Below are 54,885 nucleotides of genomic sequence, written 5' to 3' on the forward strand. Positions count from 1 at the left end.
GTATCCCGCCTGCTGTCCCGCATCGACGAAAGCCTGAAACAGAGGGTTCTCACGCGGTCCGCGCGAAACATGCAGCGGGCCATCGGTGCCACGCCATGTCGGATCACCACCATGCCCACCGTCATGCCAGGTCTCCATGCGTTTGTAATAGGGCAGCACATCCGCATAGGACCAGCCATCGGCGCCCATCTCGGCCCAAGTGTCAAAATCACGCGCGTGGCCACGTACGTAAACCATGCCGTTGATCGATGACGATCCACCAATAACCTTGCCGCGCGGACAAGCCAGTTCGCGGTTATTCAGGTGCGGCTCGGGCTCGGATTTGTAACCCCAATCGTACATCGGCATGTTCATCGGATAGCTCAATGCCGCTGGCATCTGGATGAACGGACCAGCATCAGTCCCGCCGTGTTCGATCACCAATACCGAGGCCCCGGCCTCGCTCAGGCGATACGCCATTGCGCAGCCTGCCGATCCTGCGCCAACGATGACGAAATCTGCTTCCATTTTCAGGTCTCCATATCCCGCCGAACCAAATTTCTGATCGTCCGGCAGGCGTATTTTCGAAAAGGTGAAGAGGTTACTCGCCGCGCGGGAAGCGGGCGTTTTCCTCTACGACATTCAGATCCATGTGATTGCGCATGTAGCGCTCAGATGCCTTCTGCAGTGGCTGGTAGTCCCACGGGTAATACCCACCCTGCCGCAACGCCTCATAGACAACCCAGCGGCGCGCCTGACTGGCACGGACGTCGGCATCGAACTGGTCCAGATCCCAGCGTGCCTCAGATTTCGCGCGCAAAGTTTCCAGCGTGCCTGCGTGTTCTGGGTGTTCCGCGAGGTTTTCCAATTCATGCGGATCATTTTCCAGATCGTACAGTTGATCGGGGTCCAGCGCGCAGCGATTGTATTTCCACTTACCATAGCGCAGCGAAACCAGCGGCGCATACGAGGCTTCGGCCGCATATTCCATCTTCACCGGGGCAGTTCGTTCGGTGCCATTGGCCAGAGGCACAAGGTCTTCGCCATCGGTCCACGGCGCGATCTCGGCCATATCTACGCCCGCCAGTGCGCCTAGGGTTGGCGTGACGTCGATTGTCGAAACCGGCGTGTCGATACGGCCTGCCGGTATATCCGGCGCGGCAATCATCAACGGCACGCGTGCCGATCCCTCGTAAAAGTTCATTTTGAACCACAGGCCCCGCTCACCCAGCATGTCGCCGTGATCCGAGACAAACATGATGATCGCCTCTTGCCGGGTTGTTTCCAGCACCTCGAGGATTTCACCGATCTTGTCGTCCAGATATGAGATATTGGAAAAGTACGCGCGGCGCGACTTGCGGATGTCTTCTTCTGTGATGTCGAAACTGCGCCAATCATTGGCGTCAAATATGCGCTTAGAGTGCGGGTCCTGATTGTCATAGCCAATGTCCGCAATCTCGGGCTGCAGGTGTTCGCAATCTTCGTAGAGGTCCCAGTATTTGCGACGCGCCACATAGGGATCATGGGGGTGCGTAAAGCTGACGGTGACGCACCATGGGCGGTCATCCTTGCCACGCGCAAGATCATAGAGCTTGGCCTTGGCATTATAGGCGACCTCGTCGTCATACTCCATCTGGTTGGAAATCTCGGCCACGCCTGCGCCGGTCACCGAACCCATATTGTGGTACCACCAGTCGATCCGCTCGCCGGGTTTGCGGTAGTCGGGGGTCCAGCCAAAATCGGCGGGATAGATATCGGTTGTCAGGCGGTCCTCAAACCCGTGCATCTGATCTGGGCCGACAAAGTGCATCTTGCCGGACAGGCAGGTGTAGTAGCCCGCGCGGCGCAGATGGTGTGCATAGGTCGGGATGTCGCTGCGGAATTCTGCGGCGTTGTCATAAACACCCGTGCGCGAAGGCAGCTGACCGGACATGAAGCTGGCCCGCCCCGGCGCGCAAAGCGGCGAAGCCGTATAAGCATTGGCAAACCGGGTCGAGCGTTCCGCCAGTTTCTTCAGGTTCGGAGCGTGAAGCCAGTCAGCGGGACCGTCTGGAAAGAGGGTCCCGTTCAGCTGATCCACCATCAGGATCAGAATGTTCGGTTTTGTCATTTTTCAGCCTCGAGCAGAGTATTGAGGACACGCATCGCGTGATTGACCGCCAGCTGCGGTTCTTCCGGCGCGCTGAGTGCGGCGCGGATATATAGCCCGTCGATAAGGGCGATCATGTTTTCGGCCGCTTCGGCCGGATCGTTCAACAACGGGCGCAGGGCGTGGGTCAGGTTCGACCGGATACGCGCCTGATAGATTTGCCACAGGCGCAAGGCGTCATCATTGGTTTGGGCCAACACGTAAAATGTCATCCACGCAGCGATGACATCCGGTGTGAAACATGATGGTGCAAAACAGGCCCGGATAATGGCCTGCGCTCGTTTCTGCGGAACAGCATTCTTCAGCTCCTGTCTAGCCTCGTCGGCAAAGTCCGACAGGATGCGGCGCATGGCAGCCAGAAATATCTGATCTTTGCCACCGAAATAATGATGCGCCAGCGCGCTGGACATACCTGCCCGTTTGGCAATCTGGCTGACAGTCACATCAAGGGATTTCTTCGACCCGAGTTCGGCAATTGTTGCCTTGACGATCGCGTCACGGCGGATTGGCTCCATTCCGAGTTTCGGCATCACTATCCCTCACTAAGTATAGTGAGAAAACGCTAAGGGCTTTTTATTGACTCGTCAATCAATAACGTTTCACGCGACCGCCAATGATCAGAGTTTGGGTGCGATGCTGGGGGTCGTCAAGCTGCCGCGGTTCAAAACCGCTTCGCGCCAGGCAATGAAACTGACCGCTAGCAGAATCACCGTTCCACCCGCGACAACCCAAATGTCGATGCTTTCGTTGAAGACCAGCGCGCCCAACAAGGTGGCCCAGATCAACTGCAGGAACGTAACCGGCTGTGTGACCGCTACCGGGGCCGCCTTAAGTGCGATCGTCATGAAATAGTGGCCCGCCGTGGCAAAACTGGCCACCAGAAACAGCACGCCGAGGTCGCGCAAGCTGGGCGTGGTCCAAACCGCAATTGCAAAAGGGATCAAAGCTATGGTCACCCAGATCGACATATGCGCCACAACAACTGACGGCGGCAGATCACGCACAAGCACTTTGGCGATCAGATAGGATCCGCCCAAGGTCAGGGCCGTGCCCAGCATGGTGATATGACCCAGTGAAATCTCACGAAAACCCGGCCTTAAGATGATCAGAACGCCAACCAGTGCCACGACAATCGCGGCGATCCGACGGATGGCCAGCTTCTCGCCCAGAAACAGCGCGGCCCCCAGCGTTACATAGACCGGCGTCATGTAGTTCATCGCCGTGACCTCAGCCAGCGGGATCTGTGTCATCGAGAAGAACCACAGCATCACTGCAAATGCGTGGACGACACCGCGTGTCCCCAGCAACACGATGTGGCTGCGTGTAAGGTGGGTTTTCAACACCAGGCGCAACGCCGGCAACAGAAAGATCAAGCCGAAGGCAAACCGCAGGAACGCAGCCTGCGTAGGGTCCATCGTTGGGCCCAGCGACTTTACCAATGCGGTCATGACCACAAACGACAAGCCTGCCGAAAACATCCAGAGCATGCCAGCCACGGGGCGGTGTTGGGCGGTTAAAGTTGACATGTTAACGGTTGAACACCGAATACTTGGCAGAGGCAACCCGTCACATCAATACAAGCTTTGCAGCAATTGCCAGCATGACCACGCCGATTATTAAATCCAGCACCTGCCACGCCCGTGGTCTTGCAAAAATCGGGGACAGCATCCCTGCCCCGTAGCCCAGCGAAAAGAAGAACACAAAGCTGGCCGTCATTGCCCCAAGCGCAAAGGCCAGCCGATCATCATACTGCGCCGAGATTGAACCAATCAGCACAACTGTATCCAGATAGACATGCGGGTTCAGCCATGTGAACGCAAGAACGGTCAGCAAAACAGATTTCAGGCTGACGCGCTTCCCCTCGCCGATCTCCATCACCGCTCCGCCGCGCCATGCCGAACCCAGGCTGCGCAAACCGTACCATATCAGAAAGATCGCCCCGCCATACCGCATGACGGTCTCGAACCAGGGCAACGCGTGCGCCAATGTTCCGAAACCCGCAACGCCCGCGGCTATGAGAATGGCATCAGACACCGCGCAAGTCAGGCACAGTGGGAACACATGCTCGCGCCGCAACCCCTGGCGCAGGACAAAGGCGTTTTGCGCGCCAATGGCGAGGATCAGGCTGAAGCCAAGCACAAAGCCTGAAATCAAGGATGTGGACATGAAACCTCCGATAGTCTGAGGCGTTGACTACCTGCTTACCAAGCACCTATCAAATTAAAGAAACTGACCTGAATTAAGTCTGGCTAATGCTACTGGATCCAAACCATCTGTCCGCGCTGTCTGCCATCCTGCGTCATGGCAGCTTTGACGCGGCCGCCTCAGAACTTGCGGTTACGCCTTCCGCGGTTTCACAGCGGATCAAGGCGCTGGAAGACCTTGTCGGCGCAACACTGATCAATCGGGGAACGCCCTGCACGGGCACTCCGATGGGTTTGCGTATCGCTCAACACGCCGAGGATATCGGGTTACTTGAGACGCATCTGGCCCGCGAACTGACACTTGATCAAACCAACGGCCCCGCGCGCGTGCGCGTCGCCGTGCCAGCCGACGTTCTCGCGACGTGGTTCATCAATGTCATGTCTCAGGTCGACGGCCTGCTGTTCGATCTGGTCGTTGACGATCAGGATCATTCAGCGGAATGGTTGAGGCGCGGAGAGGTCAGCGCCGCCATAACGGTCGGAGGTGATACAGTCCCAGGCAGCGACGCCGTGGCCCTTGGCGCCTTGCGGTACATCCCCACGGCCAGCCCGGATTTCATGCGCAAATGGTTCACGAACGGTGTAAATATCGACACATTGTCCCGCGCCACCTGTTTGACATTCAACCGCAAGGATGGGCTGCAAAAAGCTTGGATTACCCGGCAGACAGGTCAACGGCTATCACCCCCCTCGCATTTCCTGCCCTCCTCTCAGGGGTTTGTAGAAGCGGCCATTGCGGGGATTGGTTGGGGAATGAATCCGGAAAGTCTTGCGCGCCCAGCGCTGGAAGATGGCCGGTTATGCCCTTTGGTACCGGGCGCGCGGCTTGACGTAGGGCTGACCTGGCAGGTGGGTCGTGTGCTCTCCACGGCGTTGGCCCCGCTAACTGACGCAGTCAAGCGCACCGCCAATGGTGCCCTGCTTCCAGTTGACAGGGCAGACTAGGACTGAACCGCTTTTTTCTCGCTGGGTACAACCACACGGTAACAGGCGACCGCCGCGAAAACGCTTGTGGCGACGATGAAGGCGATTGCCCAGGCGACCTCGTGCAAATGCGCAACGCCTGCCAACGCGGCCGAGAGCAATACGCCAGAGATCCGGCAAATGCTCTTGATCGCTGCGGCACCTTTGACCCTCTGATCTTTTGGGGCAACGTCCAGGAAGTACAACTTGCGGGCACTGCAGATCCCTGTCACCGCAACAGTGACAACGAACAAGGCAATGGCGTGTAAGTGAACGTCATGGTCCATGCCCAGAAAGTGCACGGACAAAAGCGCACCGCCCGTCAGTGCCACCATTAGGTTCCCGGTGACCATCACGGCGCGATGCGATTTCATGTTCACCAATTGCCACAGTGGGGCAGATACAAGATACCCCGACGCCGACGACACGATCATCGCCGTCAGCCCCTTGGCCGAGGCGTGGTGCGCTTCGGCAGCGATCAACGCAAAGAACGGTACCGACAGGGATACCACGACAAGCGGCATGCGCATGACCATATAACGGCGGAACCAGCGCTGATCAAACATTGCGGCGATATCGGTGAAGTTATCGAGGAACTTTCGCTTCTTGTCCCCTTGCGTGTCCTTTTTGTCGGTGGGACCAGCGGTTTCGGACATCATAAGAATTGACAAGCCAGACAACACAAAGAATGCCACAGACACGGCAATCACCGCGGAATGGCGCGAAAAAGGTGAGTTTTCTTTGGTGATCTCGTGAACCAGCAACGCTAAGCCGATTGCGCCCAATCCACCCACCCCAAGTTGCAGGTAGTGCATGATCATCCGCGATTTGGAGCGCACCTGATCGCCCAGCAGATCAGTATACATCAGCGACTGAATTTCTTCGATCAAACCGATCATAAAAAACGCAGCGACAAACGCCACTCCGATGACCGGTACCACACCTGTTGAGGCCACCAACAAAGCCAAAATCAGGCAGGCACCGATTGCGACCTCAGTCATCGCGATTGCACGTTTCTTGCGGTCACGCGCTGCGATGGGATACGCGAGGAAAACATCCGAGATCATGCTGCCAACCATCCGCACCGACACCAGCGCGCCGGCTATGAACATCGGAAGCTCAAGCGACACGGCCAGAAATGGCAAGACCACGGATGGGCTGCCTAGGGTCCACGCCACCTGAGACAGAATGCTTTGCCCAGCCAGGACCGGAACGTTTCTTTTCGATGTGTCCAGTGACTTGTCAGTCATTTGCGCGCTTGGGTTCCTCGGCTCGCAAAAGGGCGTGCCACTTGGGTTTGACCAATCCATGGTACTCAGTTCCACGCAACCGGCCAAGAACCCCCTGTGTCAAAAATGAAAAACCCGGCCAAAGACCGGGTTTTCTTTCTTCTTTTTTGACTTGGATCAGAGCTGAGCCATGACCTCGTCCGTGGCTTCGAAATTCGTCGTCACACGCTGAACGTCATCGTCGTCTTCCAGCGCATCGACCAGTTTCATCAGTTTTTGCATGTCTTCCAGACCCAGCTCGGTTGTGGTCGTGGGCTTCCAGACCAACTTGGTGGAATCGGTTTCCCCCAGCGCAGCTTCAAGGGCGCTCGACACTTCGTTCAGGTCGGTATCGGCACACCAGATGATATGCCCTTCTTCCGAGCTTTCGACATCTTCGGCACCGGCTTCGATTGCGGCTTCGAACACGGTGTCCGCGTCGCCAACGGAACCCGGGTAAACCACTTCGCCCTTGCGTTCGAACATGAAGCCAACTGAACCGGTTTCGCCCAGGTTGCCGCCGTTCTTGGAAAAGGTCGAGCGCACAGTCGATGCTGTGCGATTGCGGTTGTCGGTCATCGTCTCGACGATCACCGCCACACCGTTCGGGCCATAGCCCTCATACCGGATCTCTTCGTATTCATCGCCTTCGCCCGCCGTCGATTTCTTGATCGCGCGGTCGATGACATCTTTTGGAACCGACTGTGACTTGGCTTCTTTCACGGCCAAACGCAGCCGTGGGTTTTTTTCAGGATCCGGGTCGCCCATCTTGGCAGCGACGGTGATCTCTTTCGACAGTTTGGAAAACAGTTTGGACCGCGCGGCGTCCTGACGCCCCTTGCGGTGCTGGATGTTGGCCCATTTGGAATGGCCTGCCATATTGCGTCCTCGTCATCGTGATTGCGTATTCGGCGCTCATATAGACGTTTGCGGGGCCAAGGATCAAGAGAGCGGCTTGCGACAGTCGCCGCGAAGGGTATGGTGGCCGCATGACGACAGACCAGATTATTCTTTTTTCCCTTTTCGCCACTGTGTTTGGAATGCTGCTTTGGGGGAAGTTTCGATACGACCTTGTGGCCTTCACCGCGCTATTGATCGGAGTTACGCTGGGTGTTGTGCCGGTCGATGACGCCTTTGCCGGGTTCGGACACCCCGCTACGATCATCGTCGCTTTGGTATTGGTTGTCTCGGCCGGGTTGGTGCGTTCGGGCGCTGTTTTCCTGATCACCCGCACACTGGTCGATGCGTCGCGCGGGCTTGGCGCGCACATCGCGCTGATGGGCGGGATTGGCGCTGTTCTGTCGGCCTTTATGAACAACGTGGCCGCGCTGGCGCTGCTGATGCCGGTCGATATCCAGACCGCGCGCAAGGCAGGGCGGCCGGTCGGACTGACGCTGATGCCGCTGAGCTTTGCCACCATTCTGGGCGGCATGGCCACGTTGATTGGAACGCCCCCTAACATCATCATCGCATCGATCCGGGCTGAGACATTGGGTGAACCGTTCCGAATGTTCGATTTCGCCCCCGTCGGTGGATTGGCAGCGATTGCCGGGCTGGCATTTGTCGCGCTGGTCGGATGGCGGTTGATTCCCAATCGCGGAACACAGGAAGAGGCCTCGGAAACCCTTGCCGAATACATCGCGGAACTGACGGTCCCGTCAGAATCGCCGCAAATTGGGAAGCGTGTCAGCGAGCTTTATGAGGCCGCCGAGAAATCCGACGTGGCCATCATCGGCCTTATTCGAGACGGCAAACGGCGCTATGGCCGGTCGGCCCATGCTACAATCAAACCGGGCGACGCATTGGTGTTAGAGGCCCGCCCCGAGGCGCTAGACGAATTTCGCACCGCGCTGAACCTCGATTTCTCGGATACCCGCCGTCAGGAATTGCTGACCGCCGAAGGGGACGGTCTTGAAGTGATTGAGGTAGTTGTGCCACTAAACGCACGCGTCACCGGTCGCACCGCGCAGGGCCTGGGATTGGCCTGGCGTCAAAGCACAGTTCTGATGGGAATTTCACGTCAAGGCCGCCGCATAACCGAACAGGTCCGCAAAACTCAGATTGAGGCGGGCGACATTCTGTTGCTGCTTTGCCCACGTGACCGCAGTGCCGATGTGACCGAATGGCTGGGTTGTTTGCCACTTGCTGAACGCGGTCTGAACGTCACCGCCAACGAAAAGGCGTGGCTTGCCATTGGCTTGTTTGGCGCAGCTGTTCTGGCGGCCAGTGTCGGGTTGATCTACCTGCCTATCGCCCTGGGGCTGGTCGTCGTCGCTTATGTGCTGACCAAGATCATGCCGATTGCAGATATCTACAATCATATCGAATGGCCTGTTGTCGTGCTGCTGGGCTCGATGATCCCGCTCGGCAGCGCATTGGAGACTTCCGGCGGTACAGAACTGATTGCGAATGCTTTGATTCAATTGACCGACGGGCTGCCGGCCTGGGCCATTCTGACCGTTTTGATGGTGGTTACCATGACCCTGTCAGACGTGCTGAACAACACGGCCACGGCCATTGTTGCGGCTCCGGTCGGTATCCAGATGGCCCGCACGCTTGAGGTTTCACCCGACCCATTTCTGATGACTGTCGCCGTCGCAGCCTCGGCCGCGTTCTTGACGCCGATTGGGCATAAGAACAATACGCTTGTCCTAGGACCCGGAGGGTATCAGTTTGGCGACTATTGGCGCATGGGCCTGCCACTGGAAATTCTGATCATTGCGGTTTCCATCCCCGCTATCCTTGTGTTTTGGCCATTGTGACGGGTAAAGGCCTTTCATGAAACGATTTCTGATCCTGCAATTGCGCCCGGAAACCGATGCTTCGGATGCGGAGTACGCGTCGATTCTGGACAAAACCGGTCTGTCACCGGACCAGACCCATCGTATCCGATTGGATTGCGAGGCTTTGCCCGACGATTTGAATGTCACTGACTATGCTGGGGTGATTGTTGGTGGTGGACCGGGATGCGTCAGTGACGACCCCGCAACCAAATCCGAAGCCGACGCGCGCATTGAAGGCGCCATTATGGGATTGATGCCGCAGATCATCGCACAGGATCATCCCTTCATGGGCTGTTGTTATGGGCTGGGCATTCTGGCCGCTCATCTTGGCGGTGACGTCAGCAAAGACAAGTACGGCGAACCTGTCGGGCCTTCGACCTGCCACCTGACTGCAGACGGAGCACAAGACCCGCTGACGGCAGGGCTGACCGGAACATTTGACGCCTTCGTGGGTCATAAAGAGGCCGTGCAGGCGCTGCCGGAAGGGTGCGTCCACCTGCTGGCCTCGGACCCCTGCCCATTCCAGATGATCCGCTGGGGGCAGAATGTTTATGCCACGCAGTTCCACCCCGAGGCGGACGCGCGCGATTTTGAGCAGCGCATCAATATCTACAAGAACCACGGCTATTTTCCGCCCGAAGACGCCCAGCGCCTGATCGACATTTGTCACGCAGCGGATGTTACACAACCGGCCGAAATCCTCCGCAGGTTCGCCGAACGCTATGGGTGACCCAACGGCGTTATTGCCTGATCCACGACCGCTCGCTTAGGGTGGCCCGAACGGCTTTGGGAGGAGTTGTTCTTGGATCTTCTAATAAATGTCGGCCTGCCGCTGTCGCTGGCCATTATCATGCTGTCTCTGGGCGTTGGGCTCGAAGTCGCTGATTTCCGCCGCGTGCTCAGCCGGCGCTATCCTTTCGCCATCGGTGCGTTGTGCCAGGTTGTACTGCTGCCGGTCGCGGCTTTTGTCACGGTCACACTTTTTGCGTTGCCACCCGAGATCGCGGTCGGCTTCATGATCCTCAGTTTTTGCCCTGGCGGTGTGACCAGCAACATCCTGTCGAAACTGGCAAAGGGTGATGTCGCCCTTTCGGTCAGTTTGACGGCCGTCATCAGCCTGCTTTCGATGGTAACCGTGCCATTTCTTGCTGCGTGGTCAGTGAACTATTTCATGGGTGATGCCGCACCCGAGGTTTCCATCACGGGATTGGCCATTGCGATGTTCCTGATCACTACGTTGCCCGTGGCGCTTGGCGTCATACTGCGCGGCTTTGCAACTGACTTTGCAAAGCTGCTTGAGCCTGTGCTGTCCAAGATTGCAACTGTCCTCTTCATGCTGATCGTTCTGGCGGCGCTGGCTGGTAACTGGCAGCTTTTTGTCGATAACCTGGGAGTTATGGGCGCGGGTTTGATCTCATTGAACATCGCATTGTTGCTGATCGGTTTGGGGCTGGCGCGCGCAGCAAACCTGACGTGGGACGAAAGCAAGACGGTCTCCATCGAAACCGGAATACAAAACTCGACACTTGGGATTACACTGGCTGCATTGATCACGGCGACGGAAAGCGGGTTCAGCCCGTTGGCTCTGCCGTCGGCTGTGTACGGAATAACGATGTATGTTGTGGCCTTGCCCTTCATCCTTTGGTTCCGCAGCCGCTGAAAGGATAACACATGACGAATAACTCTGCCGATGCAATCGTCGTGGGCGCTGGGCTGGCCGGGTTGGCCGCCGCGGCCGAACTGGGCGACCGGGGCAAAAAGGTGATCGTGGTCGATCAGGAACCCGCGCATTTCCTGGGCGGTCAGGCATTCTGGAGCCTTGGCGGGCTCTTTATGGTCGACACGCCGGAACAGCGGCGCATGGGCATCAAGGACAGCTACGACCTTGCCTTGCGAGACTGGATGGGCAGCGCGCAGTTCGACCGCGACGAAGACGCATGGCCCCGCAAATGGGCCGAGGCCTATGTCGAATTCGCCGCCGGCGAGATGCGCCCTTGGCTGCATGACATGGGCCTGCGCTGGTTTCCGATTGTCGGCTGGGCCGAACGCGGTGGATCATATGCGGATGGTCACGGCAATTCTGTGCCCCGCTTTCATATCACCTGGGGCACCGGCCCCGGTGTTCTGGAACATTTCAAACGCCGCGTGCGTGACCATGTCAGCAACGGGTTGATCGAGCTTAAATTCCGCCATCAAGTCAGCCACATCATCATGCAGAACGGCTCTGCCAAAGGCGTCTCGGGCGAGGTTCTGGCAGACGACACCGCACCCCACGGCGCCAAGACCAACCGCGATGAAGTGGGCGAGTTCGAATTTTACGCCCCAGCCGTCATCGTCACGTCCGGCGGCATCGGAGGCAACTTTGAAATGGTGCGCAAAAGCTGGCCGCGCGACCGTCTGGGCGAGCCACCACAGGACATGGTCGCAGGCGTGCCATTCCACGTTGATGGCCGCATGATCGGCATCAGCGAAAAGGCCGGCGGCCATGTGATCAACGGCGACCGGATGTGGCATTACACCGAAGGCGTGCGTAACTGGAATCCGATCTGGCCATCACACGGTATTCGCATTCTGCCCGGCCCAAGCTCAATGTGGTTCGACGCCGAAGGCAACCGGTTGAAACCGCCGTGCCTGCCGGGTTTTGATACATTGGGGACGCTAAAGGAAATCCTGAAAACCGGCCATGAATACAGCTGGTTCGTCCTGACCCAGAAGGTAATCAAAAAAGAGTTCGCCCTGTCCGGGTCTGAACAGAACCCCGACATGACGGACGGTGGTTGGAAAGAGGTTCTGTTCCAACGCATTCTGACCGGGTCCAAGGCCACCGCTCCGGTCGAGGCGTTCAAGGAACACGGCGAAGACTTCATCGTCGCCAATACCTTGACCGAGCTTGTTAACGGCATGAACCATCTGGGCGGAGGGCTGATCGATGAGGCGCATCTACGCGCCCAGATCGAGGCGCGGGATTCCCAGATCGACAACCCGTTCACCAAGGATGCGCAGATGGCCGCCATTCTGGCCGCGCGCAACTACCGTGGAGACAGACTGATCCGAACCGCCAAGCCGCACAAGTTCCTTGATCCGGCCAATGGCCCGCTGATCGCGGTGAAACTGCACGTGCTGACGCGCAAAACGCTGGGTGGGCTTCAGACCAATCTGGACAGTCAGATGGTCGGCGCAGACGGTCAGGTCGTTCCTGGCCTGTTCGCAGCCGGAGAGGTCGCGGGTTTCGGTGGCGGTGGCTATCACGGCTACAACGCGCTCGAAGGTTCATTCCTAGGCGGCTGCATTTTCTCCGGCCGCAATGCAGGACGGTCAAGGGCCGTCGCGTGACGGCCCCTTCAAACCCTACTGTTCCCGGGCAAACTGAACGACGGATTGCCCAGCACTGTCCAGCAACACCAGCGTATCGCCTTTGAACGCATATGCTGTCACCCCTTGTAGGGCTTTGAAAAATTGCCGCTCAACTTCATCCAGTGGGGGCGGACAGGCCATCAGGGTGGCAGCCATGTTGTCGGGGAATTCAATATTGTTGCCCGCAATCTCGGCTTGGCCGGAAAACCGGTTACATCCACCGCTGCCTGAGAACGCGCCATCATTGGCGAATGAAAGCGCGGGGCGCCTTTCGGTCTCAAGTGCTGCTCCATTTAGGCCGGTTGCAGTCCAGTTGGTGTTCTCCAGTACGGCAGCACCGGGCGGTTGTACTTTGACCAGCATCAGATCGGTCGTGTTCCCGGCCCCATTCGTCAGAACAGGGTAGGCGGTATCGGTTGTGAACAACAGCTTGTCGCCCTGAAAGATCGAACCACGCACCACATAGCGCATCCCCTCTTGAATAAGGGCGTCGTCATAGCTCAGCTCGAATTGTGCTGGCACTCCGGTCAGCGCATAGCGCTTTGCCGACAGGGTCACCGACGGTGCGTCCGCGCGCGAGACGTCTTGCAATTGCACGTAAAGCGTCGCATCCGGAGGTACGGCGATACGCTCGCGATATGCTGCAGTGCCTTCGATCGTTCCGCCGATGGCCGCGCCGCTCAGCAGGACTGATGTGGCCGCAACCGTAAGCGCAGTATATCCGGTCTTGAGCATTGGCGTGCTCCTTTTCGCAAAATCACTTATTCAAAACATTGTATGAGGTTTTGATTTTACAAGGACTTCGCCGGAAAACCAGCGGTTCCGTGCCAAACTCAAAGCGGCCAGATCAGAGGGATCAACAGCGAAGCCAGCAAACCCACGGTCAGATTCAGCGGCACGCCAACCTTCAGAAAATCTGTGAACCTGTACCCACCGGGGCCGTAAACCATCATGTTGGTCTGATATCCGATCGGCGTCGCAAATGAAGCCGAGGCTGCCACCATGACCGCCACCACCAGAGGACGCGGATCAACGCCCACGGCCTGCGCCAAACCGATGGCAATCGGCGTCACCACAACTGCCACGGCGTTATTCGACACTAGCTCTGTCAGCACAGAAGTCAGCAAATAGACCGCCCAGATGATCAGGAATGGTGGCAGGGCACCAAGACCAGGCGCCACGGCTTCGACAATTAAGGAAACTGCACCGGATTTATCCAAGGCCGCGCCTATGGCCAGCATTGAGAAGATGAGGGCCAGCAATCTTCCTTCGACAAAGGAAAACGCCTCATCCGCGTCGATGCAGCGCGTAATCAAAACTACCGCAACAGCCAGGATCGACAGCAGCAGGATGGGCGCAACGCCCAGCGCGGCCAGCACAACGATCCCGCTCAGCGCCCCGATGGCAATCGGTGCGTGGCTGCGGCGGAATGCGCGGGCCGAAGGTTGGGTCACATCGACCATATCCATATCAGCAGCCAGTTTCCGGATATCTGCAGGTGATCCCTCCAGTAGCAGCGTGTCACCGACCCGCACGACCAGATCATCCAATTGCCGCCCAATATTCTGGTTTCTTCGATGCACCGCCAGCACATAGACGCCATAACGGCGGCGTAAACGCATCGCGCCCAACGTCCGCCCGACCATGCGGCAACCCGGAGTGATCAGCACTTCGACCGTTTTGGTTTCGACCGCCGAGACCTGGTCGACACGCTTGAGTTCCTTGTTGGTTTGCAGGCTCAGCAACTCTGTCATCTCAGTCCGAAGAACGACACGGTCGCCAACTTTCAAAGCGACGCCCTTGAGGTTGCGCCGCAACGACTCGTCGCCGCGCACGACGTCGATCAGGCGCACGCCCGGGCGTTTGAATAGCTGCACGCCTGTCACCTCACGCCCGATCAGGTTGCTGTCGGGGGGAATGACAGCCTCGGTAAAGAACTTCATCTTCGACCGGTCGCTGAGCATGGATGCCATGCTGTCGCGATCCGGCAAAAGGCGCGGCGCGACAAAGCGAAGGTAGAACATGCCGTAAATCACCAGTGCAATACCCAGTGGGGTCACCTCGAAAATCGAAAACGGGGTCATCCCCTGCGCCCGCGCGACACCATCAACCAACAGGTTGGTCGAGGTCCCGATCAGGGTCAGCGTACCACCCAGAATGGCCGCATAACTAAGCGGGATCAGCAGTTTCGAGGCCGACACGTTCAGCGTCCGCGCGATCTGAACGAATACCGGGATCATCACGACCACCACGGGCGTGTTTGAAACCACCGCCGAGGCAAAGACAACAAAGGCCATCAACGTCGCGATTGCGACTTTGGGACTTACCTGTGCCTGTTTTTGCGCTGTCGATGTGAATGCGTCCAGTGCTCCGGTACGCACCAATGCTCCCATGATGATGAACATCGCGGCAATCGTCCAAGGGGCCGGATTTGACAGAACGGCAAGTGCGCTTTGATAGGGCAGAATGCCCGTCACCAGCATCACGGCCACGCCACCGATTGCGACCACTTCAGTCGGATAGGATTCGCGCAGGAACATGATGAACATGCCTGCAACGACCAACAGCGCCAGTATCGCGCTTCCCATTTCTGTCAGCTGAAGGAATTGCATTCTTGGTATTCTGTCCGAACCCTGGCCTGGCTTACGCGCCCGTCAGGCAGTTTCACGCATTGCGCGCGACAGAGCAAGCCTGACGTGCCCTTACTGTGGGCCAGCTTGCTGTAGCCGCCCACCAACGCGCACCATTTGAACAGATTTCGCCTGACCGTCACGGTCGTCGGTTTCAACGAACACTCCGCTCAGCGTGGCCTCACCATTAGCCGGAGTGAACCGGGCCTTGGGCATACCGGTGATGAACCGGCGCATCGGTTCCAGCTTATCCATGCCGATGACCGAGTCATAATCGCCGCACATGCCCGCATCCGTCAGATAGGCCGTGCCACCCGGCAGGATTTGCGCGTCCGCGGTTGGCACATGTGTATGCGTGCCCACAACAAGGCTGGCGCGTTTGTCGCAATAGTGACCCATGGCCATCTTTTCGGAAGTCGCTTCACAATGCATATCGACGATGATCGCCTGCGCTTGCCCGCCACGCGGGTGCGACTTCAGGATTGGTTCAACAGCAGAGAACGGATCATCAAAGGGGCGTTTCATGAAGACTTGCCCCAACACCTGAACAACCAGAACCTTGCGCCCGCCCGGCGCGGTGTACAACCGGTGGCCCCTGCCCGGCGCGCCCTTGGCAAAGTTCACCGGGCGCACGATACGGGGTTCACTTTCGATGAATTGCAACATGTCTTTCTGGTCGAACGCGTGATCGCCCAGTGTCAGGCAATCGGCCCCGGAATCCAGCAGCAGCTTGGCGTGATCCCCGGTCAGACCCATCCCGTTTGATGCGTTCTCGCCATTGACCACGACAAAATCCAACCGCCATTCGTCGCGCAGACGCGGCAAATGTTGCTGAATGGCCGCGCGTCCGGCGCGGCCCATCACGTCACCCAGAAAAAGTATCCTCATTCGAACTGTCCTAAGTGTGGTATCTCTCAAGCACAAGTGGTTAAGCTGGCAGAATAAACCGCCAAAGAACATAATGCAGGAGATTTCCCATGCGCCTTGCCCTTCTGACCGCCGCCAGTTTGACCGCGCTTTCAGCTTGCGACCAGCCTGCTTCAAACGACTCGTCCACCCAGCTGGCGAACCCGGCAGCAACCTTTTGCGTTGAAAGCGGCAATCGTTACGAAATCCGAGATGGCGAAGGCGGCCAGATCGGCATCTGCATCCTGCCCGACGGCACCGAAGTGGACGCGTGGGAGTACTTTCGCGAAAACAGCCCGACCTGAGGCGGTCAGGCCGAGAACGTCAGTACTCGGCTTTCAGTGATGACCATATCCAACGTCTGATCCGTGGGTTCCAACGGCAGCCCCTCGGCCTCTTGTGCGTCAAAGGCAAAGCCGATGGCCAGTGTGGGGCGCTTGGCGCGCAATCCCTCTAGCGTGCGGTCATAAAAGCCACCGCCATATCCCAGTCTTCCGCCTTGCGCGTCAAAAGCAACCAGCGGCACAACCAGAATCTCGGGGTCAAAATAATCGTCAATCTCGGGAACCTTGGCGCCGAACGGGCCGTCTTTCAACACGCCCTCGGGCGTCCAGCGCGAAAACCGCAACGCCTGTCCGGCGGCCTGAATGACTGGCACACCGACCGGACCATAAGCCGCGGCCTCGGCCATAGCAGGCAAAGGATCAATTTCGGTGCGGATCGGCATGTACCCCGACATCGGGACGCCGCGATGCCCCGCAAGCACTTCGGACAAACGTCCGGCTGCACCCGGCAAACGCGCATCGAATGCAACCTTCCGGCGCGCAAATGCCGCCTTACGGGCGATGGCCTTGATTTCAGTCAGATCGGTCACAGAAGCACCACGCTGGCAAGCCCAAGAAAGATGAAGAACCCCATGACATCCGTTGTGGTGGTCACGAAGGTCCCTGACGCCAGCGCCGGGTCAATGCCCAGACGATCCAGCACAACCGGTACTACCGTACCTGCGAAGCCTGCGATCGCCATATTCACGACCAAGGCCGAGCCGATCACGACACCCAGCAAGGGTGAATCGAACCACATCATGCCTACAGTCCCCAAAACGGTCGCGAAGCACAGACCATTGAGCACTCCCACAAGCAATTCTCGCCGGATAACGCGCGCCACGTTCGATCCGGTCAGGTCGCGCGTTGCAAGCGCCCGCACCGCAACCGTCAGTGACTGCGTCCCGGCATTCCCTCCCATCGAGGCAACGATCGGCATCAGGATTGCCAGTGCCACCAACTGATTGATCGCCGCTTCGAACTGCGAGATGACCAGTGACGCGCATATTGCGGTACACAGGTTGACGGCCAGCCACGGCAAGCGCCGCCTACTGGTTGCGGCGACACTGTCGGACAGCGAGCTTTCGTCGCTGACACCCGCAAGGCGTAACATGTCCTCTTCGTATTCTTCGTCCAGAACAACCATGGCGTCATCAATGGTAATCACGCCGACCAAACGCCCATCGGCATCAACCACCGGGGCGGAAATCAGGTGGTACTGGTTAAAGGCGTAGGCCACATCTTCTTCGTCCTGATCGACGGGGATGGTGTGAAATTCCTCTTCGGCGATGTCGTGCAACGGCACCTCGCGTCGGGTTGCCATCAGCTTGCCCAGCGTGACCTGTGCAACTGGTTTGAGCCGCGGATCAACCAGAACAACGTGGTAGAACTGTTCCGGCAAGTCATCATTGGCGCGCATGAAATCGATGGTCTGCCCCACGGTCCAATGCTCGGGCGACATGACCACCTCGCGCTGCATGAGGCGACCGGCCGAGTTTTCTGGATAAGACAGCGCCTGTTCCGCGGCGATCCGTTCGGAATCTTCCAATGCGCCCAGGATGGCTTCTTGCTGCGGCTCTTCAAGGTCTTCCAGCAGGTCGACAACGTCATCGCTTTCCATGTCCCGCACGGCGTCGGCCAGAACGTCGGGGCGCAGGACACTGATAACCTCTTCGCGGACGGACTCATCCAGTTCAGATAAGATATCGCCATCGAATTCCTTATCGTAAAGACGGATCAAACGGCCACGGTCATAGGGATTAATCTGTTCAAGGAGGTCGGCAATGTCCGCAGGGTGCAGCGGCTCCATCAGCTCGATCAGCCTGTCGCGATCTTCCACATCAACCGCATACAGGATCGCGGCAACCATCCGGCGATCCAGCGCATAGGCGTCATCGTCGCTTGCGGAGTCGATTACGGGTTCATCATAGCCTGTCGTCATGTCTGCCCCCGTTTGGTTCGCGCATTGACCCCTAATTAGAAGAAGCAGCTACCGGAAAACAATGACAATGCGCCGATTTACCGACAAGTTTCGCCCCACTATGCTGTTTCGCAGTCCCATACAGGCGGAGATGAACGGAAATGGCGCAAAAAACGCTGCTGAAAGGGCGTGTCCTGAGCTTCAACGGATCACCATTCGAAGGTGAACCGACAGAGGCTGTGACAATCAGCGAAGCGGTCTTGATCGAAGACGACCGCATATCTGCCGTCGGCGATGCCGACAGCTTGATATCCGCGAACCCCGATGCCGAAGTTGTAAACCACGGTCAGCACGTGATCATGGCTGGCTTTGTGGATGCGCATGTCCATTACCCACAGACCGCCATGATCGCCAGTTGGGGAAAGCGCCTGATCGACTGGCTGAACACATATACTTTCCCCGAGGAAATGAAGTTCGGGAATCCCGACTATGCAGCCGAGATCGCCAACCGTTATTTGGATCTGACGGCCTCGCATGGCACCACAACAATGTGCAGTTTCTGCACCATCCACCCCGAAAGCGTCGACGCATTCTTCACAGCCGCGCAGCAACGCCGGCAGCGTGTGGTGGCAGGCAAAACCTGCATGGATCGCAACGCGCCCGAAGGGCTGCGGGATACCCCGCAGACGGCCTATGATCAATCGCAGGCGCTGCTTGAGAAATGGCACGGTGTCGACCGGATATCCTACGCCATCACACCACGGTTCTCGCCCACATCCACGCCCGAGCAGCTTGAGGCGATGGGCGCACTGTGGGCCGAACACCCGCATTGCCTGATGCAAACACACCTGAGCGAGCAGACAGACGAAATCTCATGGGTTCGTGAGCTTTTCCCTGATGCGCGAGACTATCTGGATACCTATGAAAAGTTCGGGCTGCTGGGCTCGCATGGCGTTTACGGCCACGTTATCCACCTGGAATCGCGCGAACGTGACCGGCTGCGCGAGGTTGACGCCTCGCTGATCCATTGCCCGACCTCGAACACCTTTATCGGATCCGGCTTGTTCGACATGGACGGGCTGATGGGCGAAGGGCACCGGGTTGGTCTGGCAACAGATACTGGTGGCGGGTCGAGCTTTTCAATGCTGCACACGATGGCCTCGGCCTATGAAATCGGGCAGCTGCGCGGGTCGCCGCTGCACGCGGCACAACTGCTGTGGCTGGGCACGGTTGGCTCGGCCCGTACGCTGCGGATGGATGATTGCATTGGCAATGTCGCACCGGGGATGGAGGCTGATCTGGTCGTTCTTGACCTCGCCTCAACCCCCGCAATTGCCCAGCGTGAAGCCTGCGCCGATGATCTGTGGGAGGCGATCTTTCCTACGATCATGATGGGCGACGACCGGGCGATTGCTGAGGTTTGGATCGCCGGTCGCCGCGTGTCTTCCTAGGCCTGCAAAGCGCGGGCCAATTGGGTCTGCCGTTCGATCACGCGCGGCAGGTCCAACGTCGTGACATGCCCGTCGCGCACGATCTGGCGGCCTTCAACAAACAGGTGTTTCACCTTCATCGGTCCGGCCAAAAGCAATGCGGCCGGGTCCCAGCTGCCTGCACTTTCGATACCGCGCGTGTCCCATATGGCAATGTCGGCGCGCTTACCGGGCTCAAGCCGACCGCAATCGGGGCGGTTCAGCACATCTGCACCGCCACGCGTGGCAATCTCCAACGCTTCGCGTGACGACATTGCATCAGCGCCATTGGCAACGCGCTGCAGCAGCATGGCCTGTCGGGCCTCGAGGATCAGACTGCCGTTATCGTTGCTGGCCGAACCGTCGGCGCCCAGACCCACCGGAACTCCGTGATCACGCATGGTTCGAACCGGTGCGATACCGGACCCCAAGCGGCAGTTTGAGCACGGGCAATGCGCCACGCCCGTTTGGGTTCTGGCGAAAAGATCAATCTCGGCCCCGTCCAGTTTCACGCAATGCGCGTGCCAGACGTCTGATCCGGTCCAACCCAGATCTTCGGCATATTGACCAGGGCGGCACCCGAACTGCGCCTGCGAATACGCTATATCTTCATCATTTTCCGCCAGATGAGTGTGCAGCATCACACCTTTGTCGCGCGCAAGGATTGCTGTGTCGCGCATCAGGTCCCTGCTGACGGAAAACGGGGAGCAAGGTGCCAACCCTACCCGGCACATCGCCCCATCGGATGGATCATGAAACGCGTCAACCACGCGGATCATGTCGTCGAGGATATCGGATTCCACCTCGACCAATTCATCTGGCGGCAACCCGCCGTCGCTTTCCCCGATGCTCATTGCGCCGCGGGTCGGATGGAATCGCAGACCAATTTCGGCGGCGGCAGCGATCGTATCGTCCAGGCGCGCGCCGTTGGGGTAAAGGTAAAGGTGGTCAGAGCTGAGCGTACAGCCCGACAGAGCCAATTCAGCCAGACCAATCTGAGCCGACACAAACATCTCTTCAGGGCCGAAACGGGACCAGATCGGATAGAGTGTCTGCAACCATCCGAACAGCAATGCATCCTGCCCGCCCGGCACAGCCCGCGTCAGGGTTTGGTACAGATGGTGATGGGTATTCACCAGCCCGGGCGTCACAACACAACCCGCAGCATCGTGGATCTCACCGTCGGTTTGCAAGTTGTGGCCGATCTGCGCGATCTGCCCCTCCACGATCAGAATGTCTGCGCCCGACAACTCATGCCGCGCGTCATCCATCGTCAGAATGGTATCTGCATTTTTGATAAGGATTTCGGTCAATTCGCCCTCCTGCAACAGCCCGTCTCATGCAAGAAGTGCAAAGGCTGGCGGAAAACGGGCATAAGAACCAGCCGCGTAGAACCTACCCGACCGGCCAATTTGCAGCAACAAGTTTCAATAGTTGCGCAGGATTTCAAGTGCGACCGCGTGCAGTTCGGGATTCGCCGCCGCCAGAGCCCGCCCGCCATTATGGGCCGGACCGCCCCGCCAGTCAGTCACAACCCCACCAGCAGCCTCTATCACTGCAATGGGGGCCTGAATATCATAGGCGTTCAGGCTGGATTCGATCACCAGATCAACCTGACCCGCCGCCACCAGCGCATAGGCATAACAATCCATGCCATAACGGGTCAGCTTTGCTTGCCGGGCCACCGCTTCGAACCCTGCGCGGTCCTCAGGTGTGCCAACCTCTGGGAAGGTCGTAAAAACAACCGCCTGATCCAAGGCCGATGTCGAGCGTGTCTTCAACGATGCCGTTCCGGATGGGCCGGTGACCTGCGCGATATCCGCCGAACCCACAAACCGTTCGCCGATATAGGGCTGGTCGATCACCCCCATGATCGGGCCGTCAGCTGTGCTGAGCGCAATCAGAACCCCCCAGGTCGGAGTACCGCTGATGAACCCGCGGGTACCGTCGATGGGGTCCAGAACCCAGGTCCGGCCGCTTGAGCCTTCTTCGCGACCAAACTCTTCGCCAAAAATGCCATCTTCGGGCCGATGACGCGCCACAACCGCGCGCATCGCCGTTTCGGCGTTGCGGTCAGCAATGGTTACGGGGTCAAACCCATCTTCCAGTTTGTTCGTGGTGTCCAGATTGGTTTGCCGAAAATACGGAAGAATGGCCGCACGCGCCGCGTCGGCCATTTCTTCGGCAACTTCCAGATCGCTTAGAGAGGTCTCTTGCATGCGTAACCCGTGAGGTGCGCACGGTTTGGAGTCAACCCGCTAATTTATGCTACGTCGCTGAGAACCCGAGCAAGCTCGAACAGGCGGCGGCGCTGGTTTTCGGGAATCGCGTAATAGGACCGCACGAGGTCCAGCGCTTCCTTGTCCCCCATCAGATCGGCAGGAACCGACTTTTTGCCAGAGGTTTCCTTTTCGGCCTCTTCCAGACCTTCAAAGAAAAAGCTGACGGGAACGTCCAATGCTTCGGCAATGTCCCACAGGCGAGACGCGCTGATCCGGTTGGCCCCAGTTTCATACTTTTGAATTTGTTGAAACTTAATACCAACTTGTTCCGCCAGCTGCTGCTGGGTCATGCCAATCAGCCAGCGGCGATGCCGGACGCGCTTGCCCACATGGACATCGACGTGATGGGTCATTGGTATTCTCCTCTTTTACACACAACTACCTGGGGCGCGCGTTGCTTTTTATCGCAACACTAGCGAGTCGCACTTAACCACTCCCTAATTTGGAACATACCCCCAAAACAGCACCATAGCGCAATATTGCCGCATTTGGGTAATTTTTCAAGAAGGTTGAATCTGTTTCGGGTCACAAAGATTTAGGGTTGTGTGTTTTTAATGCTGGGATAGTCCCCACGTGCACCTGAAAGGAACCGAATTGGCCGGGGAATAGATTGACAAACCCTGGCTGAAAAGAATCTATGCCCCAAAATTACGGAGCGCGATCATGCAGGCATTCACGATACAATCCCAGGGAAGCGCCGCCCAATTGGCTGATATTGACCTTCCCGAACCCGGCACCGGGCAAGTACGCATCGCGATCAAGGCCTGCGGATTGAATTTTGCCGACTTGCTGATGCAGAAGGGTACGTATCAGGACACGCCCGAGGCTCCGTTCACGCTGGGTATGGAAGTTGCGGGTGTTGTCGACAAGCTGGGTAACGGTGTTACGCGCTTGAATGTCGGGGACCGTGTGGCCGTTTATTCCGGTCAGGGCGGACTGGCGGAATATGGCGTTTTTGATGCGAGTCGCGCGATTCCCCTGCCCGATGCAATCAGCTTTGAAAGTGCCGCGGCCATTCAGATCGCTTACGGCACCAGCCACATCGCCCTTGATCATCGGGCGCATCTCCGGCCGGGCGAGACCCTTTTGGTGACCGGTGCCGCAGGTGGGGTTGGACTTACCGCCGTCGAAATCGGCAAGCTGATGGGCGCGACGGTAATTGCCCATGCGCGTGGGCAGGAAAAACTGGATGTGGCCCGCGCGGCTGGTGCGGATCACCTGATCGACGCCTCGGAAGACCTACGCGCACGCGTCAAGGATCTGGGCGGCGCGGATGTCGTCTATGACGCTGTCGGAGGGGATGTCTTCAAAGCCGCGTTCCGGGCAACCAACCCCGAAGGCCGTCTGTTGCCCATCGGGTTTGCGGGCGGCGACGTTCCCCAAATTCCGGCCAACCATCTGTTGGTAAAAAACCTGACTGTGATTGGGTTTTACATCGGCGGCTATCTGAGATTCCGACCGCAGATTGTACAGGACAGCTTTGACACGCTGTTCGGCTGGCTCGCCGAAGGGCGGATCAAGCCGCATATCAGCCACGTTCTTCCACTGGCCGAGGCCGACAAAGGCATGCAACTGCTGCGCGACCGCGTGGCCACCGGCAAAGTAGTTATTACCCCCTGACGGGCGCTTACCCCACCACAGCCTTGAGCGGGGCACTGCCCAGCATACGAAAATTCTGACGCACCAGCGCGGCCAGCGATTCGACGACAGCGCCGCGCCCGGTCTCGCCCCCATACAGATTGATCATGTGGGCCGGCAGTTCCGGCAAAGCCCCTCCGGTATCGATCTGTTCAAGATGTGCGGGTTCGGTCCCGTCCAGCATCGCGTGAACAGCCAGATCCGCGCTGACTGTCGCCTCGATCGTGCGGTCGTTTTCTGTTTCGACCGACAGTTCCCACGGGATACCTTCCGCATCGAGGGCCGAGATCATCTGGGGCCGGAACGCGCACCGCCGTCCGACGGCCAATGGAATCGGATTCTTACGCCATGCTGACCCGCCCGGCGCCCCAATCCACCGCAAGGGCAACTCAGCGACGGTCTCAGATCCATCACTGGCTGAGGCTTCGGTTGTCAGGATCAGATCGCACTCGCCGCGTTTGAACATTTCTTTCAGCTGAAGTGAATATGACGAAATCAGCTGCACCCGAACCCGCGGGAAGTCAGCATTGAAACGCTGCAAGACCCGCGGGATGGCCGGGTAGACGATGTCATGTGGAACGCCCAGAACGACCTCGCCTTCATAGGCCTGATCCGTGAGCTTTGAGATTACTTCGTCATTCAGCGCGATCATGCGCCGGGCATAGGCCAGCAGCTGTTCACCGGATGCAGTCAACGCAATTGTGCGCCCACTACGGTCCAACAATTCAAGGCCCAGCAGCTCTTCCAACCGCTTCAACTGCATCGACACGGCGGATTGCGTCAGATGCAGAAATCCGGCGGCCCTTGTGACGCCACCCTGGTCAGCAACGGCAACGAAGGAACGGAGCGTGGTGATATCCAGATTTCGCATGTTCACAAATCCTTATGTATCTCTTCATAAATATTCATTTTCAAAATGTGACATGTTGCGCCATATAAATCAAGGAAGTTGATGGAAAGACGGTTATCCATCATGAAACAGAGAAAGGACAATAAATATGACCCAAATTGCAATCAAACAGCACTGCAAACCGCAGCGTCGCTCTTTGTTGTCCTCGCTTCGGGATGCCCTCTCTCTTCTGCGTCAGCGTCAAACGCTTGCCAGACTTGATGATCGCGCTCTGGAAGACATCGGCGTCACCCGCCAACAGGCCGAAGCCGAGGCGTCACGATCCATTTGGGATGCGCCGGAGTTCTGGCAAAAGTGATTCGACACTGCACCTTTTCTCGGTGAATGGCAGCGCGAACCGTCGGGCTGCCATTTTTGTTGCGTGTTTTAGCCAGTTTCGGGCGTTAAACCCTTGAAACACAGCCCGCACTTGCCGATATTTGCGGGGAACGGGGCCAATTCCATTGGTCCGACAAGAAATATGCAAAGGGAGACCCTTAATGGCACAATTTGACACGATCCGGACGGCGACCGGTGCGCGCGCTGCCCAGATTGACGAGGGCCTACGCGCCCATATGAATAAAGTCTACGGCACGATGTCTGTGGGCATGCTGATTACATTCATGGCTGCCTGGGCCATTTCCGGACTTGCAACCACAACCGACCCATCGGCCGCAGCGGGGCAAATCAGCTCGGGCACCTATCTGACGTCGCTGGGTGCCGCGATCTATACCTCGCCGCTACGCTGGGTGATCATGTTTGCACCGCTGGCGTTCATCTTTGGCTTTAGCGCCGGTATCAACCGCTTGTCCGCCGCAGCTGCACAGCTGGTGTTCTATGCATTCGCAGCGGTGATGGGCCTGTCGATCAGCTGGATTTTCATTGCCTTTACCGGCATGTCGATCATTCAGGTGTTCCTGATCACGTCGATCGCTTTCGCAGGACTGTCCTTGTACGGCTACGTCACCAAGAAAGACCTGTCTGGAATGGGTACATTTCTGATCATGGGTCTTATTGGCCTGATCGTGGCGATGGTTGTAAACATCTTCCTGCAGTCACCCGCGATGATGTACGCGATCTCGGTGATCGGCGTTCTGATCTTTGCTGGTCTGACCGCCTATGACACTCAGAAGATCAAAACCACCTACCTGCAGATGGCCCATTCGGGCGACCAGGAGTGGTTGGGTAAAGCCGCAATCATGGGCGCGCTGAGCCTGTATCTGGACTTTATCAACATGTTCATGTTCCTTCTGCAGCTGTTCGGCAACCGCGAATAAGACAGACGGAATTCGATTTCAAAGGCGGGCCAGATTGGCCCGCCTTTTTTGTTTGCCTCGCTGCATGGCATCCCGAGATAGCAAACAGGCGGCGCAAACTTGTGACGTTAAGAACAAAGAAAGCCTCCACCCACACGGTGGAGGCTTTCTTTAGTTGTATCTTTTTGGTTCGATCAGCTGCAGTTCAGAGCAACCGCAAAACCCGAGCTGCGCGACGACGACCCCTTGCGGAACACGTCACCCGCAGGCAGGCACCCGGTAAACTGTTCGGCATTTTGGCCAAAGGCTGCGCCGACGTTGTTGTCCACGCGGGTGCTGTTGTTTTCGGTCCGAAGCACTCCGAACAAAGTGCCGTTCACGCTGACTGTGCTTAAGAACATGTTCATGTCCGAACCGGTCAGAACAACTGAGTTTGTGTCGCTGCGTCCGCCATTGTCGATCGCGACGCGGGCTACTTTTTCCGCCTCGGTCTGATCCGTTACGACCGGGATGGATGGCAACAAAGCCAATTCCGCCGGAATATTCGTGGCGTCGGGAAGGAACGAGACCGCACCCGGAACATCCGAGAGGGTCCGCGGCTCACCATCGATGCCCGTGAAGCCAACACCCGAGCGGTTATAGGGGTCTTCACAAGCCGCAAGGGCGAATACGGCAATTGTGGATAACAAGATTTTTTTCATGGCGACCAACATTTTGGAACGATTTGCTGAAGCGTATGGCCAAGGGGTTCCAAAAAGCAACCCGGCGCCCAACCGAATGGGCGTTACGCTGATGCGTCACTGCAACGGCCAATTCCCGATCCAGGACATTTCACCCAGCCGCATGCACAAAGAAAAAGGGTTCCGCATCAGCGAAACCCTTTTTCATTCTGTCCAAGTTGGACGGCAGATTACTTAATCTTGCCTTCCTTGTACTCGACATGTTTCCGAACAACCGGGTCGTATTTACGAACGGTCATTTTCTCGGTCATGGTGCGAGCGTTCTTTTTGGTCACGTAGAAGTGGCCCGTGCCCGCGGTCGAGTTCAGACGGATCTTGATTGTCGTCGGCTTCGCCATGGTTATCTCCTGCGTCCGAAAAGGCAGGGGCCTTTCGGTTGAATTCCTATGAGCGTGCGCTTTTACGCCTTGCACGGCTCGTGTCAAGGGCAATCAGGCACATGTCCTCCGGTTTGGGGATCAGGCTTAGGTCGAAAGGGTTGGCGCACCCATATACGTGTGTATCTGGTCGCGTTCAGCATCGGATAATCCCAGCGCAGTGGCCAGTTGCACGAGGTAAGATGCCTCGCGCTGATTATCCAGACGAATCGCCGCCAGAGACGTCGCATAGACCTGCGTTTTCAGTGGCGCGCCGGAATCAGCAGCCAATCCGATCACATCAATCGGGCCATTCAACTGATCCTGGACAAAGGCGCGTTCTTCATCGCTGATGTCATCACCCAATTCGCCCAGAATGGTTTCCTTCTCTTGCTCGTCTAGCTCTCCGTCCGCCTTGGCCGCCTGGATCATCGCGCGCAGCATCAGCTTGGCTTGCTCCTCCATCGCCGCGCCCCCGGGTGTGCCTTTGAACACCGTGTCCATCATGTCGACGGTCTGCTGGCTGCCTGACTTTGCTGCCCCCTGCATGGCATTCATCAGCCCACCAAGACCTGCGGCCCCTGCCGGATTGGCCATGCCAAGCTTTCCAATCATCTCTTGCAGCCCACCGGCACCCCCCGGCATCCCGAACTGTTCTGCCATCTTGCCCAGTTGATCCATGCCAAAGCCGCCCCCGGCGCCCTGCATCATATCTTGAAGACCGGCCATACCGCCCATTTGCTTGTACTTTTCCATGCCTTTTGCTGCAGCAAATCCAACTGCGACCGAAGCCAGTGCCTTCATGAAACTCATAACAATCCTCCCAATATTAAAAATGCGTTTTTGCAATATAGCAGATATCTGCGACTCAATAATCCACGGATTAAGCAGATGCCCTAACGCTAGCGCAAAGCTGACCAATGGTGGCTTCGTTTAAGCAAGTGAACATGTAACAGGCGTATTCCTATACAAGTGCATGTCTAATTTGTCAGAAATTCGAATTTGTGATAGTAACCGCGCCATCTACAATCCAAAGAAGCCAATTTCCGGCTCGATCTTCGAGGCACCATGAACAGGCAAGCAACCGTGCAAGCAGGGTTTGCACGATTGATTTTGTTTAGGGGGCATCATGACTGAATGGACTATTAAGGGCGAAGAGCTGGCCAACTGTAACTGCAACTTCGGTTGTCCTTGCCAGTTCAGCGTACTTCCAACACATGGCAATTGCGAAGCCGTCGTCGTATTCGACATCGAAAGCGGTCACTATGGGGACACCGACCTGGCGGGCGTAAGGGCGGCTGGGGTGTACTATTGGCCCGGCCCGATCCATGAGGGCAACGGTCAGATGCAACTGATCATAGATGCCAGCGCCAGCGCCGATCAGCGCGCGGCCCTGCAAGCCATAATGACCGGTGAAGATACTGATGAAATGGCAACCTTCTGGTATGTCTATAGCGCTATGGCTCCGACCAAACATGAAACGCTTTTCGTTCCGATTGAGCTGAACTGGGACCGCGACGAGCGCACCGGGTTTGCAAAGGTGAATGGCGTCTTCGATGTCGAGGTCAGCCCGATTCCGCATATCGTTTCGGGTGCGGCGCACCGGGCGTCAATTCAGCTGCCAAACGGGTTTGAATACCGGCACGCCGAAGCTGCCTCGGGCTCGGCCAAGACACATGGCGGCGAAATTAGCCTGACCTTTGACGCGACACATGCTCATCTGGCCCACCTGAACATTTCGGGCCACGGTGTCTTGGGCGCCTGATCCGGGGGTCATCATGACATCCCATCCCACACCGCCCCGCACTGGGCCGGTTGAGCGGCTTATGCGGCGTGAGCGGGTCATCGTGCTGTTCGGTGTGTCGCTGATTGTTTTGGCTGCAGCCTGGTACACCATCGCCGGGATCGGCATGAACATGACGGCCAGCGAAATGACCAATATGGCGGGTCCGATCGGAGAACCCATGCACATGGGCGAAGCGCCCAGTTGGGGTGTGCAATACGTAATCCTGATCTTTCTGATGTGGTGGGTCATGATGATCGCGATGATGACCCCCAGCGCTGCACCTGCGGTCTTGCTGTATTCGGCGATAAAGCGTGCGGGACCCGAACGTGACAAGGCAGCGCAGTTCAGTTTTTGCTTTCTCGCAGGCTACCTGATCGCCTGGGCTTTGTTCAGCCTTGCCGCGACGGGGTTGCAATGGGGTCTGGAAAACATCGGGCTGTCCGATGGTCCAATGATGACGATCCGGTCCAAAACATTTGCTGGCTGCGTCCTGATTGCGGCAGGCGCGTATCAGCTTTCGGACCTCAAGTCTGCCTGTCTGCGGCTTTGTCAAAGCCCTGCCCGGTTCATTGCCGTCCATCACAAACCTGGCGCGTTTGGTGCGTTCCGAACCGGTGCGTTGCATGGGCTGTATTGTCTGGGCTGTTGCTGGGCCTTGATGGCCCTGCTGTTCGTAGGCGGGATCATGAATCTGTACTGGATTGCCGGAATTGCCATTTACGTGGCTTTGGAAAAGCTGCTGCCGGGCGCACGCTGGTTGCCCACTTTGACCGGCTTGGCTCTGATTGCAGTGGGTTTCTGGGTCGCCTTGGACGCCATTGTGAGCATTTTTTAGATCCCGTTTCCAGGCCGCGGAACCGGTCAATTTCAGCGTTCCAGACCATTGAACCAAGGAGAAGACTTATGCCTATTTTCATCACTTATGCGACCTACTCCCAGGATGGCGTCAAAGGAATGCTGAAGAAGCCTGCAGACCGCACGGCGGCCGTCCGGGCGTTGCTGAAAAAAGTCGGCGGCAAGCTTTTGGCTTTTTACATGACGACCGGCGAAAATGACGTGGTGGTCGTAAGTGAAGTTCCGGATGGCACTGACGCAGTAGCCATTGGAATGGCCGTTGCGGCCTCGGGTGCAGTATCAAACGTTGAAACAGTACGCGCCTGGAAGGCGAAGGACTTTGCCGCCATTACCAAAAAGGCCGCCAAGCTGACCGGGGCTTACACGCCGCCCGGTAAGTGAACAGAGTTATGCGCGGAGGGCCTGTAAGCCGGATCTTGTTCCGGGGTTGCCCCCTTCGATGACCATTCCTCTAGGCCGTGCATTGCTGCGCGGCTCAAGCTGCCAACCCGGTCCCTCTTGGCCAGGACGTGCCTAGCGGCGGTTTCGGCTGACGCCGACCTGCCCGCGCGGGGACCCTATTTGGCATTGCTCCCGGTGGGGCTTGCCGTGCCGCCACTGTTGCCAGCGGCGCGGTGGGCTCTTACCCCACCGTTTCACCCTTACCTCGGACCTAAGTCCGGGGCGGTTTGATTTCTGTGGCGCTTTCCGTCGGGTTGCCCCGCCCGGGCGTTACCCGGCACCGTTGTCTTGTGGAGTCCGGACTTTCCTCTCGGGCCTTGCGACCCCAGCGGCCATCCGGCCCTCCGCGCAAGCGGTGGGTATGCCTTGTGCCAAGCCGCGTCAAGAGTGGAGAGCGTGCGAAGGGGCCAGCCCCTTCTGGGCCTGCGGCCAATTCAACCCCGGGATATTTTTGCCCGTTGAAGAGCGGATCAGGATTGTGGGGTCAAGGGCGCGAAGTCGGCTGGCCGCAATGGCCCTTTGCCCCAGGGGCGATATCGCAGACGAACGGCACTCAGGAGGGTTTCGTCGTCTACTTCAGCACTGAATCCGGCCGCTTGAGCTAGGGTACGAAATCGGTCCTGTGGGGCATCTTGTCGACCATCGCCTTGTTCGCGTGATGCGGCCAGCGCGTTGCGTTCCAGCCGCAGCCAGTCAAATCGTGGGCCCGGATCGAATTTTCGCCCGGGTGCCATGTCGGAATGGCCGATAACGCCGTTTGGCTGGATGGTCCAACGGTGCATGATCTTATGCAACAATTTCTCCAACCGTTGCATTTGCGGTTCTGAGAACGGGTGTATGCCGGTGTTGTCCAGTTCGATGCCGATCGAACGGGAGTTGATGTCGCTCTGACTGTGCCACTCGCCAGCCCCTGCGTGCCAGGCGCGGTCCCCTTCCCGCACCAACTGCCAGAGTGTTCCGTCACCACCTATCAGGTAGTGCGCCGAAACTTCGTGGACGGGATCGCATAGCCTGTCCAGCGCCTCTTGCGCGCTGTTCATTGCCGTATAGTGCAAAACGATCAGGGACGGCTTCAGCCCGTCCCTACGCGGCCCGAAGTTGGGCGATGGGTGCCAGATCGGCGCCAATGCGTCAGTTGTTGACGGCACTGCGGAAGGCACTGGGATCCCAGCCACAAGCGTATCCATCCCCATCGGGGTCCAGCCCGTTGCGGTCCCGCTGCGGGCCACCATTGGACAGAAACTCGATCTGAGCCTGGTCGGGCGACGGGAACTTGGCGCAGTTCCGTTGAGCCTTGGCTTCGAGGTTAAAGCCAGCGCGACTGTATAGCTGCGTGCCGACGGGATTTGAGGTGCTTAGAGCGTATTGCACGATATTGGGCTGGCCGTCCGATCCGCGCTGCGGAACAGCAGTTGGGGTGACGACTTCGTAGGTCTGGCGGTTCTGTTGAATCAGGGCCGCGTCGTTTTCGATCGTGCGACGTCCTGATACAGCCGCAAAATCCTGTTCGTCGGAGATCGCATTGTTACTGGCGGCGGACAGCGGGACTTGCGTCAACGTGCTTTGCCCCGAAGTGTTGGCCAATGCAGCCGCGGTTGCCGACGCGATATCTGCGTTGTCCCCGGTCGGCGCGGTGCCAGGAGCGCCAAGTTGCTGTTCTGAGACTTCAGCAGGCCCAACCAAAGGGTTTCCGGTGTAGCCCGGGCCAGCCAGCGCGGCCTCGCGCTGTGCCTGATATTGAGGCGTGTTAAATCCTGTACCCTGGACCGGGGCCACCGTGTTGCAGGCGGCCACAAGCCCGATTGCGGGGATCAGAAGCGTAAAGCGCATTCAGCTGCTCCGTCTTAGCTGGTCTTGCCTGATCCGAGGATTACCACCATTTACCCGGCTTGGCCACAAATCCAGCGGCGCTTTCCAACGCATAGGCCGTGTTCAGCAAATCGCCTTCTTCCCATGGACGGCCGATCAGTTGCAGACCCAAAGGCAAGCCCTGTTGGTCCAGACCTGCGGGAACCGAGATACCGGGCAAGCCGGCAAGGTTCACTGTCACGGTAAAGACGTCGTTGAGGTACATCTGCACCGGGTCCGCCTCGGTCATCTCGCCCAGACCGAAGGACGCCGACGGGGTAGCCGGCGTCAGGATTGCGTCGATCCCTGCGGCGAAGACATCTTCGAAGTCTTTCTTGATCAGTGTCCGCACCTTACGGGCGCGGTTATAGTAGGCATCATAGAACCCTGCTGACAGCACATAGGTGCCGATCATGACACGGCGCTGCACTTCGTGGCCAAAGCCTTCGGCGCGGGTTTTTTCGTACATCTCGGTGATGCCATCGCCTTGCGCCAGTTGCGCGCGGCGGCCATAGCGGACGCCGTCATAACGCGCGAGGTTCGAAGACGCTTCGGCTGGTGCAATCACGTAATACGCTGGCAGCGCATACTTGGTGTGCGGCAGCGAAATGTCGACGATCTCGGCACCCGCAGCTTTCAGCATTTCAGCGCCTTCGGCCCACAGCTTTTCGATCTCGGCGGGCATGCCGTCCATGCGGTATTCCTTGGGGATACCGATTTTCTTACCTTTAATGTCGCCGGTCAGCATCGCCTCAAAATTCGGCACGGCCAGTTCGGTGCTGGTCGAATCCTTGGGGTCATGACCACACATGGTCTCGAGCATAATCGCGGCGTCACGCACGTTCTTGGTCATCGGCCCGGCCTGATCCAACGACGAAGCAAACGCCACAATACCCCAGCGTGAGCAACGACCATAGGTCGGCTTGATGCCAGTGATGCCAACAAATGCAGCAGGCTGGCGGATCGAACCACCAGTATCGGTTCCAGTGGCGGCCAGACAAAGATCTGCCGCGACGGCCGAGGCCGACCCACCCGACGATCCACCGGGTGTCAGTTGCGCATCGTCATTGCCGCGGCGCCACGGGCTGACCGCATTGCCGTAAACGGAGGTTTCGTTGGACGAGCCCATGGCGAATTCGTCCATGTTCAGTTTGCCCAGCATGACTGCACCGGAATCAGCCAACTGCTGCGATACTGTGGATTCGTATTCAGGCTTGAAGCCTTCGAGGATTTTAGATGCCGCCTGCGAGGGCACGCCTTTGGTGCAGAACAGATCCTTGATGCCAATTGGCAGGCCGCACATTGAGGGTGCGTCGCCGGCTTTGATCCGCTCATCCGCAGCCTTGGCGCGCTCCAGCGCGATCTCAGGCGTCTTGTGGACAAAAGCGTTCAGCGCGTCGGCGTCATCGATCGCTTTCAGGCAGGACTCGGTCAACTCAACCGAGGTTACGTCACCGGCACGCAATGCGTCACGAGCTTCGGCCAGGCCCAGTTTGTTCAGATCGCTCATGTCTTACTCCACAACTTTGGGAACAGCGAAGAACCCTTCGCGCGCATCGGGGGCATTGGCCAGAACCTTGTCCTGCTGGTTCCCGTCGGTCACCACGTCCTCGCGACGTTTCAGGCGCATCGGTTCGACCGAAACCATCGGCTCGACACCTTCAACATCCACTTCATTGAGTTGTTCGATGAAGCCAAGGATGGTGTTGAATTCGGATGCCAGCGCAGGCAGCGCGTCATCCTCGACCTTGATCCGGGCCAGTTTGGCCACCTTGGCGGCGTTGCTTTGGTCAATCGACATCGGATATCCTCATATGCGTTAGGGGGCATTTACCTGTCTGGTCGCCGGGTCGCAAGACCGCCAAGGCGCTGATCCACCCTTGAGCGCATGGCAAAGGTCCATAAATCCTGTCCGATCATTCATTTCTGAATACCCCTACGTAAAAAATGAACCGATTAGTTCACTTCACATCTTGAAATACTGAACTGAACTGTTCATTTTATATAGCACGGCACAGCCTTATATGGAGAAAAACGATGAAAACGTTCATGACTGCCTTTGTTCTGGCCACTACGGTTCTTGCTGCGCAAGCTCAGGCGGGCGCTTTTGGCCCAAGCATGGACACCCTGACCCGCAGCCTGATTTTCCCCGATCAGGTGTCGGAACCTGTCACCCAGGATCAGAACAAACCGGGCAAGTAATTTAGCCCGCAAAACCGGGTCGGGTCCAAATGCCCCGGCCCGGCAATTGCCTGCTGCGTTCCGCGCGACGTATCGCTACGGTGGTCCACAAGTAACCCGCCGGCCTGCCCTGCAGATCCGGCAAGCCAACGGAGCGGAAGATGAACGCGCGCAAGCAAGCTGTTATGGACGCAATTGATGCGGCCAACTCACACGACCCCAACCTCGAAGACGGCCAGCCCGCTGAACTGCTTTATGGTCAGCGCATGAGCGCTGAGTTGGACAGGTTGTTCCCCGACGCCTCTGACCCGTTGCAGATTGCAGCGCGGGGTCAGCATGTGGAACGATGGAAGCTCGCGCGTAGTGAATACCCGGAAGGTCGTGCCGGATATCTGGCTTGGCGCAAGGCGCAGGGCGTCCACCACGCCGAGATCGTGATGGGGCTTATGAAACAGAACGGCTACTCTGCCGAGGATATCGAATCCGCCAGTCGGATGCTGCGCAAACAGGGCATCAAGCGTGACGACGAGGTGCAGGCGCTGGAGGATGTCATCTGCTTTGTCTTCCTCAAGTGGTATTTCGCACCGTTCGCCGAAAAGCACTCAGCCGAGAAAATCCAAAGCATTGTCGAGAAAACCGCGCGCAAGATGTCGGATCAAGGCCGTGCACGCGTGCTGTCCGAATTTGACCTGCCCGCAGAACTGGCCGCAGCGTTTCAGGCCTGAGCCGCGCGGGTCAGGTGCCTACGATACACCTCGATCATCCAGCCCAGCATGAGGGCATTCAGGATGTGCCACATGAAATGCGTGCCCAATGGGATCTGCCCACACATGGGTTCGTCCAGCGCACGAAAGGTGATCGATGCGATCAGGATCATCGCCCCGATGGCCAGACCACGGGCGGTGTCCGGCACCCGGCGGCGCAAAAGAAACGCATAGATCAAGATCAGCAGCGGCACCGGGGCATAGGCTGCTGACCCACCCAGTCCCGGCACAAGCTGGAACAAGGGCACCGTAGCTGCGGCATAGGGAATGAACAGCGCCGTCACGATCCCGGCCGTAAGCGGCCGCATGTGCCAGACGTCCCGGTTGATCGCGAAAATGTAGACCAGGATGTACAGCAAAATCGGCAGAACATCCGCCATGGCGGCCCAGACCTGCGCGTGCGTATGGAACAGGTAGCTGCCAAGCCCGATGGCAGTCAGAATGGCCACCAACAGCATCGCCAGCGGCATCCCCTGCCCGCGCACGCGTCGCCACATGACAAAAGCCGCAATCAGAAACGCCGCGTTTGTCACCGCGTTTATCGGCTCGGCCCAATAGGCGGGCGACAAGCGCTCGCAATAGCCATCAATTTCCTGAAACCAGTCCATGAACTTTTACATAGCCGATGCTAAGTTAATGCCAACAATTTGTTTTGGGAGGATGAATTCATGAACATCATTTGGCTGGGACACGGCAGTTTCCGCATCGAAACCGGCGGACAGGTTCTGCTGGTCGACCCCTGGCTGACGGGTAACCCAGTCTTGTCCGAGGAACAGCATGATGACGCGCTAAACGATGCGACTCATATCCTTCTGACGCATACACACTTCGATCACGTCGCCGATGTCGTATCGCTGGCCAAGCACCTGAACGTCCCCGTGGTCGGACAATACGACCTAATGGGGTATTGGAGCGAGTCCGAAGGCCTGGAAACCATCGGCTACAACAAGGGCGGCACCGTGAACCTGAACGGCGTCAAAGTGTCGATGGTGCCAGCCTCTCACAGCTCGACATTTTCAACACCTGACGGGCTGCGTACCGGCGGCAGCGAGGTTGGATTCATGATAGCCTCGGACGGGCACATGCTGTATGTCTCGGGCGATACCGACATCATGGCCGATATGGATTGGATGGGGGATTACTACAAACCCGATATCGGGATCCTGTCGGCAGGCGGTCACTTCACGATGGACATGAAGGGCGCGGCATATGCGGCCAAGCGGTATTTCAATTTCAAGACCGTGATTCCCTGCCACTACAAGACCTTCCCGATCCTCGAACAATCAGCTCAGGCGCTGGTCGACGGGTTGCCGGGGGTCGATGTCATCGAACCCGAAGTGATGAAGGCCATTACCATTTAGGGTCAACGCCGTGCGGCGAAGAACTCTTTCAGAAGCTCGGCGGCCTCCTGCCCTCCGATACCGTCGTAAACCTCTGGCACGTGGTGTGCTTGTGTATGGGTGAAAACCCGCGCGCCATGAGCAACGCCACCTGATTTCGGATCGGCGGCCCCGTAATAGATGCGCCGGATACGCGCCGCTGCCAGAGCCGCCGCACACATCGCGCAAGGCTCTAACGTCACATAGAGATCGTGATCGGGCAGACGTTCGGATCCGGCTGCGGCGCATGCAGCACGCAGGGCCAGTATCTCGGCATGGGCGGTGGGATCGTTCAGTTCTCGTGTTCGGTTGCCCGCAGAGGCCACGATCGATCCATCGGGGCCGGCAATAACAGCGCCCACAGGCACCTCGCCGCGATCCGCCGCAGCGCGCGCTTCAACCAACGCCATATCCATATGTGATCTGAACACCATGCCTCTGACTGCAACAGAAACCTGTCTTTCGCAAGCGGCTGGGATGCGCTATGGGCTGCGGATGACCAAAACCCCTCCTCCAGGCGACCGGATCGCCAAAGTCCTTGCCCGCGCAGGCGTTGCCTCGCGCCGTGAAGCCGAACGCATGATCGAAGCAGGTCGTGTGAGTGTAAACGGCAAGACAATCGACAGCCCCGCGCTGAACGTCACCGCCAAAGACAAGATCTTTGTCGACGGCAAACCGGTGTCGGAACCGGAACCTTCGCGCCTGTGGCTGTACCACAAACCTTCGGGTCTGGTGACAACGACACGTGACGAAAAAGGACGCGCGACCATTTTTGACAAACTGCCCGAGGATATGCCCCGGGTCATGAGCGTTGGGCGGTTGGACCTGAACTCGGAAGGGTTGCTGCTGTTGACCAATGATGGCGGCATCAAGCGCAAGTTGGAACTGCCCTCGACCGGATGGCTACGCAAGTACCGCGTGCGGGTGAATGGCCGCCCAAAGGATGAGGATTTTGCACCGCTTCGTAAAGGGCTTGTGATCGACGGGGAACGCTTTTTGCCGATGGACGTCACGCTGGACCGTCAACAAGGCGCAAATGCCTGGCTGACCATCGGTCTGCGCGAAGGCAAGAACCGTGAAATTCGGCGTGCGATAGAAGATATCGGTTTTGCGGTGAACCGGCTGCTGCGAGTGTCCTACGGCCCCTTCCAGCTGGGAAGCCTGAAACCCGGCGAAGTCGAAGAGATCCGCCGACGGGTCATGCGCGATCAACTGGGGTTGGAAGCCGAGCCCGAAGCACCGGCCAAACGACCCGCTCGCCCACAGCGAAATCGGCCCCTGGTCGGCAAGAAACCTCGCAAGTGACGCAGGTTAGGCAACCTTCCCCCTAGCGCCACGGCCTCTCATGGCCTAGATTTCCCCAAGGGACATTTTTGGGGGGCGCCATGTCCGGGACCGGAGTGCAAAAATTAGCCTATGTTGTGCTGTTGGCACTAATGCTTGGCGTGTGCACTGGCCTGCTAGGGGGCTTGTGAGCGCATGACCAAACGGTATGGCGGAAAATACAGCCCTCAAGGCGACTCGGCACAGCCAGACCAAAACCCGCGTGGCCAGTTTGACGGCGCACGCGTCGAACCTGCTGGCGCCCGCGCCAACCTTTTGTTCTTGCCCGCGATCCCTTTGGTGTTCCTGTCACTGAACGACGGCGCAGTTGGCATGACAATTGGGCTGATTGCAGCCGGCGTTTTGACCGGCGCGGCCTTCCTCTTGCGTGAAGGATTGCGGGCCGAGTCTGCCTATAATGCCCGGCGCACCGCCCGTCGCCCGGCGTTTCCCAGAAAAATATTCTCCAGTCTCCTGACCGGGCTTGGGATCGGGTTGGCCGCATACCGCACAGAATTTCTGGATGCGGCTACAGCGTCCGAGGCTAGCCTTATTGCGCCGATCCTGTTCGGCTTGGTAGCTGGTGCCCTCCACTCAGCCTCATTCGGAATTGATCCGATGAAAGACAAGGGTATGGAGGGCATCGATACCTTTCAGCAAGACCGCGTTGCCCGCGTAGTTGAAGACGCCGAAACGCACCTGTCCGAGATGACCGACGCCATCAAACGTGCGGGCGACCGCAGGATCGAGGCCCGCGTTGAACGGTTTCAGGATACCGCCCGCGAACTGTTCCGCACGGTCGAGGAAGACCCGCGCGATCTGGCCGGTGCGCGAAAATACCTGACCGTTTACTTAAAGGGTGCGCGTGACGCGACGGTCAAATTCGCCGACGTGTACGCCCGAACACGCGACGCGCAGGCGCTGGAGGATTATTCGTCCCTCCTGGATGATCTTGAACAGAATTTTGCGGCGCGCACCCGCAAGTTGCTTTTGGACGACCGCAGTGATCTGACGGTTGAAATTGATGTGTTGCGCGAAAGGCTGCAACGCGAAGGCGTCCGGTTGGACTGACCGGCCACAATTTGAGAGAGGATTACCCCCATGTCCGATGACATCAAGAACAAGGCGGTCGAGGCTGAAACGCTGGTACAGGAAGTGACCGCTGTCACCCTGCCCGACCCGACCGCCGAAATCGTCTTGCTTGAAGAGGCCGACGAACCTGTCAGCACCGAAATCCGCAAGCGCATGGATGAGATCGACATGGATAATACCAATTCCATCGTCGCGTTCGGGTCGTCTGCCCAGGCGGAATTGCAGGAAATCAGCCAAGCCATGTTGGCGGATGTCCGCAACAAAGATGTCGGACCTGCCGGGGACAGTCTGCGCAATATCGTCACGACGATCCGCGGATTTTCAGTCAGCGAGTTGGACGTCCGGCGCGAACGCAGCTGGTGGGAAAAGCTGTTGGGCAAGGCTGCGCCTTTTGCCCAGTTTACCGCCAAGTTTGAAGATGTTCAGGGGCAGATCGACAGGATCACCGACGACTTGCTGGGCCACGAACATACGCTACTGAAAGACATCAAGTCGCTGGACCTGTTGTACGAAAAAACGCTGGGCTTTTATGACGAGCTTGCGCTGTATATCGCAGCAGGCGAAGAAAAGCTGACCGAGCTGGACAGCCAGAACATCCCCGAAAAAGAAGCCGAAGTTCAGGCCGCTCCCGAAGACCAACAAGTCATGAAAGCGCAAGAGCTGCGTGACCTGCGCGCAGCGCGGGATGATCTGGAACGGCGTGTTCACGATCTGAAGCTGACGCGACAGGTAACGATGCAATCGCTGCCCTCGATCCGGTTGGTGCAGGAAAACGACAAGTCGCTGGTGACTAAGATCAACTCGACGCTCGTCAACACCGTGCCTCTGTGGGAAACGCAACTGGCGCAGGCCGTCACCATCCAGCGTAGCGCCGAGGCGGCCGCGGCCGTGCGTGATGCGAATGACCTGACGAATGAGCTGCTGACCTCGAACGCGGCGAACCTGCGTGAGTCGAACAAGATGATCCGGGAGGAAATGGAGCGCGGTGTGTTTGATATCGAGGCGGTCAAGCAAGCCAATGCTGACCTGATCGGTACGATCAACGAAAGCCTTGCAATTGCTGACGAAGGCAAGGCCAAACGCGCCGCAGCCGAACAGGAGCTGCAGAAGATGGAGACCGAGCTGCGCGACACCCTTGCCTCTGCGAAGGCGCGCAAAGACGGCGTCGGCGACAACGCTGGAACTGCGGTTTCGAGCTAAAGGCAGGCTGGACGTGCAAGTGCCGGGATATCTGAAACCTCTGTTGGGTATGGTGGCGCTGTTGGCGCTGGCCAATTGCGATGAGGCGCTGACGTCGTCCGTCGTGCCGCAACCGCGCCCGGTTGCACCTGCACCGGCACCTAATGCTTATGTTCCCCCGTCTGCGGCAAGTCAGGATCTGGCCCGGTTCTATCAGCGGGTCGAACGTGACCTGCTCACCCGCGACATGTTGCGCGTGGATGGAGGTGGTCCCGACACACCCTATGATGCCGATGATTTGGCCCGTAATTTCGAGGCTATTGCCTTTTACAGCGAATACCCCGATCACGCTGTAACTACACGCATTCGGCGAACGGACGGACAGCTAAGCCGGTGGGCAGGACCTGTGCGGATTCAGACCGAGTTCGCCCCGTCCGTGGCACCCGAGATACGCAAAAAAGACGCGGCTGACGTCGAGGCGTTCGCGGAGCGGCTGAGTAAATTGACGGATCACCCGATCTCGGTCGTCAATCGCAAGGCAAACTTCCATGTCTTCTTTGCAGGCAAGGATGACAGCGCCTATGTGGTGAAACGCCTGAAACAGCTGATTCCGGGCATCAGCACGCCTTCACTGGATTTGGTTGCAAACCCGCGCGCCAATATTGACTGTCTTGTTTTTGCGTCTCCTACCAATACCTCACCGTATAAATTTGTGCGGGCTGTCACTCTCATCCGGGCTGAACTGCCGGACCTGACCCGGCGCAGTTGCATCCACGAGGAAATTGCGCAGGGGCTTGGATTGTCCAATGACAGCCCAGCGGCACGGCCTTCGATTTTCAACGACAATGACGAGTTTGCGCTGTTGACCAGCCATGACGAGAAACTTCTGACAATGCTTTATGACCCGCGCCTTGAACCCGGTGTTACGGCTGAAGACGCCCGCCCGGTGGTCCGGATTATTGCTCGCGAATTGATGGGCCAGCAGCTCTGAGCCCAAGGAAAGGAGACCCCAATGGGTATTTTCGATTTTCTGACCGGAGAATTTATCGACGTCATTCACTGGGTCGACGACACCCGCGACACCATGGTTTGGCGGTTCGAGCGTGAAGGACATGCCATCAAGTACGGCGCCAAACTGACGGTGCGCGAAGGACAGGCAGCGGTGTTCGTGCACGAAGGGCAATTGGCAGATGTATTCACGCCCGGCCTCTACATGCTTGAGACCAACAACATGCCGATCCTGACGACGCTGCAGCATTGGGATCACGGATTTCAGTCGCCCTTCAAATCCGAGATCTATTTCGTCAACACGACGCGTTTCAATGATCTGAAATGGGGCACCAAGAACCCGATCATGCTGCGCGATCCGGAGTTCGGACCGACCCGTATCCGCGCCTTTGGCACATACACGGTCCGGGTCAAGGACCCCGCGAAGTTCCTGATTGAAATCGTCGGCACCGATGGTGAATTCACCATGGATGAGATCAGCTTTCAGATCCGTAACATTATCGTGCAGGAGTTCAGCCGCGTAATCGCAGGATCGGGCATTCCGGTGCTGGACATGGCCGCCAACACCGCCGATCTGGGTAAACTTATCGCCGCCGAGGTGTCGCCCGTGCTGGAAGGGTACGGGCTTGAGATGCCCGAGTTCTACATCGAAAACATCTCGCTACCGCCTGCGGTCGAGGCTGCGTTGGACAAGCGGACGTCGATGGGATTGGCAGGCGATCTGGGCAAGTTCACCCAGTATTCCGCCGCCGAAGCGATGACCGCAGCAGCCAACAACCCCGGTCAGGGCGGCGGCATGGGTGCAGGCCTAGGCATGGGTATGGGCATGGCGATGGCCAACCAGATGGCAAACATGGCAGCGGGTCAACCAAGCGGCCCGTGGGGCGGTTCCGCCCCCGCTGCGCCGCAACCGGCGGCGCATGCGGCACCGCCACCTCCTCCGCCGGTCGAGCATGTCTGGCATATCGCGGTAGACGGGCAGACCACCGGGCCGTTTTCCAAGGCCAAGATGGGCCGCATGGCGACCGACGGTGATATCACCCGTGACACCCATGTCTGGACCGCCGGTCAGGACGGATGGAAAAAGGCCGGTGACGTGCAGGAACTGGCGCAACTGTTCACGATATTGCCACCACCACCGCCGGGAAGCTAACCTTGTGGCTGACGCCGGTAAGACAGCTCCTTATTCCCAACGCGATATCGCGTGCGCGGTCAAAATGTCCGCGCTTCTGGGATGGGCAGGAGTTATTGGCGTTCCGGTTTTCTCCTACGCGTATCGAAATGGATTTGATCTGAACTCGCTGTCCCTTGTTTTCTGGTACGCGTTGTTTGGCCTGCCAATTTCTCTTTTCATCTGTTGGCTAGTGGTCAAACCGTTTTTGCGCATCTTGATGCGGCGCACCGTTAGCTATGTCCGCGCTGCTTTCTGGGGCGCGGGAATTGGGTTTGGCCTTGTAGCCGTTTGGGTTGCCATAAGCCGCTACCGTGGTTGGCGAAAGTCACAGAACCCCGACACTAGGTTTGGGTTTGGCGACGCTAACGGAACAATCGAAGAAAACGGCATTTTGACTGATTATGGCTGGTGGCGGCTCGCCGAGAACTCTTTCCAATTTATTCTGATCTGCGTCCTCGCTGCGTTGATCGTGCGCCTGATTATCGGGCCCGGAAAATACCCCCCTCCAATCAAGGTTCACCCATGACAGACGAACACCGCTTTCCCTGCGAGCAATGCGGCTCGGACTATCGGTTCAATCCGGGCGACGGGACCCTGACCTGCGATCATTGCGGGCATTCGGAATCCATAGGTGCCGGACCGTGGGGCGGTGCCAGCCTGAAAGAGCTGGATTTCAACGCGGCGCTGGCGAACAAGCTGCCGGAAGCAGAAATCGAGGAAACGCGGGTTCTGTCCTGCCCGAACTGCGCAGCTCAGGTTGAGTTTGACCCGAACACCCATGCGGCCGAATGCCCGTTCTGTGCCACTCCGGTAGTCACGGAGACGGGAGTTAACCGGCATATCAAGCCAAAAGGCGTGTTGCCCTTTGCTCTGGATGAACGGTCGGCTCATAAGGCGATGTCGAGCTGGCTTGGCAAGTTGTGGTTCGCACCCAACGGGTTGAAGGACTATGCCCGCAAAGGCCGCAAGATGCAGGGGATTTACGTCCCCTACTGGACATTCGACGCAGATACCAAGTCAGCTTATCGCGGTGAACGCGGAACGGTGTACTACGAAACCCGGACCGTCATGCGTGACGGCAAGCGCGTGCAACAACAGGTCGCAAAAGTGCGTTGGTCCCCAAAATCCGGCCTGGTTGCTCGGTTCTTTGACGATGTTCTGGTGCTGGCGTCCCAGTCCTTGCCCAAAACGTATACTGACGCGCTTGAGCCTTGGGATCTACCGGCGCTTGAACCTTATCAGCCCGAGTATCTGGCCGGTTTCCGGGCAGAAGCATATACTGTCGAACTGCAGGATGGTTACACTGAAGCCCGCGCGCATATGGCCCGCGTGATCGAACGGGATGTTCGGTTCGATATCGGTGGCGACCGACAGCGCATTCACGCAATCGACACTGACGTGCGGAATGTGACCTTCAAGCACATATTACTGCCCGTCTGGCTGGCCGCGTACAAATACCGGGGGCAGACCTATCGTTTCGTTGTGAATGGCAGAACGGGGCGCGTTCAGGGTGAACGCCCGTGGTCAGCCATCAAGATCACGATCGCTGTTGTCCTGGGCCTGCTGGTCGCGGCGGGTGTCGGGTACATGATGGCAACGGGTCAGCAATAGAACCGCGTCGCGTTCATGTGCAATTTTGGCGGTTTAACCGCTTGAACATCGTTGATCCCGCCGCCATCCTGCGCCTCGTCTGCACGAAGGGGAGAGCAGTGTGACGCTATCCGATCTGGATCAACTACTGGCCGAGCGGCACTCTTGCCGGGCGTTCCGACCTGAACCCGTTCCCAAGGACCAGATCGAACAGATTCTGACCTGTGCGTCACGTGCCCCCAGCTGGTGCAATGCGCAGCCCTGGAACATCGTGATCACCAGTGGCGCCGAGACTGACGCGTTCCGAAAAGCACTGCAACACGAAGTCACAACCGGCGCACCGGAACCCGACCTGCCGTTCCCGACGGCGTATACCGGTATATATCAGGAACGCCGCCGTGAATGCGGCTGGGCATTGTACGAAGCCGTCGGCGTACAGCGCGGGGACCGTGCAGGTTCAGCCCAGCAAATGATGGAAAACTTTGCACTTTTCGGCGCGCCGCATTGCGCGATCATCTCAAGCCCTGCGGACCTTGGTCCTTACGGAGCGATGGACTGCGGTGGTTTTGTCATGGCCTTCACCCTCGGCGCCCAAGCGCTGGGGGTGGCCACAATCCCTCAGGCCGCGGTGGCCAGCTATGGTCAGTTCCTGCACCGGTACTTTGGTATCCCCGATGACCGCTTGATCTTGTGCGCAATCTCTTTCGGCTATTCCGATACAGACCACCCTGCAAACGGGTTTCGAACCAGCCGTGCCGGTCTGGACGAGATCGCACGCTGGGTTGAATAACCACGCCAACAAACGGAGAACGGATTTGCGCGCACTGCTACAAAGGGTTTCCCGGGCCAAGGTCTCGGTTGATGGACAAACGATCGGACAGTCTGGCCCTGGGTTGATGATCCTGGTCTGTGCGATGAAAGGCGATGATGAACAAAAGGCCGGGCAGCTTGCGGCCAAAGTATCAAAGTTGCGCATTTTCAAAGATGAAAACGGCAAGATGAACCGCTCTGTCGTTGATGTGGGTGGCTCGGCTCTGGTGATCAGCCAGTTTACGCTGGCCGCCGACACGTCGCGCGGGAACAGGCCAGGGTTTTCCGAGGCCGCGGCCCCGGATGAGGGGCAGCACCTGTATGAAGAGTTTGCGCGGCGGTTGCAGGCGCATGGTGTGGCCGTCGAAACCGGGCAATTCGGTGCCGACATGGCGGTAGAGCTGGTTAATGACGGACCAGTCACGATTTGGATGGAAAGCTGATGGATCAGAGGCAACAGGCAATTCGCATTTGGCAGGCTGGCGTTGATGCGGTTGACGGAATAAGGGCCACCAAAGCTGTTCTGGATGGGGTTCCAACGCCCGACCAGATCTTGGCAGTCGGCAAGGCAGCCGCAGCAATGGCCAGCGCGGCATTGGAACATTTCGGCCCGCGTCCAACGCTGGTTGTCACCAAGGATGATCACGGACGCGGTCTGCCGGAACATGTTCAGCTGATCGAGGCCTCACACCCCGTTCCGGACGCGCGCAGCCTTGAGGGCGGTCGCGCCCTGCGGGCCGCGATCGAGGCTATGGCACCCAATTCTCATGTGCTGCTTCTGGTTTCGGGCGGAGCCTCATCCCTGGCTGAGGATTTGCTGCCGGGAAACACTTTGAGTGATCTGGAGCAGCTGAACGGCAGGCTGCTGTCCGAAGGGATGGATATCACCGCAATGAATGCCGAGCGTCGCAAGCTGTCCCGGATAAAGGGCGGTGGGCTGCTGGCCCATTTCAAAGGGGCAAAAGCCACCGTTCTGGCAATCTCGGACGTTCCCGGGGATGATCCGAATGTCATCGGATCGGGGATCGGTGCCTTGCCCGAAACTTACGAATTTAACGCCGTGACCCAGATTGTTGCGTCGAACGCTCATGCGCGTTCTGCGGCAGCAGATTTGGCGCGTCGTGAAAGCCTGCAAGTATTGGCCAATGAAGAATGCCTGCACGACGACTTCTTGCACGTCGCTTCCCAACTGGGACAACGCCTGAGGGATATGCCCCCGGGTGTCATGGTGTTCGGCGGTGAGCCTACGGTTGTGTTACCAGATCAGCCGGGCCGCGGCGGGCGTAATCAGGCGCTGGCTCTGGCGCTGGCCCGTGAAATAACCGGGACCTCGGGTCTGACGCTGGTCGTTGGCGGAACAGATGGAACCGATGGCCCGACCAATGCCGCCGGAGCGGTGGTTGATGGCACGACCTGGGGCGACGGTGCTGAGCATGCCCTGCAGAATGCAGATAGCGGCAGTTTTCTGGACGCCGCCGGCGCTTTGTTGGTGACGGGTCCGACCGGAACAAACGTGATGGACCTTGTTGTCGCAATCAGGCGATGAATTGACGATTTTCAAACACCGGGAAACGCAAAAGACCGTGACACTTCCACAATGACGCGCTCGCTCAATTCGCTATGCGATATCGAAGACTTACCGGATGTCGGCATAGTGATGCCCGACGGGTGTCGCCTGTCAGCACGAGTCTGGCGTCCGGTAGATGCAGACAGCAACCCCGTTCCGGCCATTTTGGAGTTTCTTCCCTATCGCAAGCGTGACGGTACGGCGACGCGTGATGCCCTGACCCATCCTTGGTTTGCCAAACGCGGCTATGCTTGCATTCGTGTGGACATGCGCGGCAATGGAGACAGCGAAGGGTTGATGGAAGACGAATACACTCAGCAAGAGCTGGATGATGCCGTTTCCACAATTCAATGGCTGGCGGATCAGCCGTGGTGTTCGGGTACCGTTGGGATGATGGGAATCAGCTGGGGCGGGTTCAACGCGCTTCAGGTTGCCGCCCTTCAACCCGCGCCGCTGAAAGCAATTATCTCCCTGTGTTCAACCGCAGATCGTTACGCAGACGACATCCATTACAAGGGCGGATGCTTGCTAAATGAAAACCTGGGTTGGGGCGCGACCATGTGGTCGTACTCATCCCGCGCACCGGATCCTGCGCTGCGCCCCAACTGGCGCGAGTTGTGGCTTAAGCGTTTGGAAAACCAAACGTTCCTGCCCTCGACCTGGCTGCGCCACCAGACGCGCGACGCCTATTGGCAGCATGGCTCTGTCTGCGAGGATTTCAGCGCGATCCGCGCGGCGACTTTGGCCATAGGCGGTTGGGGGGACGCGTACAAGAATACCGTGCCGCTGCTGGTCGAACAGCTTAACGCTCCGGTCAAGGGAATCGTGGGGCCATGGGTGCACAAATACCCGCATTTCGCGGTGCCCGAACCGAGGATCGGTTTTCTTCAAGAGGCACTGCGTTGGTGGGATCATTGGCTGAAAGGTCTGGATAGCGGAGTTGAAACCGACCCCGACTACCGAGCGTATCTGATGGACGGGGTCCGTCCACATCGATGGTACAACGACAGACCGGGGCGCTGGATCAGCGAACAGACCGGCGCAACCTCACATCTGTCCAACCTGACCTTGAGCCTGTCCAACGCTGGACTTGGTCAAGATGAACCGTTGGATACCCGGGTTCGTTCGCCTCAAACCTGTGGCATGGACGGCGGTGAGTATTGCGCCATTTGGCTGGGCCCCGACATGCCCGGTGATCAGCGCACCGATGATGCGGTGTCCGCCTGTTTCGATGGGCCGCCTTTGTCGGAAGACCTGGATATAGTCGGTGCACCGCGCATTTGCCTGAATGTCAGCGCCGACCGCCCGCAAGCACAGATTGCCGTGCGGTTGAACCACATCCACCCGGACGGAGCTTCGACCCGGATTACGTATGGCGTTCTGAATCTGTCGCACCGTGACAGCCACGCGCAACCAACTCCGTTGACGCCCGGAGCGCCCTACGAAATCTCATTGGACCTGGATCACATCGCCTATCGCGTTCCCAAAGGACATCGCGTGCGGGTGGCTGTGTCCAGCGCGTATTGGCCGCTAATCTGGCCCTCACCCGAACCCGTCGAACTGCACCTGACAGGTGGTACGATTACGATCCCGATCCGGCCGACCGCAGGTGATGATGAACATGTGTTTCAACAACCCGACTCTGAAACCCCAATTGACGTGACGTTCCTGCGGGACAGCAGCAATTCTCGTCGGGTGGAAACTGACATGAATTCAGGTGAAACCAGCCTGATTATCGAAGATGATTTTGGTCGTGTGACCGACAATCACCACGGGCTAACGTATGGTGGCACAGCCGATGAACGCTGGACTATCCATCCCGACGACCCACTATCCGCGCACGGGCAGTGCCGCTGGTCACAAGAGATCAGTCGGGACGGGATAAACCTGCGGACCGAAACATCCTGCGAAATGTGGTCGGATCGCGAGAGCTTTTTTCTCAAGGCGCAGATAAGTGCCTTTGAAAACGAAACTTTGGTATTTTCGAAACAAACGGAGGACGCCGTTCCACGCAACCAGATGTGATATTTTGGCGACCAAAGGGCAGACATTTGTCCTTGCTCGGTAGACCGAAATGCGCCTAACTTGACTCATGCGTCAATAAAAAGCCCATCAAGGGCTGAAATCCATTCAACTGGGAGACCACTAAATGAACGAACAACTCACTCACATGGCCGGTCAGGTCACTGCGGGCAAACTGACCCGTCGCGAATTCATGGGGAAAGCGGCGGCTCTGGGTGTGTCGGCGGCGATGGCCAGCACCATGTTCGCTGACGCTGCGCGCGCGGCAGGACCAAAGAAGGGCGGCGACCTGAAATTTGGCCTGCAGGGCGGCGAATCCACCAATTCGCTGGATCCGGCGACCTATGCCAGCTCGGTGCCGTTCCAGAACGGCAAACAATTCGGCGACCAGCTTGTGGAAGTTGCGCCCGACGGGTCGATCGAGCCGCGCCTGGCTGAAGCCGTCGAAGGCAGCGCGGACGCCAAAGTTTGGACGTTCAAACTGCGTCAGGGCGTCGAATTCCACAACGGCAAGACCATGACCAGCGAAGACGTGCTGAAAACCATGGAGCGCCACTCGAACGAAGACTCCAAGTCCGGTGCCCTGGGTATCATGAAGGGCATCGAGTCAATGAAGGCCGATGGCGACAATTTCCAGGTCACACTGACCGAGCCAAATGCCGACTTGCCTTATCTGATGGCCGACTATCACCTGATCATTCAGCCTGATGGTGGAATGGAAAACCCAGGTGCGGGCATTGGCACCGGACCATACCAGTTGGAAGTCGACGAGCCCGGCGTACGCCACGTGTTCAAGAAGTTCGCCAACCACTGGAACCCCGATTTCGGCAATTTCGACAGCGTCGAAGTAATTGTCATCAACGATGCGACTGCCCGTACGGCTGCTCTGCAATCCGGTCAGGTTCATGCGATCAACCGCGTCGAACCAAAGGTTGCCGATCTGCTGGGCCGCGCCCCGAACTTGACGGTCCACTCGACCGCCGGCCGTGGACATTATGTGTTCATCATGCATTGCGACACCGCGCCGTTCGACAACAACGAACTGCGGCTGGCGCTGAAACACGCAATCAACCGTCAGGACTTGGTCGACAAGGTTCTGCGCGGCTACGGCACAATTGGCAACGACATGCCGATCAATGCGGCATACCCGCTGTTTGACGGCTCTATCCCGCAACGCGACTTCAGCCTTGAAAAGGCGGCAGAACACTATGCGAAGTCGGGCCATGACGGTTCGCCGATCATCCTGCGTGTTGCAGATGGCGCCTTCCCGGGTGCCGTTGACGCAGCGGCCCTGTTCCAGCAAAGCGCGGCTCAGGCCGGTATCCCGCTGGAAATCAAGCGCGAGCCCAACGATGGCTATTGGTCCGAGGTCTGGAACGTTCAGCCGTTCTGCGCATCCTATTGGGGTGGCCGTCCGGTGCAGGATCAGATGTACGCGACAGCGTATCTGTCGACTGCCGACTGGAACGACACCCGCTTCAAGGTGCCAGAGTTCGACGAAATGCTGTTTGCAGCACGGGCCGAACTGGACAACGACAAACGCAAGGACATCTACAGCAAAATGGGCATGATGGTCCGCGACCAGGGCGGTCTGATCTGCCCGATGTTCAACGATTTTGTCGAAGGCGTCACCAATCAGCTCGAAGGTTGGGAAAGCGACCCAACCCAAGAGATGATGAATGGCAACATGTCACGCAAGATGTGGTTCGCCTGATAGGGCCCACGGATAATGCATCCTATCATCAAACTGGTTTCCCAGCGCCTTGCGCTGGGACTCCTGCTTCTCTTCGGTGCATCGGCTCTGATTTTCGGCCTCACCGAAGCCCTGCCTGGGGACGCTGCGCAAGCGGTCCTTGGCCAATCCGCAACCCCCGAGGCGCTGGCAAACCTACGCGAGGAAATGGGCCTCAACCGTCCCGCTCTAACCCGATATTTCGAATGGCTGGGCGGCATCCTGCAGGGCGATCTGGGTCAGTCTTTGACCAACAAACTCGACATCGCAGAAAGCATCGGAAAGCGCTTGGGGAACACCCTGTTCCTGGCATGTGCTGCAGCCGTCGTTTCCGTGCCGCTTGCTATCTTTCTAGGCCTTCTGGCCGTTCGGTACCGCAACCGCTGGCCTGACAAACTGATTTCTGCAATCACCCTGACAACGGTTTCGATCCCGGAATTCCTGATCGGTTACGTGGTGATCTACTTCGTCTCGGTGAAACTGGGCTGGTTCTCCTCACTCGCAATGATCAACGATACAATGTCCTTCGGGCAAAAGCTCAATGCCATCGCCTTGCCTGCCTTCGTTCTGACACTGGTGGTTCTGGCGCAGATGATGCGAATGACCCGCGCTGCGATCTTGAACCTGATGCAGTCGGCCTATATCGAAACGGCTGAACTGAAAGGCCTCTCGAATTTTCAGGTCATTGCGCGCCACGCGTTTCCCAACGCGATTTCCCCTATTGTCAACGTTGTGATGCTGAACCTGGCCTATCTGGTTGTGGGCGTCGTCGTTGTCGAAGTGGTGTTCGTATATCCCGGCATGGGGCAATATCTGGTGGATTCGGTGACCAAGCGTGACGTGCCAGTCGTTCTGGCCTGCGGCGTCGTCTTTGCCGCGGTCTATATCGGGCTCAACATGGTTGCCGATATTGTGTCTATCCTTGCCAACCCAAGACTGAGGCATCCGAAATGATGAAGAACATTCCTATTTCGGCCGCCGTCGGTCTGTTTTTCACCGGACTGTACTTTTTCATAGCGATCGCAGCCCCACTGATCGCCCCTTACGGAATGGCCGAAGTGGTCGGTGATGTGTGGGAACCGTCAAGCGCCGAGCATCTGCTGGGCACGGACAATATCGGGCGCGATCTGCTGACACGTATGATCTATGGTGGTCGCACGACCATCTTTATCGCTGCGATGGCTACGATCCTCAGCTTTATCACTGGCACCTCGCTGGGCCTTTTGGCTGCGGTTCTGGGTGGTTGGGCTGACCAAGCGCTGAGCCGGACGGTTGACCTGATCATGTCGATCCCAACGCTGATCCTGGCACTGGTTATCCTGGCGATTGTTCCGGTTACCGTTCCGATCCTGATCCTTGTGATGGGGCTGTTGGACGCCACACGTCCTTACCGACTGTCTCGATCGGTCGCCGTGGACATCAACGTGATGGACTATGTCGAAGCCGCAAAGCTGCGCGGTGAAGGCCGGCGCTGGATCATCTTCCGGGAAATCCTGCCAAACGCTCTGTCGCCTCTGGTGGCTGAATTCGGGCTGCGGTTCATCTTCATGGTCCTGTTCATCTCGACCCTGTCGTTCCTGGGCCTGGGCGTCCAACCGCCGCTGGCGGACTGGGGCGGCATCGTGAAGGAAAACAAGGACGGAATCGTCTATGGCATCGGCGCGGCCCTGTACCCCGCTGTAGCCATCGCGACGCTCGCCATCTCGGTCAACCTTGTTGCTGACTGGGTTTTGAACCGTACCACATCGCTGAAAGGAGGCCGGGGATGAGTGATACCCTACTCAAGGTCCGCAACCTCAAGATTGGCGCGACCGTCTATCCGCCCGGCGAAAAGCCCCATGACATCGAAATCGTGCACGGGGTCAGCTTTGACCTCGAACGCGGCAAGGTGTTGGGGCTGATCGGTGAATCCGGTGCCGGTAAATCGACCATCGGTCTGGCGTCTATGGCTTATGGCCGCGGTGGCGTCGAACTGACCGGTGGCGAAGTCTGGGTCAACGGGCGCGACATTCTGAAATCTCCGCACAGCGATATCCGCAATCTGCGTGGTGGCGAGGTTGCCTATGTCTCGCAATCCGCGGCCGCGTCGTTTAACCCGGCCAAGAAGATCATGGATCAGGTGGTCGAAGCGGCGGTCGAACATAAGAAGTTTTCGCGTAAAGAGGCCGAAGGTCGTGCGCGTGAACTGTTCGCCAAGCTGGGGCTGCCCGATCCGGACAATATCGGTGATCGTTATCCTCACCAGGTCTCGGGTGGTCAGCTACAGCGTTGCATGACGGCGCTGGCGCTGTGCCCCGAGCCTGATCTGGTGGTGTTTGATGAACCGACCACTGCACTGGATGTGACCACTCAGATCGACGTTCTGATGGCGATCAAAGAGGCCATTCGCGATACTGGCGTTGCTGCGCTCTACATCACGCATGACCTCGCCGTTGTTGCTCAGGTCAGTGATGACATCATGGTTCTGCGGATGGGCAATACGGTCGAGTATGGCAATACCGACCAGATCATCAACAACCCGCAGGAAGAGTATACCAAGGCGCTGGTTTCGGTCCGCTCGATCGAGCACGAAGAGAAAAAACCCACACCGGAATCGGTATTGAGCGTCGAAGGTATTACCGCGCGCTACAAGGGTTTGAATTTTGACGTGCTACACAACGTCAATGTCGAGCTTCATCCGGGGCAGACACTGGCCGTCGTCGGTGAATCCGGTTCGGGCAAGTCGACACTGGCGCGGGTGATCACAGGCTTGCTGCCGCCGCGCGATGGTGAGATCACCTTTGCTGGCCGCAAGCTTAGTGGCGATCTGAAGGGCCGCAGCCGTGAAGACCTGCGCGAGCTGCAGATGATCTACCAGATGGCTGACGTGGCAATGAACCCACGCCAGACGGTTGGTACGATCATCGGACGCCCGCTGGAGTTCTACTTCAACATGCGCGGTGCCGAAAAACGCAAGCGGATCGTCGAACTGTTGGATGAGATCGAACTGGGCGAAAAGTACATGGACCGCTATCCGGCGGAACTGTCAGGTGGTCAGAAACAGCGTGTCTGTATCGCGCGGTCGCTGGCAGCCAAGCCCAAGATGATCATCTGTGACGAGGTCACCTCGGCACTTGATCCACTGGTTGCGGACGGCATCCTGAAACTGCTGCTGGACCTTCAGAAGATCGAGGATGTGGCGTACCTATTCATCACCCACGATCTGGCGACGGTGCGCGCGATCAGCGATAGCATCGCTGTGATGTATCAGGGCCGCGTGGTTCGCTATGGGTCGAAAAGGGAGGTGCTGAGCCCGCCGTTCGACGACTATACCGACCTGCTGCTCAGTTCCGTCCCCGAGATGCATCTGGGTTGGCTGGAAGAGGTCGTTGCCCACCGCAAAATGGAAAGCGCCGGAAACTGACCCCTGCCCTTTCCGTGACAGGTAAGTGAAAAATTGAAATCCCGGCGCTTGTTCGATGACAGGTGTCGGGATTTTGCTATTGGGGGCGCGAACGGGCAGACCCTTGATCGCGAATCCCCTAGGGTCGCCAGAAATATATAGTCAAAAGGCCAATGACATGGACCGCAAACTACTCCTCATCATCCTGGACGGTGTTCCTTGGCGCAATTTCCGACGGTTATTCGGTAACCTTGAAGGTTGGGTCGACAGCGGTGAGGCGCGGGTCTGGAAGCTACGCGCTGTTCTGCCGTCCACGTCGGCCAGCTGCTATGCCTCGATCCACACCGGCGTCACACCACAGGAGCATGGCTGTACCGGCAACGGCAATGTCTTCCGCCTGAGCCACAAGGACGTTTTCAGCCAGGTACGAGAGGCTGGTGGCGTAACCGGCGCTGTCACCCACAGCTATTGGTCGCAGTTCTTCAACCGCCACCCGTTCGATTACGTCCGCGACATCGAATATGATGAGCCTGAGAGCAAAACGATCAACCACGGTCGCTTTCACACCATGACAGGTTATGGCAAAGCCAATCAGATGACCCCGTCCGACGTTGATCTCTATGCCACTCTGACCAATCTGTGCCTGCGTCATGGGCTGGACTACGGCCTGCTGCATGCCTGCACATTGGATAGTATGGGGCACCGTTTTTACCACGATTGCGAAGAGATGGACCACGCTTGCTTCGTAGCTGACGAGATGCTGGCACCTTTCATCCCGCGTTGGCGACAACTGGGGTACGACGTGATTGTGACCGCTGATCACGGACAGGATGAGCGGGGACACCACGGCGGGCGCAGCCCGCTGCAACAGGAAACCGCGTTGTATTACTTTGGCGACGCCGAAGGCCCCGAGGTCGACACGGTGATCGACCAGCTACAGCTGGCGCCTACGATCCTGAACCGCATGGGTGCGCCCATTGCCGAAACGATGAAGGCACAGTCTTTCCTGAAGTAACGGGTTAATCGTAGGGCCAGATCTGCTGGCCCAGCGCCTCAATCGAAACTGAGATCCGTTCAAAGCTGTCAGCCGCCCGCTTCACGCTTGTACGCGCGCGCAGATAGCCGTGAACAAGGCCGGGCTCGTTGATCCAATGCGCCTGCCCTCCGGCGGCGGAAATCTTGTCGCAATAAGCGGCGCCATCATCCCGCAGCGGATCGCAATCTGCGGTCACCACCACAGTTGGCGGCAGGCCCGAGAAATCCGTGTCGTGAAGCGGCGCAAATGTCGGGTCGTTTTGCGGGACAGTGCCACCGCAACGTACCTTTTCGTAGAAAACGATCTCATCCAGCGTCAAAAGCGGCGCGTGGGCGTGTTCGGTATATGACCCGTTCGCGCTGTCGCCGCCCAAACCTGGGTAAATCAGCACCTGCCCCAGCACATTCTCCAGCCGCCCTCGCCCATATTGGGCGACCGCTGCCGCCAGATTGCCACCGGCACTGTCACCCGCAAGGACAATAGGATCGCCGAATTCCTGCACGGCCCAGTTCGTAGCGGTCCAGCTGTCCTGAAACTGCGCAGGATGTACGTGTTCGGGGCACAGGCGGTAGTCCACGGCCACAACCCGATATCCGGTTTGCGCGC

The 54,885-nt window shown here is 58.1% G+C and carries 59 protein-coding genes and 1 other RNA gene (2 of these 60 only partly in view); 33 read left to right on the top strand and 27 right to left on the bottom strand.

Annotated elements, in window-relative coordinates; all coding sequences use genetic code 11:
- The 5 genes from betA to AC2FFH_RS01435 all read right to left on the bottom strand — a co-directional run.
- Positions 1-507, bottom strand: the 5' portion of a protein-coding gene (betA, locus tag AC2FFH_RS01415; RefSeq protein WP_496777953.1) for a choline dehydrogenase. The gene continues 1,152 nt to the left of window position 1, outside the view; the window shows 507 of its 1,659 coding nt (coding positions 1-507); its start codon is at positions 505-507; its stop codon lies off the left edge, out of view.
- A 73-nt stretch (positions 508-580) separates the two neighbouring features.
- Positions 581-2,089, bottom strand: coding sequence for a choline-sulfatase (gene betC, locus AC2FFH_RS01420; protein WP_496777949.1), 1,509 nt, complete (start codon positions 2,087-2,089; stop codon positions 581-583).
- Entirely contained in the window at positions 2,086-2,658 is a 573-nt protein-coding gene (gene betI, locus AC2FFH_RS01425; RefSeq protein ID WP_496777947.1) for a choline-binding transcriptional repressor BetI, read from the bottom strand. Before betI ends, betC begins: the two co-directional genes overlap by 4 nt.
- A gap of 87 nt (positions 2,659-2,745) precedes the next feature.
- Positions 2,746-3,654 (bottom strand): DMT family transporter, encoded by a 909-nt coding sequence (locus tag AC2FFH_RS01430; RefSeq protein ID WP_496843569.1) that lies wholly within the window; start codon positions 3,652-3,654, stop codon positions 2,746-2,748.
- A gap of 40 nt (positions 3,655-3,694) precedes the next feature.
- Positions 3,695-4,294 (bottom strand): LysE/ArgO family amino acid transporter, encoded by a 600-nt coding sequence (locus AC2FFH_RS01435; RefSeq protein ID WP_496843570.1) that lies wholly within the window; start codon positions 4,292-4,294, stop codon positions 3,695-3,697.
- An 86-nt stretch (positions 4,295-4,380) separates the two neighbouring features.
- On the opposite strand from AC2FFH_RS01435, the gene AC2FFH_RS01440 reads away from it, so the two are divergent.
- Positions 4,381-5,277, top strand: coding sequence for a LysR family transcriptional regulator ArgP (locus AC2FFH_RS01440; protein WP_496843571.1), 897 nt, complete (start codon positions 4,381-4,383; stop codon positions 5,275-5,277).
- On the opposite strand, the gene AC2FFH_RS01445 is transcribed toward AC2FFH_RS01440, so the two are convergent.
- On the bottom strand, positions 5,274-6,545 hold the full coding sequence (locus AC2FFH_RS01445) for an MFS transporter (RefSeq protein WP_496843572.1): 1,272 nt from the start codon (positions 6,543-6,545) through the stop codon (positions 5,274-5,276). The genes AC2FFH_RS01440 and AC2FFH_RS01445 overlap by 4 nt on opposite strands.
- A gap of 156 nt (positions 6,546-6,701) precedes the next feature.
- The gene (locus AC2FFH_RS01450; protein ID WP_496777937.1) at positions 6,702-7,442 is read right to left on the bottom strand and encodes a YebC/PmpR family DNA-binding transcriptional regulator; all 741 of its coding nucleotides are present in this window, start codon (positions 7,440-7,442) and stop codon (positions 6,702-6,704) included.
- Positions 7,443-7,552: 110 nt separating this feature from the next.
- On the opposite strand from AC2FFH_RS01450, the gene AC2FFH_RS01455 reads away from it, so the two are divergent.
- The 4 genes from AC2FFH_RS01455 (at position 7,553) to AC2FFH_RS01470 (ending at position 12,679) form a co-directional block, all read left to right on the top strand.
- Positions 7,553-9,325, top strand: coding sequence for an SLC13 family permease (locus tag AC2FFH_RS01455; RefSeq protein ID WP_496843573.1), 1,773 nt, complete (start codon positions 7,553-7,555; stop codon positions 9,323-9,325).
- Between the two features lie 16 nt (positions 9,326-9,341).
- Positions 9,342-10,076: a glutamine amidotransferase gene (locus AC2FFH_RS01460; protein ID WP_496843575.1), complete on the top strand. Its 735-nt coding sequence runs from the start codon at positions 9,342-9,344 to the stop codon at positions 10,074-10,076.
- A gap of 72 nt (positions 10,077-10,148) precedes the next feature.
- Positions 10,149-11,006, top strand: coding sequence for a bile acid:sodium symporter family protein (locus tag AC2FFH_RS01465; RefSeq protein WP_496767837.1), 858 nt, complete (start codon positions 10,149-10,151; stop codon positions 11,004-11,006).
- A gap of 11 nt (positions 11,007-11,017) precedes the next feature.
- Positions 11,018-12,679: an FAD-binding dehydrogenase gene (locus AC2FFH_RS01470; protein WP_496843576.1), complete on the top strand. Its 1,662-nt coding sequence runs from the start codon at positions 11,018-11,020 to the stop codon at positions 12,677-12,679.
- Between the two features lie 15 nt (positions 12,680-12,694).
- Here the strand turns inward: AC2FFH_RS01470 and AC2FFH_RS01475 are convergent, their stop codons facing one another.
- The 3 genes from AC2FFH_RS01475 to AC2FFH_RS01485 form a co-directional block, all read right to left on the bottom strand.
- On the bottom strand, positions 12,695-13,435 hold the full coding sequence (locus AC2FFH_RS01475) for a YbaY family lipoprotein (protein WP_496696020.1): 741 nt from the start codon (positions 13,433-13,435) through the stop codon (positions 12,695-12,697).
- Between the two features lie 98 nt (positions 13,436-13,533).
- The gene (locus AC2FFH_RS01480) at positions 13,534-15,312 is read right to left on the bottom strand and encodes an SLC13 family permease (RefSeq protein WP_496843577.1); all 1,779 of its coding nucleotides are present in this window, start codon (positions 15,310-15,312) and stop codon (positions 13,534-13,536) included.
- A gap of 90 nt (positions 15,313-15,402) precedes the next feature.
- On the bottom strand, positions 15,403-16,218 hold the full coding sequence (locus tag AC2FFH_RS01485) for a TIGR00282 family metallophosphoesterase (protein ID WP_496767829.1): 816 nt from the start codon (positions 16,216-16,218) through the stop codon (positions 15,403-15,405).
- An 89-nt stretch (positions 16,219-16,307) separates the two neighbouring features.
- Between AC2FFH_RS01485 and AC2FFH_RS01490 the strand changes: the two genes are divergently transcribed.
- Complete coding sequence (locus tag AC2FFH_RS01490) at positions 16,308-16,541, top strand: putative hemolysin (RefSeq protein WP_058275635.1); 234 nt, start codon at positions 16,308-16,310, stop codon at positions 16,539-16,541.
- 5 nt (positions 16,542-16,546) lie between these two features.
- Here the strand turns inward: AC2FFH_RS01490 and AC2FFH_RS01495 are convergent, their stop codons facing one another.
- Both AC2FFH_RS01495 and mgtE read right to left on the bottom strand, forming a co-directional pair.
- On the bottom strand, positions 16,547-17,110 hold the full coding sequence (locus AC2FFH_RS01495; RefSeq protein ID WP_496767827.1) for a 5-formyltetrahydrofolate cyclo-ligase: 564 nt from the start codon (positions 17,108-17,110) through the stop codon (positions 16,547-16,549).
- Positions 17,107-18,501 (bottom strand): magnesium transporter, encoded by a 1,395-nt coding sequence (gene mgtE / locus AC2FFH_RS01500; protein ID WP_496767825.1) that lies wholly within the window; start codon positions 18,499-18,501, stop codon positions 17,107-17,109. The genes AC2FFH_RS01495 and mgtE overlap by 4 nt, the downstream gene beginning before the upstream one ends.
- A 140-nt stretch (positions 18,502-18,641) precedes the next feature.
- Here mgtE and guaD point away from each other — a divergent pair, with 140 nt between their 5' ends.
- Entirely contained in the window at positions 18,642-19,931 is a 1,290-nt protein-coding gene (gene guaD, locus AC2FFH_RS01505) for a guanine deaminase (RefSeq protein ID WP_496767822.1), read from the top strand.
- Here the strand turns inward: guaD and AC2FFH_RS01510 are convergent.
- The 3 genes from AC2FFH_RS01510 to AC2FFH_RS01520 form a co-directional block, all read right to left on the bottom strand.
- On the bottom strand, positions 19,928-21,262 hold the full coding sequence (locus AC2FFH_RS01510; RefSeq protein WP_496767820.1) for an 8-oxoguanine deaminase: 1,335 nt from the start codon (positions 21,260-21,262) through the stop codon (positions 19,928-19,930). The genes guaD and AC2FFH_RS01510 overlap by 4 nt on opposite strands.
- Before the next feature lie 114 nt (positions 21,263-21,376).
- A complete protein-coding gene (gene hisN / locus AC2FFH_RS01515; protein WP_496767818.1) occupies positions 21,377-22,168 on the bottom strand; it encodes a histidinol-phosphatase in 792 nt (263 codons plus the stop codon).
- Positions 22,169-22,212: 44 nt separating this feature from the next.
- The gene (locus tag AC2FFH_RS01520) at positions 22,213-22,584 is read right to left on the bottom strand and encodes a helix-turn-helix domain-containing protein (RefSeq protein ID WP_109313179.1); all 372 of its coding nucleotides are present in this window, start codon (positions 22,582-22,584) and stop codon (positions 22,213-22,215) included.
- A gap of 310 nt (positions 22,585-22,894) precedes the next feature.
- Here AC2FFH_RS01520 and AC2FFH_RS01525 point away from each other — a divergent pair, with 310 nt between their 5' ends.
- Positions 22,895-23,851, top strand: a complete 957-nt coding sequence (locus tag AC2FFH_RS01525) for an NADPH:quinone oxidoreductase family protein (RefSeq protein WP_496724243.1) — start codon at positions 22,895-22,897, stop codon at positions 23,849-23,851.
- A gap of 7 nt (positions 23,852-23,858) precedes the next feature.
- On the opposite strand, the gene AC2FFH_RS01530 is transcribed toward AC2FFH_RS01525, so the two are convergent.
- Positions 23,859-24,740: a LysR family transcriptional regulator gene (locus tag AC2FFH_RS01530; RefSeq protein WP_496738107.1), complete on the bottom strand. Its 882-nt coding sequence runs from the start codon at positions 24,738-24,740 to the stop codon at positions 23,859-23,861.
- Positions 24,741-24,867: 127 nt separating this feature from the next.
- Between AC2FFH_RS01530 and AC2FFH_RS01535 the strand changes: the two genes are divergently transcribed.
- Both AC2FFH_RS01535 and AC2FFH_RS01540 read left to right on the top strand, forming a co-directional pair.
- The gene (locus tag AC2FFH_RS01535) at positions 24,868-25,077 is read left to right on the top strand and encodes a DUF1127 domain-containing protein (RefSeq protein WP_496767816.1); all 210 of its coding nucleotides are present in this window, start codon (positions 24,868-24,870) and stop codon (positions 25,075-25,077) included.
- A 181-nt stretch (positions 25,078-25,258) separates the two neighbouring features.
- Positions 25,259-26,035, top strand: coding sequence for a Bax inhibitor-1/YccA family protein (locus tag AC2FFH_RS01540; RefSeq protein ID WP_058275627.1), 777 nt, complete (start codon positions 25,259-25,261; stop codon positions 26,033-26,035).
- A gap of 173 nt (positions 26,036-26,208) precedes the next feature.
- Here AC2FFH_RS01540 and AC2FFH_RS01545 read toward each other — a convergent pair whose 3' ends face one another.
- Entirely contained in the window at positions 26,209-26,715 is a 507-nt protein-coding gene (locus AC2FFH_RS01545; RefSeq protein ID WP_496767814.1) for a hypothetical protein, read from the bottom strand.
- Between AC2FFH_RS01545 and AC2FFH_RS01550 the strand changes: the two genes are divergently transcribed.
- On the top strand, positions 26,714-26,932 hold the full coding sequence (locus AC2FFH_RS01550; RefSeq protein ID WP_496843578.1) for a hypothetical protein: 219 nt from the start codon (positions 26,714-26,716) through the stop codon (positions 26,930-26,932). The two genes, AC2FFH_RS01545 and AC2FFH_RS01550, sit on opposite strands and share 2 nt — an antisense overlap.
- Here the strand turns inward: AC2FFH_RS01550 and rpmG are convergent.
- Positions 26,925-27,092 (bottom strand): 50S ribosomal protein L33, encoded by a 168-nt coding sequence (rpmG, locus tag AC2FFH_RS01555; protein ID WP_007799108.1) that lies wholly within the window; start codon positions 27,090-27,092, stop codon positions 26,925-26,927. The genes AC2FFH_RS01550 and rpmG overlap by 8 nt on opposite strands.
- A 126-nt stretch (positions 27,093-27,218) precedes the next feature.
- The gene (locus AC2FFH_RS01560; RefSeq protein WP_496767812.1) at positions 27,219-27,923 is read right to left on the bottom strand and encodes a DUF533 domain-containing protein; all 705 of its coding nucleotides are present in this window, start codon (positions 27,921-27,923) and stop codon (positions 27,219-27,221) included.
- Between the two features lie 316 nt (positions 27,924-28,239).
- On the opposite strand from AC2FFH_RS01560, the gene AC2FFH_RS01565 reads away from it, so the two are divergent.
- The 3 genes from AC2FFH_RS01565 (at position 28,240) to AC2FFH_RS01575 (ending at position 30,132) form a co-directional block, all read left to right on the top strand.
- Positions 28,240-28,875, top strand: coding sequence for a DUF1326 domain-containing protein (locus AC2FFH_RS01565; protein WP_108859367.1), 636 nt, complete (start codon positions 28,240-28,242; stop codon positions 28,873-28,875).
- A 13-nt stretch (positions 28,876-28,888) separates the two neighbouring features.
- Positions 28,889-29,731 carry a DUF2182 domain-containing protein gene (locus tag AC2FFH_RS01570; protein ID WP_496767810.1) on the top strand — a complete coding sequence of 281 codons (843 nt, stop codon included), beginning with the start codon at positions 28,889-28,891 and terminating at the stop codon, positions 29,729-29,731.
- Positions 29,732-29,799: 68 nt separating this feature from the next.
- The gene (locus tag AC2FFH_RS01575) at positions 29,800-30,132 is read left to right on the top strand and encodes a GYD domain-containing protein (protein ID WP_058275623.1); all 333 of its coding nucleotides are present in this window, start codon (positions 29,800-29,802) and stop codon (positions 30,130-30,132) included.
- A gap of 8 nt (positions 30,133-30,140) precedes the next feature.
- On the opposite strand, the gene rnpB is transcribed toward AC2FFH_RS01575, so the two are convergent.
- The 5 genes from rnpB to gatC form a co-directional block, all read right to left on the bottom strand.
- An RNA gene (gene rnpB, locus AC2FFH_RS01580) (RNase P RNA component class A) lies at positions 30,141-30,540 on the bottom strand.
- Between the two features lie 122 nt (positions 30,541-30,662).
- Entirely contained in the window at positions 30,663-31,379 is a 717-nt protein-coding gene (locus tag AC2FFH_RS01585; RefSeq protein ID WP_496843778.1) for an N-acetylmuramoyl-L-alanine amidase, read from the bottom strand.
- Complete coding sequence (locus AC2FFH_RS01590; protein WP_496767806.1) at positions 31,324-32,022, bottom strand: hypothetical protein; 699 nt, start codon at positions 32,020-32,022, stop codon at positions 31,324-31,326. The genes AC2FFH_RS01585 and AC2FFH_RS01590 overlap by 56 nt, the downstream gene beginning before the upstream one ends.
- A 40-nt stretch (positions 32,023-32,062) precedes the next feature.
- A complete protein-coding gene (gene gatA, locus AC2FFH_RS01595; RefSeq protein WP_496843579.1) occupies positions 32,063-33,550 on the bottom strand; it encodes an Asp-tRNA(Asn)/Glu-tRNA(Gln) amidotransferase subunit GatA in 1,488 nt (495 codons plus the stop codon).
- A gap of 3 nt (positions 33,551-33,553) precedes the next feature.
- Positions 33,554-33,841 carry an Asp-tRNA(Asn)/Glu-tRNA(Gln) amidotransferase subunit GatC gene (gene gatC, locus AC2FFH_RS01600; protein WP_058275619.1) on the bottom strand — a complete coding sequence of 96 codons (288 nt, stop codon included), beginning with the start codon at positions 33,839-33,841 and terminating at the stop codon, positions 33,554-33,556.
- Between the two features lie 236 nt (positions 33,842-34,077).
- Here gatC and AC2FFH_RS01605 point away from each other — a divergent pair, with 236 nt between their 5' ends.
- Together AC2FFH_RS01605 and AC2FFH_RS01610 are read left to right on the top strand one after the other, a co-directional pair.
- A complete protein-coding gene (locus AC2FFH_RS01605; RefSeq protein ID WP_186437502.1) occupies positions 34,078-34,242 on the top strand; it encodes a hypothetical protein in 165 nt (54 codons plus the stop codon).
- A 140-nt stretch (positions 34,243-34,382) separates the two neighbouring features.
- On the top strand, positions 34,383-34,946 hold the full coding sequence (locus tag AC2FFH_RS01610) for a DUF4202 domain-containing protein (protein WP_496843580.1): 564 nt from the start codon (positions 34,383-34,385) through the stop codon (positions 34,944-34,946).
- On the opposite strand, the gene AC2FFH_RS01615 is transcribed toward AC2FFH_RS01610, so the two are convergent.
- A complete protein-coding gene (locus AC2FFH_RS01615; protein ID WP_496843581.1) occupies positions 34,937-35,593 on the bottom strand; it encodes a ceramidase domain-containing protein in 657 nt (218 codons plus the stop codon). The two genes, AC2FFH_RS01610 and AC2FFH_RS01615, sit on opposite strands and share 10 nt — an antisense overlap.
- A gap of 60 nt (positions 35,594-35,653) precedes the next feature.
- Here AC2FFH_RS01615 and AC2FFH_RS01620 point away from each other — a divergent pair, with 60 nt between their 5' ends.
- Entirely contained in the window at positions 35,654-36,346 is a 693-nt protein-coding gene (locus tag AC2FFH_RS01620; RefSeq protein WP_496843582.1) for a metal-dependent hydrolase, read from the top strand.
- Between the two features lie 2 nt (positions 36,347-36,348).
- Here AC2FFH_RS01620 and AC2FFH_RS01625 read toward each other — a convergent pair whose 3' ends face one another.
- Positions 36,349-36,798 (bottom strand): nucleoside deaminase, encoded by a 450-nt coding sequence (locus AC2FFH_RS01625; RefSeq protein WP_496843583.1) that lies wholly within the window; start codon positions 36,796-36,798, stop codon positions 36,349-36,351.
- 61 nt (positions 36,799-36,859) lie between these two features.
- Here AC2FFH_RS01625 and AC2FFH_RS01630 point away from each other — a divergent pair, with 61 nt between their 5' ends.
- The 16 genes from AC2FFH_RS01630 to AC2FFH_RS01705 all read left to right on the top strand — a co-directional run bounded on the left by AC2FFH_RS01630 (position 36,860) and on the right by AC2FFH_RS01705 (position 54,258).
- Entirely contained in the window at positions 36,860-37,669 is an 810-nt protein-coding gene (locus AC2FFH_RS01630) for a pseudouridine synthase (protein ID WP_496843584.1), read from the top strand.
- Between the two features lie 174 nt (positions 37,670-37,843).
- Positions 37,844-38,758 (top strand): 5-bromo-4-chloroindolyl phosphate hydrolysis family protein, encoded by a 915-nt coding sequence (locus AC2FFH_RS01635; protein ID WP_496724221.1) that lies wholly within the window; start codon positions 37,844-37,846, stop codon positions 38,756-38,758.
- A 30-nt stretch (positions 38,759-38,788) separates the two neighbouring features.
- Positions 38,789-39,979: a toxic anion resistance protein gene (locus tag AC2FFH_RS01640; RefSeq protein WP_496843585.1), complete on the top strand. Its 1,191-nt coding sequence runs from the start codon at positions 38,789-38,791 to the stop codon at positions 39,977-39,979.
- A 49-nt stretch (positions 39,980-40,028) separates the two neighbouring features.
- On the top strand, positions 40,029-40,949 hold the full coding sequence (locus AC2FFH_RS01645) for a DUF2927 domain-containing protein (protein ID WP_058276873.1): 921 nt from the start codon (positions 40,029-40,031) through the stop codon (positions 40,947-40,949).
- A gap of 21 nt (positions 40,950-40,970) precedes the next feature.
- Positions 40,971-42,119: an SPFH domain-containing protein gene (locus tag AC2FFH_RS01650; RefSeq protein ID WP_496767790.1), complete on the top strand. Its 1,149-nt coding sequence runs from the start codon at positions 40,971-40,973 to the stop codon at positions 42,117-42,119.
- Positions 42,120-42,183: 64 nt separating this feature from the next.
- On the top strand, positions 42,184-42,666 hold the full coding sequence (locus AC2FFH_RS01655) for a hypothetical protein (RefSeq protein ID WP_496767788.1): 483 nt from the start codon (positions 42,184-42,186) through the stop codon (positions 42,664-42,666).
- A complete protein-coding gene (locus AC2FFH_RS01660; protein WP_496767786.1) occupies positions 42,663-43,751 on the top strand; it encodes a TFIIB-type zinc finger domain-containing protein in 1,089 nt (362 codons plus the stop codon). The genes AC2FFH_RS01655 and AC2FFH_RS01660 overlap by 4 nt, the downstream gene beginning before the upstream one ends.
- Positions 43,752-43,851: 100 nt before the next feature.
- Positions 43,852-44,520, top strand: coding sequence for a nitroreductase (locus AC2FFH_RS01665; protein ID WP_496843586.1), 669 nt, complete (start codon positions 43,852-43,854; stop codon positions 44,518-44,520).
- Between the two features lie 25 nt (positions 44,521-44,545).
- A complete protein-coding gene (gene dtd, locus AC2FFH_RS01670) occupies positions 44,546-44,983 on the top strand; it encodes a D-aminoacyl-tRNA deacylase (protein WP_496738122.1) in 438 nt (145 codons plus the stop codon).
- Positions 44,983-46,086: a glycerate kinase type-2 family protein gene (locus AC2FFH_RS01675; RefSeq protein ID WP_496843588.1), complete on the top strand. Its 1,104-nt coding sequence runs from the start codon at positions 44,983-44,985 to the stop codon at positions 46,084-46,086. The genes dtd and AC2FFH_RS01675 overlap by 1 nt, the downstream gene beginning before the upstream one ends.
- A 51-nt stretch (positions 46,087-46,137) precedes the next feature.
- On the top strand, positions 46,138-48,132 hold the full coding sequence (locus AC2FFH_RS01680) for a CocE/NonD family hydrolase (protein ID WP_496767777.1): 1,995 nt from the start codon (positions 46,138-46,140) through the stop codon (positions 48,130-48,132).
- A gap of 124 nt (positions 48,133-48,256) precedes the next feature.
- Entirely contained in the window at positions 48,257-49,843 is a 1,587-nt protein-coding gene (locus AC2FFH_RS01685) for an ABC transporter substrate-binding protein (RefSeq protein WP_108859350.1), read from the top strand.
- A 15-nt stretch (positions 49,844-49,858) separates the two neighbouring features.
- Positions 49,859-50,815, top strand: coding sequence for an ABC transporter permease (locus tag AC2FFH_RS01690; protein ID WP_058276793.1), 957 nt, complete (start codon positions 49,859-49,861; stop codon positions 50,813-50,815).
- Positions 50,815-51,630 (top strand): ABC transporter permease, encoded by an 816-nt coding sequence (locus AC2FFH_RS01695; protein WP_108859503.1) that lies wholly within the window; start codon positions 50,815-50,817, stop codon positions 51,628-51,630. The genes AC2FFH_RS01690 and AC2FFH_RS01695 overlap by 1 nt, the downstream gene beginning before the upstream one ends.
- Complete coding sequence (locus AC2FFH_RS01700; RefSeq protein WP_496767775.1) at positions 51,627-53,264, top strand: ABC transporter ATP-binding protein; 1,638 nt, start codon at positions 51,627-51,629, stop codon at positions 53,262-53,264. Before AC2FFH_RS01695 ends, AC2FFH_RS01700 begins: the two co-directional genes overlap by 4 nt.
- Positions 53,265-53,421: 157 nt before the next feature.
- Positions 53,422-54,258, top strand: a complete 837-nt coding sequence (locus AC2FFH_RS01705) for an alkaline phosphatase family protein (RefSeq protein WP_496724201.1) — start codon at positions 53,422-53,424, stop codon at positions 54,256-54,258.
- Positions 54,259-54,262: 4 nt separating this feature from the next.
- On the opposite strand, the gene AC2FFH_RS01710 is transcribed toward AC2FFH_RS01705, so the two are convergent.
- A protein-coding gene (locus AC2FFH_RS01710) for an alpha/beta hydrolase (RefSeq protein WP_496843589.1) crosses the window boundary here: on the bottom strand, positions 54,263-54,885 show its 3' portion. It continues 301 nt past the right edge of the window; 623 of the gene's 924 nt are visible here — the last part of the coding sequence; the start codon falls outside the window, past its right edge; the stop codon is at positions 54,263-54,265.

It is taken from the genome of Ruegeria sp. YTSC003, from assembly GCF_059609785.1.

Excerpts from the sequence above, each read along its gene's own strand:
- AC2FFH_RS01635 (WP_496724221.1), top strand. The coding sequence starts at position 37,844 with ATGACCAAACGGTATGGCGGAAAATACAGCCCTCAAGGCGACTCGGCA.
- AC2FFH_RS01705 (WP_496724201.1), top strand. The coding sequence starts at position 53,422 with ATGGACCGCAAACTACTCCTCATCATCCTGGACGGTGTTCCTTGGCGC.
- AC2FFH_RS01625 (WP_496843583.1), bottom strand. The coding sequence starts at position 36,798 with ATGGTGTTCAGATCACATATGGATATGGCGTTGGTTGAAGCGCGCGCT.
- AC2FFH_RS01520 (WP_109313179.1), bottom strand. The coding sequence starts at position 22,584 with ATGACCCATCACGTCGATGTCCATGTGGGCAAGCGCGTCCGGCATCGC.
- AC2FFH_RS01570 (WP_496767810.1), top strand. The coding sequence starts at position 28,889 with ATGACATCCCATCCCACACCGCCCCGCACTGGGCCGGTTGAGCGGCTT.
- AC2FFH_RS01485 (WP_496767829.1), bottom strand. The coding sequence starts at position 16,218 with ATGAGGATACTTTTTCTGGGTGACGTGATGGGCCGCGCCGGACGCGCG.
- AC2FFH_RS01475 (WP_496696020.1), bottom strand. The coding sequence starts at position 13,435 with ATGCTCAAGACCGGATATACTGCGCTTACGGTTGCGGCCACATCAGTC.
- AC2FFH_RS01620 (WP_496843582.1), top strand. The coding sequence starts at position 35,654 with ATGAACATCATTTGGCTGGGACACGGCAGTTTCCGCATCGAAACCGGC.
- AC2FFH_RS01480 (WP_496843577.1), bottom strand. The coding sequence starts at position 15,312 with ATGCAATTCCTTCAGCTGACAGAAATGGGAAGCGCGATACTGGCGCTG.
- betI (WP_496777947.1), bottom strand. The coding sequence starts at position 2,658 with ATGCCGAAACTCGGAATGGAGCCAATCCGCCGTGACGCGATCGTCAAG.
- AC2FFH_RS01700 (WP_496767775.1), top strand. The coding sequence starts at position 51,627 with ATGAGTGATACCCTACTCAAGGTCCGCAACCTCAAGATTGGCGCGACC.
- AC2FFH_RS01450 (WP_496777937.1), bottom strand. The coding sequence starts at position 7,442 with ATGGCAGGCCATTCCAAATGGGCCAACATCCAGCACCGCAAGGGGCGT.
- gatA (WP_496843579.1), bottom strand. The coding sequence starts at position 33,550 with ATGAGCGATCTGAACAAACTGGGCCTGGCCGAAGCTCGTGACGCATTG.
- AC2FFH_RS01675 (WP_496843588.1), top strand. The coding sequence starts at position 44,983 with ATGGATCAGAGGCAACAGGCAATTCGCATTTGGCAGGCTGGCGTTGAT.
- betC (WP_496777949.1), bottom strand. The coding sequence starts at position 2,089 with ATGACAAAACCGAACATTCTGATCCTGATGGTGGATCAGCTGAACGGG.
- AC2FFH_RS01690 (WP_058276793.1), top strand. The coding sequence starts at position 49,859 with ATGCATCCTATCATCAAACTGGTTTCCCAGCGCCTTGCGCTGGGACTC.
- AC2FFH_RS01550 (WP_496843578.1), top strand. The coding sequence starts at position 26,714 with ATGGCGACCAACATTTTGGAACGATTTGCTGAAGCGTATGGCCAAGGG.
- AC2FFH_RS01590 (WP_496767806.1), bottom strand. The coding sequence starts at position 32,022 with ATGCGCTTTACGCTTCTGATCCCCGCAATCGGGCTTGTGGCCGCCTGC.
- AC2FFH_RS01490 (WP_058275635.1), top strand. The coding sequence starts at position 16,308 with ATGCGCCTTGCCCTTCTGACCGCCGCCAGTTTGACCGCGCTTTCAGCT.
- AC2FFH_RS01680 (WP_496767777.1), top strand. The coding sequence starts at position 46,138 with ATGACGCGCTCGCTCAATTCGCTATGCGATATCGAAGACTTACCGGAT.
- AC2FFH_RS01535 (WP_496767816.1), top strand. The coding sequence starts at position 24,868 with ATGACCCAAATTGCAATCAAACAGCACTGCAAACCGCAGCGTCGCTCT.
- AC2FFH_RS01640 (WP_496843585.1), top strand. The coding sequence starts at position 38,789 with ATGTCCGATGACATCAAGAACAAGGCGGTCGAGGCTGAAACGCTGGTA.
- AC2FFH_RS01445 (WP_496843572.1), bottom strand. The coding sequence starts at position 6,545 with ATGACTGACAAGTCACTGGACACATCGAAAAGAAACGTTCCGGTCCTG.
- AC2FFH_RS01575 (WP_058275623.1), top strand. The coding sequence starts at position 29,800 with ATGCCTATTTTCATCACTTATGCGACCTACTCCCAGGATGGCGTCAAA.
- AC2FFH_RS01540 (WP_058275627.1), top strand. The coding sequence starts at position 25,259 with ATGGCACAATTTGACACGATCCGGACGGCGACCGGTGCGCGCGCTGCC.
- AC2FFH_RS01645 (WP_058276873.1), top strand. The coding sequence starts at position 40,029 with ATGGTGGCGCTGTTGGCGCTGGCCAATTGCGATGAGGCGCTGACGTCG.
- AC2FFH_RS01545 (WP_496767814.1), bottom strand. The coding sequence starts at position 26,715 with ATGAAAAAAATCTTGTTATCCACAATTGCCGTATTCGCCCTTGCGGCT.
- AC2FFH_RS01560 (WP_496767812.1), bottom strand. The coding sequence starts at position 27,923 with ATGAGTTTCATGAAGGCACTGGCTTCGGTCGCAGTTGGATTTGCTGCA.
- AC2FFH_RS01435 (WP_496843570.1), bottom strand. The coding sequence starts at position 4,294 with ATGTCCACATCCTTGATTTCAGGCTTTGTGCTTGGCTTCAGCCTGATC.
- AC2FFH_RS01685 (WP_108859350.1), top strand. The coding sequence starts at position 48,257 with ATGAACGAACAACTCACTCACATGGCCGGTCAGGTCACTGCGGGCAAA.
- AC2FFH_RS01525 (WP_496724243.1), top strand. The coding sequence starts at position 22,895 with ATGCAGGCATTCACGATACAATCCCAGGGAAGCGCCGCCCAATTGGCT.
- AC2FFH_RS01530 (WP_496738107.1), bottom strand. The coding sequence starts at position 24,740 with ATGCGAAATCTGGATATCACCACGCTCCGTTCCTTCGTTGCCGTTGCT.
- hisN (WP_496767818.1), bottom strand. The coding sequence starts at position 22,168 with ATGCAAGAGACCTCTCTAAGCGATCTGGAAGTTGCCGAAGAAATGGCC.
- mgtE (WP_496767825.1), bottom strand. The coding sequence starts at position 18,501 with ATGACGACAGGCTATGATGAACCCGTAATCGACTCCGCAAGCGACGAT.
- gatC (WP_058275619.1), bottom strand. The coding sequence starts at position 33,841 with ATGTCGATTGACCAAAGCAACGCCGCCAAGGTGGCCAAACTGGCCCGG.
- AC2FFH_RS01610 (WP_496843580.1), top strand. The coding sequence starts at position 34,383 with ATGAACGCGCGCAAGCAAGCTGTTATGGACGCAATTGATGCGGCCAAC.
- guaD (WP_496767822.1), top strand. The coding sequence starts at position 18,642 with ATGGCGCAAAAAACGCTGCTGAAAGGGCGTGTCCTGAGCTTCAACGGA.
- AC2FFH_RS01455 (WP_496843573.1), top strand. The coding sequence starts at position 7,553 with ATGACGACAGACCAGATTATTCTTTTTTCCCTTTTCGCCACTGTGTTT.
- rpmG (WP_007799108.1), bottom strand. The coding sequence starts at position 27,092 with ATGGCGAAGCCGACGACAATCAAGATCCGTCTGAACTCGACCGCGGGC.
- AC2FFH_RS01440 (WP_496843571.1), top strand. The coding sequence starts at position 4,381 with ATGCTACTGGATCCAAACCATCTGTCCGCGCTGTCTGCCATCCTGCGT.
- AC2FFH_RS01650 (WP_496767790.1), top strand. The coding sequence starts at position 40,971 with ATGGGTATTTTCGATTTTCTGACCGGAGAATTTATCGACGTCATTCAC.
- AC2FFH_RS01655 (WP_496767788.1), top strand. The coding sequence starts at position 42,184 with ATGTCCGCGCTTCTGGGATGGGCAGGAGTTATTGGCGTTCCGGTTTTC.
- AC2FFH_RS01605 (WP_186437502.1), top strand. The coding sequence starts at position 34,078 with ATGAAAACGTTCATGACTGCCTTTGTTCTGGCCACTACGGTTCTTGCT.
- AC2FFH_RS01470 (WP_496843576.1), top strand. The coding sequence starts at position 11,018 with ATGACGAATAACTCTGCCGATGCAATCGTCGTGGGCGCTGGGCTGGCC.
- AC2FFH_RS01585 (WP_496843778.1), bottom strand. The coding sequence starts at position 31,379 with ATGGATACGCTTGTGGCTGGGATCCCAGTGCCTTCCGCAGTGCCGTCA.
- AC2FFH_RS01615 (WP_496843581.1), bottom strand. The coding sequence starts at position 35,593 with ATGGACTGGTTTCAGGAAATTGATGGCTATTGCGAGCGCTTGTCGCCC.
- AC2FFH_RS01695 (WP_108859503.1), top strand. The coding sequence starts at position 50,815 with ATGAAGAACATTCCTATTTCGGCCGCCGTCGGTCTGTTTTTCACCGGA.
- AC2FFH_RS01565 (WP_108859367.1), top strand. The coding sequence starts at position 28,240 with ATGACTGAATGGACTATTAAGGGCGAAGAGCTGGCCAACTGTAACTGC.
- AC2FFH_RS01630 (WP_496843584.1), top strand. The coding sequence starts at position 36,860 with ATGACCAAAACCCCTCCTCCAGGCGACCGGATCGCCAAAGTCCTTGCC.
- AC2FFH_RS01430 (WP_496843569.1), bottom strand. The coding sequence starts at position 3,654 with ATGTCAACTTTAACCGCCCAACACCGCCCCGTGGCTGGCATGCTCTGG.
- AC2FFH_RS01460 (WP_496843575.1), top strand. The coding sequence starts at position 9,342 with ATGAAACGATTTCTGATCCTGCAATTGCGCCCGGAAACCGATGCTTCG.
- AC2FFH_RS01660 (WP_496767786.1), top strand. The coding sequence starts at position 42,663 with ATGACAGACGAACACCGCTTTCCCTGCGAGCAATGCGGCTCGGACTAT.